57 protein-coding genes (2 of these 57 running past the window's edge) are annotated in these 57,671 nt (G+C 32.4%); 14 read left to right on the forward strand and 43 right to left on the reverse strand.

Annotated features, from left to right (window positions below; translation table 11 throughout):
• The 21 genes from JNL75_08325 to JNL75_08425 form a co-directional block, all read right to left on the reverse strand.
• Positions 1 to 2,234: the 5' portion of a gliding motility-associated C-terminal domain-containing protein gene (locus JNL75_08325; GenBank protein ID MBL7789814.1), read on the reverse strand. 1,975 nt of this gene lie to the left of the window's left edge; only the first 2,234 of its 4,209 coding nucleotides appear in the window; the start codon lies at positions 2,232 to 2,234; the stop codon falls past the left edge of the window.
• Positions 2,231 to 2,719, reverse strand: coding sequence for a hypothetical protein (locus tag JNL75_08330; GenBank protein MBL7789815.1), 489 nt, complete (start codon positions 2,717 to 2,719; stop codon positions 2,231 to 2,233). The genes JNL75_08325 and JNL75_08330 overlap by 4 nt, the downstream gene beginning before the upstream one ends.
• 245 nt (positions 2,720 to 2,964) lie before the next feature.
• Positions 2,965 to 4,680: a single-stranded-DNA-specific exonuclease RecJ gene (recJ, locus tag JNL75_08335; GenBank protein ID MBL7789816.1), complete on the reverse strand. Its 1,716-nt coding sequence runs from the start codon at positions 4,678 to 4,680 to the stop codon at positions 2,965 to 2,967.
• Complete coding sequence (locus JNL75_08340) at positions 4,680 to 6,314, reverse strand: S8 family peptidase (GenBank protein ID MBL7789817.1); 1,635 nt, start codon at positions 6,312 to 6,314, stop codon at positions 4,680 to 4,682. Before JNL75_08340 ends, recJ begins: the two co-directional genes overlap by 1 nt.
• An 88-nt stretch (positions 6,315 to 6,402) precedes the next feature.
• Entirely contained in the window at positions 6,403 to 7,053 is a 651-nt protein-coding gene (locus tag JNL75_08345; protein MBL7789818.1) for a DUF4159 domain-containing protein, read from the reverse strand.
• A gap of 136 nt (positions 7,054 to 7,189) precedes the next feature.
• On the reverse strand, positions 7,190 to 8,263 hold the full coding sequence (locus JNL75_08350) for a glycosyltransferase (GenBank protein MBL7789819.1): 1,074 nt from the start codon (positions 8,261 to 8,263) through the stop codon (positions 7,190 to 7,192).
• 3 nt (positions 8,264 to 8,266) lie between these two features.
• Positions 8,267 to 8,707 carry a DUF1801 domain-containing protein gene (locus JNL75_08355; GenBank protein ID MBL7789820.1) on the reverse strand — a complete coding sequence of 147 codons (441 nt, stop codon included), beginning with the start codon at positions 8,705 to 8,707 and terminating at the stop codon, positions 8,267 to 8,269.
• A 20-nt stretch (positions 8,708 to 8,727) separates the two neighbouring features.
• On the reverse strand, positions 8,728 to 9,435 hold the full coding sequence (locus JNL75_08360; protein MBL7789821.1) for a hypothetical protein: 708 nt from the start codon (positions 9,433 to 9,435) through the stop codon (positions 8,728 to 8,730).
• A 122-nt stretch (positions 9,436 to 9,557) separates the two neighbouring features.
• Positions 9,558 to 10,136, reverse strand: a complete 579-nt coding sequence (locus tag JNL75_08365) for a hypothetical protein (protein ID MBL7789822.1) — start codon at positions 10,134 to 10,136, stop codon at positions 9,558 to 9,560.
• A gap of 51 nt (positions 10,137 to 10,187) precedes the next feature.
• A complete protein-coding gene (locus JNL75_08370; protein MBL7789823.1) occupies positions 10,188 to 11,459 on the reverse strand; it encodes an MFS transporter in 1,272 nt (423 codons plus the stop codon).
• A gap of 66 nt (positions 11,460 to 11,525) precedes the next feature.
• Positions 11,526 to 11,939 carry a preprotein translocase subunit SecG gene (gene secG / locus JNL75_08375; protein MBL7789824.1) on the reverse strand — a complete coding sequence of 138 codons (414 nt, stop codon included), beginning with the start codon at positions 11,937 to 11,939 and terminating at the stop codon, positions 11,526 to 11,528.
• A 16-nt stretch (positions 11,940 to 11,955) separates the two neighbouring features.
• The gene (locus JNL75_08380; protein MBL7789825.1) at positions 11,956 to 13,617 is read right to left on the reverse strand and encodes a hypothetical protein; all 1,662 of its coding nucleotides are present in this window, start codon (positions 13,615 to 13,617) and stop codon (positions 11,956 to 11,958) included.
• Positions 13,611 to 14,111, reverse strand: a complete 501-nt coding sequence (locus JNL75_08385; protein MBL7789826.1) for an LptE family protein — start codon at positions 14,109 to 14,111, stop codon at positions 13,611 to 13,613. Before JNL75_08385 ends, JNL75_08380 begins: the two co-directional genes overlap by 7 nt.
• Entirely contained in the window at positions 14,108 to 15,349 is a 1,242-nt protein-coding gene (locus JNL75_08390; GenBank protein MBL7789827.1) for a sigma-54-dependent Fis family transcriptional regulator, read from the reverse strand. The genes JNL75_08385 and JNL75_08390 overlap by 4 nt, the downstream gene beginning before the upstream one ends.
• A 2-nt stretch (positions 15,350 to 15,351) precedes the next feature.
• Complete coding sequence (gene miaB / locus JNL75_08395; GenBank protein MBL7789828.1) at positions 15,352 to 16,818, reverse strand: tRNA (N6-isopentenyl adenosine(37)-C2)-methylthiotransferase MiaB; 1,467 nt, start codon at positions 16,816 to 16,818, stop codon at positions 15,352 to 15,354.
• 205 nt (positions 16,819 to 17,023) lie between these two features.
• A complete protein-coding gene (locus tag JNL75_08400; protein MBL7789829.1) occupies positions 17,024 to 17,617 on the reverse strand; it encodes an HD domain-containing protein in 594 nt (197 codons plus the stop codon).
• Between the two features lie 4 nt (positions 17,618 to 17,621).
• Positions 17,622 to 17,963, reverse strand: a complete 342-nt coding sequence (locus tag JNL75_08405) for a diacylglycerol kinase (GenBank protein MBL7789830.1) — start codon at positions 17,961 to 17,963, stop codon at positions 17,622 to 17,624.
• On the reverse strand, positions 17,960 to 18,562 hold the full coding sequence (locus JNL75_08410; GenBank protein ID MBL7789831.1) for a Uma2 family endonuclease: 603 nt from the start codon (positions 18,560 to 18,562) through the stop codon (positions 17,960 to 17,962). The genes JNL75_08405 and JNL75_08410 overlap by 4 nt, the downstream gene beginning before the upstream one ends.
• 31 nt (positions 18,563 to 18,593) lie before the next feature.
• Positions 18,594 to 19,052, reverse strand: a complete 459-nt coding sequence (locus JNL75_08415) for a D-tyrosyl-tRNA(Tyr) deacylase (GenBank protein MBL7789832.1) — start codon at positions 19,050 to 19,052, stop codon at positions 18,594 to 18,596.
• Positions 19,053 to 19,054: 2 nt separating this feature from the next.
• Positions 19,055 to 20,014 carry a ribosome small subunit-dependent GTPase A gene (gene rsgA / locus JNL75_08420; protein MBL7789833.1) on the reverse strand — a complete coding sequence of 320 codons (960 nt, stop codon included), beginning with the start codon at positions 20,012 to 20,014 and terminating at the stop codon, positions 19,055 to 19,057.
• A gap of 55 nt (positions 20,015 to 20,069) precedes the next feature.
• Positions 20,070 to 20,894, reverse strand: a complete 825-nt coding sequence (locus tag JNL75_08425) for a lysophospholipase (GenBank protein ID MBL7789834.1) — start codon at positions 20,892 to 20,894, stop codon at positions 20,070 to 20,072.
• Positions 20,895 to 20,964: 70 nt separating this feature from the next.
• Between JNL75_08425 and JNL75_08430 the strand changes: the two genes are divergently transcribed.
• Positions 20,965 to 21,357: an ATP-binding protein gene (locus tag JNL75_08430; GenBank protein ID MBL7789835.1), complete on the forward strand. Its 393-nt coding sequence runs from the start codon at positions 20,965 to 20,967 to the stop codon at positions 21,355 to 21,357.
• On the opposite strand, the gene JNL75_08435 is transcribed toward JNL75_08430, so the two are convergent.
• From JNL75_08435 to JNL75_08455, 5 genes are all read right to left on the reverse strand, one after another.
• Positions 21,344 to 21,901: a hypothetical protein gene (locus tag JNL75_08435; protein ID MBL7789836.1), complete on the reverse strand. Its 558-nt coding sequence runs from the start codon at positions 21,899 to 21,901 to the stop codon at positions 21,344 to 21,346. The genes JNL75_08430 and JNL75_08435 overlap by 14 nt on opposite strands.
• Before the next feature lie 436 nt (positions 21,902 to 22,337).
• Positions 22,338 to 24,461, reverse strand: coding sequence for a polyribonucleotide nucleotidyltransferase (locus tag JNL75_08440; protein MBL7789837.1), 2,124 nt, complete (start codon positions 24,459 to 24,461; stop codon positions 22,338 to 22,340).
• Between the two features lie 86 nt (positions 24,462 to 24,547).
• Entirely contained in the window at positions 24,548 to 24,817 is a 270-nt protein-coding gene (gene rpsO, locus JNL75_08445; protein ID MBL7789838.1) for a 30S ribosomal protein S15, read from the reverse strand.
• Positions 24,818 to 24,890: 73 nt separating this feature from the next.
• Entirely contained in the window at positions 24,891 to 25,931 is a 1,041-nt protein-coding gene (locus tag JNL75_08450; GenBank protein ID MBL7789839.1) for a T9SS type A sorting domain-containing protein, read from the reverse strand.
• A 1-nt stretch (position 25,932) separates the two neighbouring features.
• Positions 25,933 to 26,295: a phage holin family protein gene (locus tag JNL75_08455; GenBank protein MBL7789840.1), complete on the reverse strand. Its 363-nt coding sequence runs from the start codon at positions 26,293 to 26,295 to the stop codon at positions 25,933 to 25,935.
• 66 nt (positions 26,296 to 26,361) lie between these two features.
• Between JNL75_08455 and JNL75_08460 the strand changes: the two genes are divergently transcribed.
• The 4 genes from JNL75_08460 to JNL75_08475 all read left to right on the forward strand — a co-directional run bounded on the left by JNL75_08460 (position 26,362) and on the right by JNL75_08475 (position 31,416).
• Positions 26,362 to 27,606, forward strand: coding sequence for a cystathionine gamma-synthase family protein (locus tag JNL75_08460; protein ID MBL7789841.1), 1,245 nt, complete (start codon positions 26,362 to 26,364; stop codon positions 27,604 to 27,606).
• A gap of 10 nt (positions 27,607 to 27,616) precedes the next feature.
• Positions 27,617 to 28,540, forward strand: coding sequence for a glycosyltransferase family 2 protein (locus JNL75_08465; protein MBL7789842.1), 924 nt, complete (start codon positions 27,617 to 27,619; stop codon positions 28,538 to 28,540).
• A gap of 527 nt (positions 28,541 to 29,067) precedes the next feature.
• Positions 29,068 to 29,916 carry a hypothetical protein gene (locus tag JNL75_08470; GenBank protein MBL7789843.1) on the forward strand — a complete coding sequence of 283 codons (849 nt, stop codon included), beginning with the start codon at positions 29,068 to 29,070 and terminating at the stop codon, positions 29,914 to 29,916.
• Positions 29,917 to 29,925: 9 nt separating this feature from the next.
• On the forward strand, positions 29,926 to 31,416 hold the full coding sequence (locus JNL75_08475) for a hypothetical protein (GenBank protein MBL7789844.1): 1,491 nt from the start codon (positions 29,926 to 29,928) through the stop codon (positions 31,414 to 31,416).
• A 12-nt stretch (positions 31,417 to 31,428) separates the two neighbouring features.
• Here the strand turns inward: JNL75_08475 and JNL75_08480 are convergent, their stop codons facing one another.
• Genes JNL75_08480 through kdsB form a run of 4 tightly spaced genes read right to left on the reverse strand, consistent with a single transcriptional unit; the run spans position 31,429 to position 35,145 of the window.
• The gene (locus JNL75_08480; protein MBL7789845.1) at positions 31,429 to 32,934 is read right to left on the reverse strand and encodes a hypothetical protein; all 1,506 of its coding nucleotides are present in this window, start codon (positions 32,932 to 32,934) and stop codon (positions 31,429 to 31,431) included.
• A 27-nt stretch (positions 32,935 to 32,961) separates the two neighbouring features.
• On the reverse strand, positions 32,962 to 33,705 hold the full coding sequence (locus JNL75_08485; GenBank protein MBL7789846.1) for a glycosyltransferase family 2 protein: 744 nt from the start codon (positions 33,703 to 33,705) through the stop codon (positions 32,962 to 32,964).
• Positions 33,706 to 33,725: 20 nt separating this feature from the next.
• On the reverse strand, positions 33,726 to 34,379 hold the full coding sequence (gene rpe, locus JNL75_08490; protein MBL7789847.1) for a ribulose-phosphate 3-epimerase: 654 nt from the start codon (positions 34,377 to 34,379) through the stop codon (positions 33,726 to 33,728).
• Positions 34,372 to 35,145 (reverse strand): 3-deoxy-manno-octulosonate cytidylyltransferase, encoded by a 774-nt coding sequence (gene kdsB, locus JNL75_08495; GenBank protein MBL7789848.1) that lies wholly within the window; start codon positions 35,143 to 35,145, stop codon positions 34,372 to 34,374. Before kdsB ends, rpe begins: the two co-directional genes overlap by 8 nt.
• 104 nt (positions 35,146 to 35,249) lie before the next feature.
• Between kdsB and JNL75_08500 the strand changes: the two genes are divergently transcribed.
• On the forward strand, positions 35,250 to 35,906 hold the full coding sequence (locus tag JNL75_08500; protein MBL7789849.1) for an outer membrane lipoprotein carrier protein LolA: 657 nt from the start codon (positions 35,250 to 35,252) through the stop codon (positions 35,904 to 35,906).
• Between the two features lie 333 nt (positions 35,907 to 36,239).
• On the opposite strand, the gene JNL75_08505 is transcribed toward JNL75_08500, so the two are convergent.
• The 3 genes from JNL75_08505 to JNL75_08515 are packed head-to-tail and all read right to left on the reverse strand — an operon-like array spanning position 36,240 to position 37,478.
• Positions 36,240 to 36,653: a hypothetical protein gene (locus JNL75_08505; protein MBL7789850.1), complete on the reverse strand. Its 414-nt coding sequence runs from the start codon at positions 36,651 to 36,653 to the stop codon at positions 36,240 to 36,242.
• The gene (locus tag JNL75_08510; GenBank protein MBL7789851.1) at positions 36,650 to 37,147 is read right to left on the reverse strand and encodes a hypothetical protein; all 498 of its coding nucleotides are present in this window, start codon (positions 37,145 to 37,147) and stop codon (positions 36,650 to 36,652) included. Before JNL75_08510 ends, JNL75_08505 begins: the two co-directional genes overlap by 4 nt.
• A gap of 4 nt (positions 37,148 to 37,151) precedes the next feature.
• The gene (locus JNL75_08515) at positions 37,152 to 37,478 is read right to left on the reverse strand and encodes a hypothetical protein (protein ID MBL7789852.1); all 327 of its coding nucleotides are present in this window, start codon (positions 37,476 to 37,478) and stop codon (positions 37,152 to 37,154) included.
• 116 nt (positions 37,479 to 37,594) lie between these two features.
• On the opposite strand from JNL75_08515, the gene JNL75_08520 reads away from it, so the two are divergent.
• On the forward strand, positions 37,595 to 37,813 hold the full coding sequence (locus JNL75_08520) for a helix-turn-helix transcriptional regulator (GenBank protein MBL7789853.1): 219 nt from the start codon (positions 37,595 to 37,597) through the stop codon (positions 37,811 to 37,813).
• Positions 37,814 to 38,068: 255 nt separating this feature from the next.
• Here JNL75_08520 and JNL75_08525 read toward each other — a convergent pair whose 3' ends face one another.
• Positions 38,069 to 38,422, reverse strand: coding sequence for a hypothetical protein (locus JNL75_08525; GenBank protein MBL7789854.1), 354 nt, complete (start codon positions 38,420 to 38,422; stop codon positions 38,069 to 38,071).
• Positions 38,423 to 38,886: 464 nt separating this feature from the next.
• On the opposite strand from JNL75_08525, the gene JNL75_08530 reads away from it, so the two are divergent.
• The 6 genes from JNL75_08530 to JNL75_08555 all read left to right on the forward strand — a co-directional run bounded on the left by JNL75_08530 (position 38,887) and on the right by JNL75_08555 (position 45,520).
• Positions 38,887 to 39,360 (forward strand): hypothetical protein, encoded by a 474-nt coding sequence (locus JNL75_08530; GenBank protein ID MBL7789855.1) that lies wholly within the window; start codon positions 38,887 to 38,889, stop codon positions 39,358 to 39,360.
• Complete coding sequence (locus JNL75_08535) at positions 39,357 to 40,292, forward strand: hypothetical protein (GenBank protein MBL7789856.1); 936 nt, start codon at positions 39,357 to 39,359, stop codon at positions 40,290 to 40,292. The genes JNL75_08530 and JNL75_08535 overlap by 4 nt, the downstream gene beginning before the upstream one ends.
• 9 nt (positions 40,293 to 40,301) lie before the next feature.
• A complete protein-coding gene (locus JNL75_08540; GenBank protein ID MBL7789857.1) occupies positions 40,302 to 41,339 on the forward strand; it encodes a hypothetical protein in 1,038 nt (345 codons plus the stop codon).
• Positions 41,340 to 41,377: 38 nt separating this feature from the next.
• A complete protein-coding gene (locus JNL75_08545; GenBank protein MBL7789858.1) occupies positions 41,378 to 41,926 on the forward strand; it encodes a hypothetical protein in 549 nt (182 codons plus the stop codon).
• 110 nt (positions 41,927 to 42,036) lie between these two features.
• Positions 42,037 to 44,316, forward strand: coding sequence for an AAA family ATPase (locus JNL75_08550; protein ID MBL7789859.1), 2,280 nt, complete (start codon positions 42,037 to 42,039; stop codon positions 44,314 to 44,316).
• Positions 44,303 to 45,520 carry a hypothetical protein gene (locus JNL75_08555; GenBank protein ID MBL7789860.1) on the forward strand — a complete coding sequence of 406 codons (1,218 nt, stop codon included), beginning with the start codon at positions 44,303 to 44,305 and terminating at the stop codon, positions 45,518 to 45,520. The genes JNL75_08550 and JNL75_08555 overlap by 14 nt, the downstream gene beginning before the upstream one ends.
• Here the strand turns inward: JNL75_08555 and JNL75_08560 are convergent.
• The 9 genes from JNL75_08560 to JNL75_08600 all read right to left on the reverse strand — a co-directional run bounded on the left by JNL75_08560 (position 45,491) and on the right by JNL75_08600 (position 57,012).
• Positions 45,491 to 46,693, reverse strand: coding sequence for a hypothetical protein (locus JNL75_08560; GenBank protein MBL7789861.1), 1,203 nt, complete (start codon positions 46,691 to 46,693; stop codon positions 45,491 to 45,493). The two genes, JNL75_08555 and JNL75_08560, sit on opposite strands and share 30 nt — an antisense overlap.
• Positions 46,693 to 47,679: a nucleoid-associated protein gene (locus JNL75_08565; protein MBL7789862.1), complete on the reverse strand. Its 987-nt coding sequence runs from the start codon at positions 47,677 to 47,679 to the stop codon at positions 46,693 to 46,695. The genes JNL75_08560 and JNL75_08565 overlap by 1 nt, the downstream gene beginning before the upstream one ends.
• Before the next feature lie 14 nt (positions 47,680 to 47,693).
• Positions 47,694 to 48,809 (reverse strand): hypothetical protein, encoded by a 1,116-nt coding sequence (locus JNL75_08570; GenBank protein MBL7789863.1) that lies wholly within the window; start codon positions 48,807 to 48,809, stop codon positions 47,694 to 47,696.
• An 83-nt stretch (positions 48,810 to 48,892) separates the two neighbouring features.
• Positions 48,893 to 49,339 carry a hypothetical protein gene (locus tag JNL75_08575; GenBank protein ID MBL7789864.1) on the reverse strand — a complete coding sequence of 149 codons (447 nt, stop codon included), beginning with the start codon at positions 49,337 to 49,339 and terminating at the stop codon, positions 48,893 to 48,895.
• A gap of 7 nt (positions 49,340 to 49,346) precedes the next feature.
• Complete coding sequence (locus JNL75_08580; GenBank protein MBL7789865.1) at positions 49,347 to 53,045, reverse strand: Eco57I restriction-modification methylase domain-containing protein; 3,699 nt, start codon at positions 53,043 to 53,045, stop codon at positions 49,347 to 49,349.
• A gap of 62 nt (positions 53,046 to 53,107) precedes the next feature.
• Positions 53,108 to 53,875 (reverse strand): endonuclease/exonuclease/phosphatase family protein, encoded by a 768-nt coding sequence (locus tag JNL75_08585; protein MBL7789866.1) that lies wholly within the window; start codon positions 53,873 to 53,875, stop codon positions 53,108 to 53,110.
• A complete protein-coding gene (locus tag JNL75_08590; protein ID MBL7789867.1) occupies positions 53,850 to 55,022 on the reverse strand; it encodes a hypothetical protein in 1,173 nt (390 codons plus the stop codon). The genes JNL75_08585 and JNL75_08590 overlap by 26 nt, the downstream gene beginning before the upstream one ends.
• Before the next feature lie 159 nt (positions 55,023 to 55,181).
• On the reverse strand, positions 55,182 to 56,153 hold the full coding sequence (locus JNL75_08595; protein MBL7789868.1) for a DUF3871 family protein: 972 nt from the start codon (positions 56,151 to 56,153) through the stop codon (positions 55,182 to 55,184).
• Entirely contained in the window at positions 56,134 to 57,012 is an 879-nt protein-coding gene (locus JNL75_08600) for an AAA family ATPase (GenBank protein MBL7789869.1), read from the reverse strand. Before JNL75_08600 ends, JNL75_08595 begins: the two co-directional genes overlap by 20 nt.
• 210 nt (positions 57,013 to 57,222) lie before the next feature.
• On the opposite strand from JNL75_08600, the gene JNL75_08605 reads away from it, so the two are divergent.
• A protein-coding gene (locus JNL75_08605; protein MBL7789870.1) for a hypothetical protein crosses the window boundary here: on the forward strand, positions 57,223 to 57,671 show its beginning. The gene runs 1,021 nt beyond the window's last position; the window shows 449 of its 1,470 coding nt (coding positions 1–449); it begins with the start codon at positions 57,223 to 57,225; its stop codon lies off the right edge, out of view.

The raw sequence follows: 57,671 nt of genomic DNA on the forward strand, positions 1-57,671 counted from the left end.
CATGTAGTGTCATAAAGTTGAATTGAACTCGTATCTAGAAAAGTCAAATTGAGATAGTCAAAACTATCACAACCATAGCGATTTTTTAAAGTATCTCGATAGAACCCTGTACTGGTGATATTTTGATTGTTATAACTAACTATACTACCTTTACATTGAATCAATATTCGCGTAGATGAGCTTGAATCATTTACTGTTAAGTGCAGGTATAGATAGTGGTCGCAACCAAATGAATTTTGTAAAGTATCCTTGTATATTCCTGTTTTCCTTAATATTTTATCATTAAATAAGATAGAATCATTGTAACAAATTGTAATAAAGCTGTCTTTTCTGGTGGTATCAGCAACAAATAAATGCAGATAAATTAAGCTATCACATCCTTTAACAGAATAAAGGGTATCTTTATATATACCATTCGCTATTCTATTTGCCCCATTGAAAAATTTTGATTTCGACCTGCAAATTGTGTCATATAGTCTGGTAACGAATGAGTCGACGACTTTTAAATTTAAATATATAATACTATCACAGTTGTATTGCGTTTTTAGGGTGTCTGAGTAGAGTTTTTCTAATTTCCTCCAGCTGCCTCTCCACAAGGTAGAATCTCCAGTGCAAATATCCAAAGCATTTTTATAATAATAATTTCCCTTAAAAACATGGGTGTCACGAATATTTAAATTTAAATCACAAAAGTATTTGGTTGAAACTAGTCTTGTTATTTGTATTATTGTATTTGTGTTAGGATTTTTAATTGTTAGTATTGAGGAATCACCTATTCCAATAATTATACTGTCTACACTTCCATTATTTATTCTATAAAATATTTTATTTCCTTCTCTATTCTTTATGACAAATTGTATCGAAGTATCTCGACATATCATTGGTTTTTTAGATATTCTAGGTGTATCACATAAAGTACCACAAATGCTAATTACAGGGGGTGTTATGAAATCTACACTTGATAGCATGTTATCATTAGAAGAGCCATTTCCGACAGAACCATTTACTAGATGACCCACATAACCGTATCTTGGAGTTCTGATTTTAATAAATGCGGTTGTATGACCTCCTACCTCACAGTGCAGAATAGTATCAGATGCGCTAATTCCTGCCGGAATCCCTAAAAAATTTGTCCCCTCATTGAAATTTCTTCCAACCATATATTTACTATTATACCCACATGTATAAATCTGAGCACTTTTATTTATAATGGCTAAAGATGCATAGTATGGGTCATGCTCATTAGAGGAAATCCAGGCCGCATCTGTTATATCCGAATTGTTTGGATACTTACAATTTACCCACACCAGTTTATCTATTGTAGTTCTATCGCCGAGTTGGCCAAAATTGTTTTTCCCCAAGGAATATACTCTTTGATTAGTGCCAAGTAGGTAGTAAGAAACGAAATTATTAGTAGTCATTCGTGTAGACTGAATCATTTTTACACCTGTTACACCGCTAGGCAATGTCATTTGTATGGCGGAGTCTGATGAGAAAAATCCACTACCATCTCCTCTTAAAATGCCTTCACCCCATGTCCAAATGGTTGAGTCATTTTTTAATGCATAAGCTACTCTAGGGCATCCTCTTACAGCGATTACATTCGTTAAGGGTTTGCCTACTGATTGCATTACCTGACTCCAGGTAGTATTAGATCCACCGCCTCTACCTCCACGAATGAATGAATGAATAGATAGGACAAAGACATGTCCGCCACAAGTTGTTATTATAATTGACCCTTGCGTTACGAACATCATTTTTACACTATCAGGAGTAATTCCCGTAGGGAGCCCATCTAATTTTCCATTAACTGAAATTTTGCTAAAGGAATTTGTTCCTAGAATCTGGGAACTAATAACACATTGAACTGTTCCGCCTACAAATAGTCCTGTGGAAGTTAAAACTACATATTGAACATCACTAATACTATTAGATCCGATACCTATATGATAAATCTTTCCTGTCAAGACTGGGTAATTTGTTGGATTAATAAATTGAGGAGTCAATAAATTAGAGATTCCATCCGATTGCATTTGTTCCCCCCAAAATCGATTACCAATTTCCTCAACTGAATAGGTTGAATGGAATGCAGAACCCATATTATCATAAGCTATGGTGGATGCATTATTAGTAGAAAAAATACCCACATTAGAGTTGCAAGGGATGATACATTGGGTGAAAATAAGTTTTGTACTTAAGAGAAAAACAACAAGCATGAATAGTATTCTACTCATTTCGAACAATCTTTTATTTTCTCTTTTAAGCCAATTGGAGTATAACCACCTATATTATCAAAATTGAACTGTATATGAGAGGCAAAAATAGCCAAGCCCTTCAAATTATATTTTATGCGGTGATTACCAGGTAGTAATTTTATATATTCAGAATCAAGATTTGCAATAATTTCTGTGCCTATTCCTGAAGATTGTATTGGTAGTTGAGGCATTAAAATCGCAGTCTTATTATAATTTTGTATCGAAACATTGATATACATAGAAATGTCATCGCAGGGTTTATTTACACAGATAGACTTCGTTGTTTCTATACTTTCTGGCTGATAAACAATTCTTAATGAATCCACATAGACAAAGAAAAATTCTGAAAAAGCAATCTCACTGCAATCTGCGGTAATATTTTTGTTGTCTAATTTTGAAAAATATTTAGCTTTCTGATTTATTTTTTGTGTTGTAATACGGTACAATCCTGGAGTTTTAAACACATAATTATTTATATCTTGACCCTTTATATTCAAATCCTTTCCGTTATCTTGAAAGTGGAATAAGTAATTTAGTTCCTTAGCATCAAAATTTAGTTTTGAATCAAAAGAAATTCTTATCGTATCTTGACAATTGGAAAAAAAAGGGTAAATCAAAAAAAGAGTTAGGTAGGTTTTCACGTCATCTAATTTCTAGACAACAAAAATACTATCAATTTTATTAAAAAAAATATTTTTTTTTAATTGTGTTATTCAGAGACTAATTTTATGTCTTTCACAATCATATCCAGCGATATTTTACCATTGAATTCATTGGCTTGAATCGTATAGCAGATATCGAAAGTGGAAGATTTTAGTTTTTCTATATCTATAAAATCACCAAGTCCAAAAGCAATACCATTCATACGAACACCATTTTGGTCTATCATTTCCATACGAACATGATTTAGTGTTTTCCCAACCTTGCGCGTATTGCCCGCATCTCTTAGATTTTTAGTAGCGAAAACTGGCTGCATGTTATCAGGTCCAAAAGGAGCCATCTGCTCTAAGATGTTGTAGAACTTAAAATCAATATCCTTAAGACTTAAGTCATGGTCTATTTCTATCACAGGACTTTGCATATCCTGCGTTATTTCCTGTACGGCTATTTCTTCAAATTTAGCTTTGAAAGCTTCTAATTTTCCCTTTTCTATACTTAAGCCTGCCGCAAAGTCATGTCCTCCGAACTGTATGACATTTTCAGCGCATTTGCTAATACCATCATAAATTGAAAACCCTCTTATAGATCGAGCGGAGCCTGTAAGTATGCCATCTTTTTCTGAAAATATAATGGTAGGTTTATAGTAGCGCTCGACCATCCGCGAAGCCACGATACCTATCACACCCTTGCTCCATGATTCATTGGCTAGGACTATGGTACGCTGATTAGAAAAATCATCTACATTGCTTATCTCGAAAATAGCTTCACTCGTTATTTGTTCGTCCGTTTCACGACGAGCGCTATTATGAATAGACAAACTTTCTGCAAATTTCAACCCTTCTTCTTCATTGGTGCATGTGAGGATGTCCACGGAGGCACGAGCATGCGCCATTCTGCCGGGTGCATTGATTCTAGGACCTAGAGAAAACACAATATCCGAAATCGACATATCCTTAAGTTCTATTCCAGCAATTTTCTTTAATATTTTGAGTCCTAATACCGGATTTTTATTCAATTTTTCTAAGCCATAAAAAGCTAACACACGATTTTCTCCTGTGATAGATACTATATCAGAAGCGATGGATACAGCTACTAAATCGATATACTGCATATAGGTCTCCGAGGGCATATCTAGTTGACTAGCTATGGCACTGCATAGTTTGAAACCTACTCCACAGCCGCTTAATTCTTTGAATGGATAAGCGCAATCTTTTCGCTTAGCATCTAAAACCGCTACTGCCTTGGGTAAAATATCGCTAGGTAAGTGATGGTCGCAAATGATAAAATCGATATTATTTTCCTTGGCATATTCTACTGCTTTAAACGCTGTGATACCGCAGTCGAGCGAGACAATAAGTCCTACACCCGATTCGATAGCATAATCCATACCTTTCATCGAGACGCCATATCCTTCGGCATATCTATCGGGGATATAATAATCTACATTGGAATAGATATCATGTATAAACTGATAAAACAAAGCGACAGAAGTCGTCCCATCGACATCGTAGTCTCCATATACGAGAATACGCTCCTTGTTTTCAATAGCCGATTTAATGCGAGTCACCGCTTTGTCCATATCCTTCATAAGAAATGGATCATGGAGCATATCGAGCTGGGGTCTAAAAAAATCTTTGGCTTCTTGGTAGGTAGTTATCCCTCGCTGTATCAAGAGCTCCAAAAGAATTGGATTTATCTTAAGCGATTCTTGAAGGTCAGCTAATTTTTCACGATCTATAGGTTTATAAACCCAACTTTTCTCCATTAATCCAGAACTATTTTTTCAGTAAAATATTGCTGGTCATAGCTATAGTTAAGTATATAAAAGCCCGAAGGTAAATGTTGAACATCTATTTTTTCTTCTATTTGATCTACACGATAGTCCATAACACGTTGTCCTAGCATATTATGCAAGGAAAGGGACAAAGGTAGGTTATTTGTTTTTTTGATGTAAATGAATTTTGCAGAATGGTACACTTGAATATATTCCTTCGTTCGTGAGGTTATAGAGGTATAAATAGAATCTTTCTTACAAAAACTATCTTTGAGTTGATCAATTTTTTGAATGGTTTTGAAAACATTTAGTTTTCCATTACTCACTACTTTATTGGTTAATCCCGGAGTGACATCTACATTGGCAAGAATAATATCTTTAATTATTTTCGTGTAAAACTCTGGTCTTGTATGCAGAGAATCTAAAAATTTATCACACATATTAGAGTACATAAGAGCGATAGTACTCGCAACTATGGGTGCTGAGAAACTGGCTCCAAAGCCGCTGTTTCCATAGGAGTTGTTAGCCATCGTCGTATGATATTTATTGGGTGCAGCTATATGTACGTATTTTTTACTAAATGCACTTCCGTCTGTTTGCAATGAAGTGTAATTATAATTTGTAACATTGATTTGATATGGGCTATTTAACAATACAGGTAAATCTTGGTAGGATTCTACATCACTATCTTTATTATCAACCGCTATGCTCATTAATATTCCCTCCTTGCCTAATGAATCAATGGCAGCCTTCCACAATGTATCTTCTGCAGGATCACCGGTAGTGCCAAAAGAAAAATTGATGGCAACGATATAAGCACCTTTTTGTTTATTTGTTTGTCTATAAAGGCGTTTCATATTTAGACAATAATTGTATGCTTTTATCGAATTGTCTATCGATACTACGCCATTAAAGTTAATTGGGAGAATTTTACAATTCCAAGCTACGCCAGAGATTCCTTTTGAATTATTCCCACGAGCAAAAGCTCCGCAAACCCTAGTTGAATGCGAAATGCCGCCTCCTTTCAAAGAATAATCATTATTGGCAATATCCCAACCTCTATAGTCATTTTTTGCTCCATTGCCATCGTTGTCTATGGTGTCATTCGGATTTTCTTGATAATTGATAAAATAGTCGAGATCTTGGTGTAAGGAGTCAAATCCATCTTCACAAACTGCAACCACTATCGTATCACCTTTGGCTGTTACCCCTGATTTATTATAATCCCATGCTCCAATAGAATTTATGCCATAAGTAACTGATTGTCCTGGATTGAAATTATTGAGATGAAAGGTTTGTTGCGAAAAAAAGCTATCATTAGGGGTTGTTGCTCGCGGCTCTATACGTCTATTTCGCATGTATAGATTGATTTTCCCTTCTCTTTTGAGTTGGGATATATAGTCCATAGGGGGTATAGCAGGAAATTCTATTCGCCAAATCTGAAAGTCTGATGCTGTGAGTTCAATGCTCGCTGCTGGAAATAGCTTCTCTAGATATACTTTGTAAGAGTTTTCTGGCTTAACTTGGACTAAAACCTGACGTTGAATCTTGTCATCAACACGGGCAGCCAAATATTGAATACTTGAGGCCAAGACAATAAATAGCAAGAATTTTAAGATCTTCATATATGCAAAAATAGTCGATTTTCAATCGTAACCCTTTCAATTTTGTTGTAATTGAGACAAATTTCGTTACATAATAACTTCGAGAAAATTATTGTGTAAAGACAAATTGAACAATATTGGCACCCATTTCTAAGGCTTTGCGGTGCAGTTCGGGAGTATTGCCATGAACCTCAATATTTTCCCAACCATCGCCCAAGTCACATTCTATACTGAAAAATGAGACCATGCGTCCTTTGTGAAACAAGCCCCATCCTTCTGGAGCTTTCCCGTCGTGGGCATGTATTTTAGGTAAGCCTTGTGGAAATTTATATTTCTGATGAAAAATAGGATGACTAAAGGGTACTTTCTCCCATTTCAGTTCTGGAAAGACTTTGGTCATGGCTTTGAAGAAATATTCTTTCAAACCATAATTATCGTCGGCATGAAGGAAACCTCCAGCCTCGAGATAGTTGCGGAGATTTTTTGCTTCGAGATCACTGAAAATAATATTGCCATGACCCGTTAAATGAATCATAGGATATTGATAAAGTTCTACGCTACCTACTTCTACTGTGGGGATATCCGTTTTAAGATTGGTTTTGAGATTTTGATTGCAGAATTTTACCAAATTGGGAAGCGAGGTAGGATTGGCATACCAGTCTCCACCACCGCCATATTTGAGAAGGGCTATGGAGTTTTGAGCACTACTAAAGTGAAAAGTGAAAAGCGAAAGAAGAAAAGTAAGGAATAGTCGTATCAAAGTCGTAAGTCTTGAATAACAAATTTACTATATTGACAACGAAGGGCACGAAGTTTTTTTACAAGGTGCACAAGGATTAGTATTTTTGGCTTTTCGTGTTCTTAGTGTGTATCCTTGTGTTTAAGAATAAACGCACTTAACCTTCCCTGAGCCTATAAAAGATGACTGCCAAAACATAAAATGGATAACAGAAACTTTGAACTATTAAATTCAAAATAGTGCATTGATTGCCATAATATCTATTTATTTTTCTAGCATAGAAAACATCCGATAAGACTTTAATCATAATAACTAAAGGTAAGAACGGAATAGAAATAATGGATAAAACACTGGCGGCAAGTATTATTCCCCCTTGCACATTGACCCAATTATTCTCATAATGAGTTGTTTTACTTATCCATCGACTGCGTTGATTGAATAGCTCAGTTATAGATTTTGGTGCTGAAGAATAAACTGTTGCTTTCAGATTTTTTATATACAACGTTTCTTGTGGAAATTTTTTATAAATACGATGGTAGAGAAATAAATCATCCCCTCCATTCACATGATAGAGCCCTTCATAGCCATTGACTTCGACGAAGGCTTGTTTTGAAAACAGCATATTGGCTCCATTGCACATCGTCGGTATGCGCAGTTGCAGTGCTGCGATAGACGAAGCCGTCAGTATGTCTTGTTCCAATACTAAAAAGTCATTGAGCCAATTGTTTTCTTTTTTATACCGATGAAGACCTGCTGCAAATTTTGGTTTTTTATCATGTATAAAATTTGATATGACTAGCCACCAATTTTCAGAGAGTGATACATCGCTGTCAAGGCAAATTATGTATTCATGGCTGGCTAAAGAGACCCCTAAAGCTATTGCTTCTTTCTTATTGTTTTTGTTTTGGGATAATTGAGGTTGATGGTTTTTGAGTTGAATAAGCTTGCAATTTTCTTGCGCCTCTATATTGATTTCATTGTTTGAAAAATCGTCTATGACTAGAATCTCGCAGGTATGATTATCTGATAGTTGATGTTTTAATTGTTGAAACAATATATGTAATTGCTCGCTAGGATTTCGACACGGAATCAAAATTGTAGCAGAGATGTGACTAGGATTCTGGTTAGAAGGAGTATAACTTGGACAATTTTCAAAGCCTCTGCTATACGCATATATTAGCAAGCAATAAAGGAAAATAATTGCAACTGCTATAAAAATAATTGGCAGCACGAGCTATTTTTTTAGCTTGGTCTCATAGAGTTTTATCCAATCATTCGCCGACATTTTAGAAAATAATTCTTCAATCAATGTATAGGGGATATCTTCATATTTTTTGAATCGTATACAAGATTTACCCATGTCTAATTTATATTTACATCGTTTGGCATATTCGTCTTGAAACCAATTTAGGAGTTTATCATCTGCGTAAATACCCATATGATAGAGGTTGATAGAACTTTTCTGAGCAGCTAGACCAGCAAAGGGGAGAGGCAGTTTGGGATCACAATGATAGCCTTCAGGATAAATAGTTTTAGGTATGACATATCCTAGCATACCATAGTTGATGCACTCTTCAAATTTTTTATCTAGATTTTTCTTAATGGCATTTCTTACCTTGTCTAAAAATGGCTTTTGTTCTTCAGGTACTGCATTTAGATATTCCGAGACAGACATTGTTGAGCTACTGGGCATAATTAGAGTTTTTGATTGTTAAACCAATCGATAAATTTATTAGCATAGAGTTGCGATTGGAAAGAATTTGTGAGGTCTTGAAATTTATTTCTATCTAAGGCTGGTTGGAATAAAATTTTATAGAGTTCTAATCTTTGTTCGTCATCATCTATTCTATAGCCAATACTCTTTATTTGATGGGTATAGAGACATTTTCTTCGCATATAATTGACAGCATAATCCTTCCTAGATTTAGCATCTTTTAGACTCGACATGTCTGTTATAAATTTATTTAAGATGGAATCTCTCACGTGACATGATTGATTATTTTTAGAATTTGTATCCTTCACAGCAGGTTTAGGTTTTGGCATATAACTACCTCTCGCATAATAAGTTTTATCTTCTTTAATTCCTTCCGGATTAGACTTTATGACATATTTGTCTCCTATTTGTTCTACTTTGTAATATTCTTCTTTATTCCCAGACTTCCCGATAACTATAGTTGGTTGCTGATTGCTGGGGGTCATGATGCGCAACTTCAATTTTTTCTCCCCACTAGGTACATTCGAAATTTTAACTCTTGAGCATTCAGCATAAATTTGTAACTCATCTTCAATATAAGTTCTGAATGTTATTGGCAGTTTCGTGCTAATATAGATGGTCAATTTTTGCTGCGCAAAATTAGATAATGCAATAAGGCAGTTTAGTAAAATAAAGGCTGTTTTTTTCATTGGTAATATTTATCTCATTTATAGGTCAAAGTCATACAGAGAATTTTTAAATTCTCATTTTATACCTACAAAGATAGCGAAACTATAGTGTTTTTTTTACTTAAGTTTTACTTTTTCTTAGATTATTTAGGCAATCTTACATCAGGCATTTCCTTCTTGCCTAATTCTTGTATAAATTCTAATTTATAGGTCTGAATATTTTTTAACATGTCAACGGCTTCTTCATCGTAGGTTCTCCATGAATAGGTGTAAATCAATAAATAGGAGCCATTATCGTGATCAGTCAACCATTTTACTCGGCTGATATTAAATTCAGCTTCGCTTAATTTTTTGTTGTTGGTTTCCGTTTGAACATATTCTACTAGTACATCTTTTCCTTCTACGATATCTTGAGTCGAGTAATTACAATTGAAATCTAATTTCTTCCTTGTGGCTAGGTCGTTAAGTTTAGCTTTTACCACACCATCGACATCCTTTTTAGTGTTGAGTACAATTAAGCTGAGTTTCTGATTGTAATTATCAAGATCCTCACCTTTTGGTAGGTAGACATGAAGTGCCATATTTTTTTCAGGTTGACCACTTAATGATAAATGAAACTCTGTTTTATTAAATTGGAGAGGACCTTTTACTCCTATCAAATCATCAATATTTGATTGGAAACCAAGACATTTTATTAAGAAACTTAAAATCGTAAGTAGCATTTATTTATTCTTTAGTTGTGCAAATTTAAGATGAAAAAAAGATAAATTGGTTTAATTTTCAAGTGCCTTTATATCATCTGAATAGATATAAATCACGAAGCCACTAAGAAGTATGAAAAAGAATAAAACCCACATAACTGCTATCATTCCGTTTACATCCGTAAATATGGATAAGGAAAAAATAAATCCCCAGAATGCCCTAAAAAGATAAGAAGAAATATTGAGTACAGAAGACACTCGCCCCATGAGGTGATTTGGTACTAATTTCCAAAAATAAGATACCCTGTTGAATCGAATAGAGGCATTGGAGAAGCCAAATAGAATATTTGCGAAATAAAAAATCCCCAAATGCCTATTAAAAATAAAAATAGCAAACACCACCAAGGCTAGGAAAAACAAGACGAGAATACGAGTAACCTCATGTTGACTCTTTAGTAGGTGCCTAGCATAAAAACCAGCTAAGAGGGCTCCCAGTGCGAAATAAAGCTCTGATGAGGCAAATACATGGCTAGATGCTCCTAGTACTTTTGAGATATAAGAAGGCATGAGAAAAAAGCTAATAAGCAACACGCATACAAAAACTGCCGGACTGAGCCAACCAACAATAATGAGTGCAGGTTTATCTTTAAGAAAATTCCAACCAGTTTTAAGTCTAATCCAAGTTGATTCTTTTTCTATAAGCCTATTTTTTATGGGTTGAATTTTAATGCAAATTAAAATGAGTATTGCGAGCAAATAGGTAAAGGCATCTAGCGCGTATATCTGATAGAGACTCCATGGCGAAAATATTAAGGAAGATTTAATATGAAAACCAAACAAGGATATAATGCCATTCTGACTTCCTTCCATTAATATGGCAGCAGCAGCACCTCCCACTATGGTGGTCGCTTGTCCCTGAACCTCTAAATAGGATATGACTTTGTTGTAATACTCCGGGGGTGAAATTTCTTGAGCTATACTGTAAATATTCATATAGTGAATATTGTATAATAGCACTGTAAAGGCAAATGCTACTCCACTAACCAGCCAAAGGGGAAGAACTGGAAAATCTCCTGCTAAAGATGCTAGACTCATAAGTATGAGGCCTAATACAGAGTATATTATCTGTATACTTTTACGATTATATCTATCAATTAAAGTCCCAGCATAGATACTCCAAATTGTAGAAACAATCGTCAGAATACCATAGAATATACCAAAAGAACTTTGCCAGCCCAGCGTGGCTGTAAAATACCAAGGAATGGCTATCATACATATACCTTGCGAAATACCAGATACCGTATTGGCAAGAAAGAGCAGTAAGATAGCGTTGCGATTTTTCATTTGTGGTTAAAAGCAAAAAGTCCTAAGCATAGCCTAGGACTTTCGATATAGTACTATTATGTTATATTATTTATTGCCTTGTGGGGAAGTCTGCGCAGGAGTAGCTTGACTACCTGGTTGCCCTTGAGGGACAGCCTGCTGTGGATTTGGAATGGCAGGAGCCGTAGGAAAGGCAGGTGTGTTAGATTTATTTTTCTCTAAGACTTCTTTAATTTTAGCACCTTCAGAGGTAGTTTCGTCAGCCACGTCATTAGGATTTGGTAGTAGGAATATAGATAAAACACTCAGAACCATAAGGCCTCCAGCTAGATACCAAGTGATTTTCTCTACTGTATCGGTACTTCGGCTGGCACCTAGGATTTGATTCCCTATAGCTCCCATAGAGGCATTCATACCACCTTTCGGGTTCTGAATGATAACTATAAGTATCAAAAGTACTGCTATAACGATTATAAGTATGCTTAAAGCTATATATTCCATATATGATTGATTTATATTATTTTCTCAAATTTTCAATTTGGAGTGCAAAGAAACTACTTTTTTCGGGAATTAAGCTAATTAATTTTTCATAAATTTCAATGGCTTTGGCTATATTTCCCTGCTGATGGTATAAGATGGCTAAGGTCTCAGATACGATATCTATAGGTTGCAGGCTTAACTGCGCCTCATCTTGAATTCTCATATCCGTTGGAGTCTTTCTGCTAACCTTCTTCATTTCTACTTGTGTTTTGAAAAAATTATCCTTCAAAACGCCATCTAATTCATCGTCTCTGTTGATTCCTTGCCCTTCGCGATGAATGGATTCTTGTATAAGAATATTTAAAGCATTCGATTGAATAGATTTTGATAATTCTACTTCTTCCGATTCCTTCTCCTCGGCTGTTATTCTACTTTTAATTTCTTCTGAGATTTCTGATTCCTTATTAAATGTTGATAGCCAGCTATTAAAATCTTTTACTTCATTATCTTGTTTTGAGGAACTATTAAACAAAATTTTCGAGTCTGTTACTTCTTCATTCGATTTGGAAGTAAGGTTTTCGTCGAGCGTTGCTTCTTTGCTTAATTGGTCGTCAATAGCTATTATCTCATAAGCTGCGGGGAGTATATAATTATTTTCTTTTCTAGTCTCAAACTGTATAACATCATCTGCATCAGTTACTATGATATCTTCACTGATTTTATCAAGTTCAATTTCCGTTTGAGAATAAATCTCATTCTCATCAATTGTTTGACTTTCATGTTCTTGAATCTCTTTTTGTTCGCTGCTGACATCAATTTCAAATTCGATAGAATTCTCTTGCTCAAGTTTTTCTGCTAATTCCTCATCGGAACTAGTATTTTCAAAATCCAATTCTAAATCCAAGGCTTCGTGTGAGAGCGTTTCAGGGTCTGAATTGGAAAGACTGAGTTCTAAAACATCATAGGTTTCTTCTTTTAGATTACTCTCAGTGAGTCTACTAGCTAGCTCTTCTTCTGAGGTATCTTCGTCTAATAAAAACTCTATATCCAAGGATTCAATAGGATTATAGTCATTTTGTGAATCAATCACCATGCCATCCAAATTATTTTCAAAACCCGTTGAATCAATATTATTGCTGCTATCTTGATCTAGATTATTCTGTTCTCCAATGTTTGGTCGTATTTCTTGGTTAGGAATCTCTACCTCCTGATGGCTATTGCTAGTCTCGTTATCGATTAATTCTTCTTGTAGCTCTTCTGATATAGCTGTGTCAGATAATGGATGAATCACTTCGTCAGAGATAGACCCATCTTGGCCAAACTCCTTAGGAATCGCATCATCGCTTTCTTTCAAGTCAGTATTAGCATCTGTTATTGAGCTAATTGGTGTTGATTCAATTATATCAATATGAATATCATGAATCGATGCAGCTGAATGGGCATCATTGTCAAGATTTTGGTTATCAGCAGAATTTGATGAATATGTAGAAAAGATTCGTGCATAAGCTTCTAATTTCTTCTGCTGAAGTCCAAAGAAGTTGGCATCCGTTAAACTTAGATTTTCTAAGCTATTTTTTCTGAGTAGTTTAGCAATAAGAGTAAATTGATAAAAGGGATAGTCATGAATTATCCCATCTAATTCAGTAGAATCTATATCTATATACTTCAATATAGGTAAAGGAAGTTTCTCGCCTACCATGTAGAAAACATTTTATTGAAAATGGAATTACAAAGGTTAGTAGATATGTTGCGAATAAATTTATCCTCTTGACCTGTAATATCATTTTCATAAACCTCAAAATTAGTAAATGATTCTGTCCATTGTACTTTTTTATCTGTGACGACATCTTTAAATTCTATTCTCACTGAAATGTCTAAGCGATATCGAGTAGAGAAACTACCAGTAGTAGGTGCTTGAGGCGTAATTCTATAATCAGAGATAAAGCCTTTAATCTGATAATCTCCATTTGCGTCGAGTACTTTGAGACCTCCATCGCGCGCCATTTTATTGCGCAGTTCTTGATTAAAAATATTGTCAATAGTAGACCAAGCATTTGGAGCTTTATTTTGTATATAGTCTATCGAAATAGTTTTTACCTCTTTGGGAATAGATGCCCCAGAAAAAGAATACACTCCACAAGATGAGCAGAAGCTAAGACAGAAAAGAAGTAGATAGGTTAAAGTGTTTCTCATTCTTCTATATCGTAGTCAATAATTTTTCTATAAAGTGTACGTTCACTAATCCCGAGTTCTTCCGCAGCATATTTTCGTTTACCTCTATGTTTTTTTAAGGCAGAAATGATAAATTTCTTCTCCATATCTACTAGGTTGAGATTATCGGGGAGCAACTCACTTTGTTGATGTCTCGAATTTGTAGAATTTCGTTCTGGTAATTCTATGACATTAGGAGTAAATCCTCCAATCGCTCTCGATGCAGGCAAATATCTATCTACGGATACTATTCGCGTATCACCTCCATCTGAGGTAGTTTCATAACTAGCTGTAGTATTTTTTGTCAACTCGAAAAACATTCTTTTCAAGTCATTCATATCTTGTTTTAACTCTACTAGCATTTTCAAAGTCAGTTCATTTCCCATTTGAGAAAAATCTCCTGAAGTTCCTGCACTACTAAAATTAAGAGCGGTGGAGCTATTAGGAATAAATCGAGCGATATCTTCTGGATATAAATACTCTGCATCAGTGAGAATACTTACCTGCTCCGCTACACTTTTTAGCTGTCTTATATTTCCTGGCCAGCGATAGTTGATGATCATTTCCTTGGCTTCCTCAGAGAGTTGCGGCGCTTTTATTTTATTTTTTTCGCAGAAATCGACAGAGAATTTTCTAAATAGCAATGCGATGTCATTTCCGCGTTCTCTAAGAGGTGGCACTATGATAGGCACAGTATTGAGTCTATAATATAAATCTTCCCTAAATTTTCCTTTCTGCACCGCATCTAATAGATTGACATTGGTCGCTGCGATGACACGTACATCTGTTTTGAGCACCTGCGATGCTCCTACTTTGATATATTCACCGTTTTGAAGCAATCGCAGAAGACGCGACTGTGTCCCCAATGGCATTTCTGCTATTTCATCGAGAAAAATGGTTCCTCCATTGACTGTTTCAAAATATCCTTTTCTATTATCGGTAGCACCGGTAAACGAACCTTTTTCATGCCCAAACAATTCGGAATCTATCGTGCCTTCTGGAATAGCTCCACAGTTAATAGCAATAAATGGTCCGTGTTTTCTCGGACTGAGTTGATGAATAATTTTTGAAAAAACTTCCTTTCCTACACCACTTTCACCTAAAATCAGTACAGTTAAATCAGTCGGGGCTACTTTTTCAGCAGTTGTCAAGGCATAATTCAGCGCAGGCGAATTGCCTATAATATCAAATTTGTTTTTAAGGGCTTGGAGTTCCTGCATCGTTACAAGTCAATTTTTCTTATAGCATTTCCAAAAAGAGTTACCTGCGTACAGTCCGTAATTTCCACTTCCACATAGTCACCTATCTTCCAGTTATCTTTTGCTATGACTACTTTCTTATTTCCATCCGTTCTGCCTACAAGTTGCTGATCAGAGCGTCTGGCGGTATACTCCAGCAATACAATTTGTTTCGTCCCTATTTGCTGCTGATGACGAAGCAAGGCATGCTGGTTTTGCTTAGCTATAATTTCTTCCAATCTTCTCTTTTTCACATCCTCTGGGATATCATCCTCATATTTTTTCGCTGCGAGCGTTCCCGGTCTTTCACTATAGAAAAACATATAGTTTAGGTCATATATCACCTCGTCCATTAAGGAAAGCGTCTCTTGATGTTCCTCTTCCGTTTCGCCACAAAAGCCAGCTATGATATCCGAAGAAATAGCACAATTCGGCATATATTTACGAATAGCCGCTATTCTATCCAGATACCACTCCCTAGTATAAGTTCTATTCATGCGGTCGAGCACCGAACTGCTGCCGCTCTGCACAGGAAGGTGAATATAATTGCATATATTCTCATAGCGACTCATGACTTCGAGCACATCATCGCTCATATCTTTGGGATGTGATGTAGAGAAACGCACACGCAGAGCAGGAGAGACCTTGGCTACCAACTCTAATAATTTAGAAAAGTTAATTACGCCTTCTTCAAACTTGGCATCTACGAGATTTTTCCCACGTAGTTTTTCATCTTCGCTCCAGCGATAGCTATCTACATTTTGTCCTAGCAGCGTCACTTCTTTATAGCCTTGACGAACCATCTCTTCTGCTTCTTTCACTATAGTCAAGGCTGAACGACTTCGTTCGCGCCCTCTAGTAAAAGGTACTACGCAGAAAGCACACATGTTGTCACAACCTCGCATAATGGAAATAAACCCTGTCACACCATTGGAGCTATAACGCACGGGAGCTATGTCCGCATAGGTTTCTTCTCTACTCAGCAATACATTGACTGCTTTTTGTCCACCATCCACATCGCTAATCATTCGAGGTAAATCTCGGTAAGTATCTGGTCCTGCTACGAGGTCCACCAATTTTTCTTCGTCTATCAATTTTGATTTCAAACGCTCTGCCATACAACCTAGCACACCTACCACCAGACCTTTCTTATTTTTCTTCAAAAAATTAAGTTGGGTCAATCGATTTCTAACCGTTTGTTCTGCCTTGTCGCGAATGGAGCAGGTATTGAGAAATATCAAATCGGCTTCCTTCTCGTCGGCTGTTCCTTGATAGCCCGATTGATTGAGCACGGCAGCTACGATTTCACTGTCGCTGACATTCATTTGACAACCATAGCTCTCTATATAATATTTCTTAGAATTCGATGCAGGAATGTCAGTCTCATTTCCTTTGGAAGAAATGATTACATCATTCTCTAGTAAATCGGTATGGTATATCTGTTCGCTCATTTAGATTGCCCCTGTATGGGAGGGCAAAGATAGTAAAAATATGACAAAATGGCAAGGGGAGATTGAAGAAAGATGAAATACCAATAGCGGTTTTAAAATGGTCCAATCCATTTTAAAACCTTGCTATGGTAAATGCCGCAGCTGTATTTGTTTAGTGCAATGAGCCATGCGACATTGGACTATTACGAATACGCTTACGGTATAATTATAAATTCACAAACAAATTTTCTGTATTCGCTTGATTCAAAACACCTTGAGCATAGTTCCATAATACCTCCGATCCCTCCGCTATCACTTTATTTTTAGCTACTACCTGTTCGTATTGAACTCCGTTTTCTTTCCAAGTACTGCCTTGATTGAGATAGTTGGCATACATGGGTTGAAAGCGGTCTATACTTCCGGCAAATTTAGCTTCAGCTGTTTTCTTCTCTTCAAATTCGAGCCATAAGTCTATAAATTCCTTTTTCTGATTATCAGGTAATATTCCGAAAATGCGCTCTGCTGCTTGCTTTTCTTTTTCAAAAACTTCATCGCGATGGTTCGCATATAGAAATGTGTCGCCTGCATCGATTTCTACTATGTCATGTATGAGTAGCATTTTGATGACTTTGAATACATCTATAGGCTCATTGGAATATTGGGCGAGTACCATAGCCATCATACAAATATGCCATGAGTGTTCGGCATCATTTTCATATTTCTCTCCCGTATAGGTTTTTGATTTTCTGTAGATAGATTTGACTTTATCTATTTCTCGGAGAAATTCTAATTGCTTATAAAAATCCTGAGATAGCGTCATAGGGCTATAATTTTCCATATACGATGATACACCATACACATACTGATATTATGGCTAAAACAAGCACAGCACCTGCTGCACAGTCTTTAACGATTTTGGCTAGTTCAGAGAATTCTTGCGTAGTCAAATCGACAACAGATTCGATAGCTGTATTCATTAGTTCTGCAAAAAAAACCAGAGCAGACAATATCAAGCACACAATGACCTCCCATTTTTCAAATTGAAAAAAATAAGAGGATATCAAAAGAAAAATAAATCCGACTAGGTGAATGCGAAAGTTTAATTGTGTACGAAAACAATAAGAAATTCCCTGCCACGCATATCGAAAAGATTGGAAGAGTCTCATACAGCTGGATTCTCTGGAAATAAGTCGCCCAATAGAAACGATAAGTCAGAGAATATGTATGAATTTACTACATCCGTCGAGATAACAGGATGCTTACCTACGAAAATTCCATTCTCTAATACAAAAATGAAAAGTTGTTTTTCGGTGGGGTGAATTACCCAGTATTCACGCACTCCATTTTCTTGATACAAATCATATTTATGTTTCATTTCCTTGTCCGAATTGCCTGGCGACAAAATTTCTACGACTAAATCTGGTGCACCAAGACAGCCTCGTTCTTCTATTTTAGATAAATCACAAATCACACAGAGGTCTGGTTGAACCACGGTGTAGATGTCTGAATCTTTTTTAGATTTCTTAGCATCGAGTAGTCGCACATCAAAGGGTGCAAAGCGAACTTGACATGAGTGTTTTTTAAAATAATTATAAAGTAGTCCATGAAGCTCACTAAGAACTTGTTGATGAAGATTGCTTGGTGCTGGTGACATTGTCATGATTTTGCCCCGTATGAGTTCCACTCGCTCCTGGAACTGCCATAGCAGATAATCGGCATAGCTGTAAGTTTTATTGAAATCTAGCTGTGATAAACTGGTAATCATTTCTAGGATTTATACTACAAATATAGTCAAACTAGCCTGACTTCCTATTTTTACTATCATAAATTATAGTCACTGGACCATCATTCGTAAGACTCACTTTCATATCCGCAGCGAAAATTCCTGTGGCTACTTTACGACCTATTTGCAATGAAAGTTGAGTGCAAAATTCCTCAAACATAGTTTTAGCTTTATCAGGTGGGGCGGCTTCTATAAACGATGGACGATTTCCTTTTTTAGTATTGGCATAGAGGGTAAATTGACTGATGACTAGACAATTTCCTTCAATCGCTTTGATATCGAGATTCATCTTACCATCCTTATCTGCAAAAACCCGCAGTTGCGAAATTTTTGAAACGAGGTATTCTATATCTTCATGACTATCATCGACACCTACTCCTAGTAGTATTAGAAATCCTTTGTCGATAGCTCCCACTATATCTCCATCTACAGCTACACTGGCTTGACTCACACGTTGTACTACTGCTTTCATATTTACCGCTTGACCCAGTCTCTTTTTTTCAATTCCCAGCTACTTCCTTGCTCCTTGATATCTTCTAATATGCCTAGATAATTTTGATATCGCCATGGTGAAATTTTACCATCCTCTAAGGCTTCCAAAACTTTACAATCAGGTTCATTGATATGCATACAGTTGTGAAATTTACATTGATTGAGGTAAGGAACAAATTCAATGAAAAAATCCTTGACCTCATAATCCTCTGTGTGCAAGACTCCGAATTCTTTGATGCCGGGTGTATCTATTATTTCTGCATTTAATTTTTCAAGACGAAACAATTCTGAAAAGGTAGTAGTATGCATGCCTTTTTCATGTATCTTTGAGATTTCTCCAGTACGCAAATCTAGGCTGGGTTCAATACAATTGAGCAAACTTGATTTCCCGACACCAGAGTGCCCAGAAAAAAGACTACGTTTGTTCTTCAATAAATCTTTTAATTCCTCGACCCCTTGTCCTGTAATCGTAGAGGTAGTCAATACGTCGTAGCCGATAGATTCGTAGGTCTCTACCCAATCTTCGAGAATTGTTTTTTCCTTATCTGTGAGGTCATCTACCTTATTTATAATTATCAAAGTGGGAATGCGATAAGCCTCAGTGGTTACCAAAAATCGGTCAATAAATCCTGTTGAAGTTCGTGGGCGTTTAATAGCTGCGACTACTACAGCCAAGTCAATATTTGATGCTATGATATGCCGCAATGCCTTTCTTTTTGGGCTCTGGCGAATGACATAGTTTTTTCGTTCTTCGATACTAGCTATGACATAGTCATCGAGTTCTATCTCAATGGTAACACTATCACCTACAGCTATAGGGTTTGTATCCCGATTACCTTCGGTACGAAATATCCCTTTTAACCGAGCGGATAACTCTGCTTTTTTATCGGGGATATAGACCTGATACCATGTACCAGTGGATTTTGTTATTATGCCTTGCATTAGATTCTTTTTATTTTTCTATCTTGTAGGAACGCAACTCGAGGTGCATTCCTACCTACCTCATCACCACATGTACCGCCAACCAATCTATTATTTTTTCAAACAGTTCATCTCTACCCAAGTCGTGATGCAACTCATGAAAACCACCTTCAATGGATAAGAAATCAATTTTATCATTACCGCTAGCAAATTTTTTAGAAGCCTCATGGCTAGTCAGATTATCTCCACTGCCATGGAAAACCAAGGTAGGTAGATAGAATTCCTTAGCTCTTTCTACCATTTTCATTCCTTTGATATATAAGGGAAAAAATAATGCCGGAGTAATTCTACCATGTACCAGTTTGTCGGTTTTATATTTTTCAACTTCTTCAGGTATTCTACTGATAAAGTTTGGATTTAGGTTGGTTTTATCATGAAATTCTGGATAGATTTTATGCATCAACTTCCCTAGAAAATACTTGAAAGCATTCGGTTTCACTGCTAATTTAAACCAAGGAGAAGACAATACTATAGCCTTGACTTGTGGTTTACGTTTCAACACATAATTAGAGAGAATATTGCCACCCATACTATGCCCATAGAGAATAAGGGGTTTATTGGGAAAGTCTAATTTCACCTGCTCCAAAAAACTATCGATGACTTTATAGAAATCTGAAAATTTATAAATATAACCACGCTTTCCATTGCTTAAGCCGTGACCAGGAAGGTCGAGTGCGCACACGCCATAATTATATGCATTGAACTTTCTAGCCCAGAGTTCATATCGTCCTGAATGCTCTCCTAGTCCATGAATGAGAACAATGATAGCATTGCTGGTATCGCCCAGAAAATATTGATAATGGACTTTTTGATCCAAGAATGTAAAGTAATTATTTGACATTATCGTTAATATATTGAAACAAAAGTAGAAGAATTAGCGTTAAATTCATCGTAAATAAAGTCAAAACATAGTGGAGCTAGATTTTCTTTCAAGTCAATATTCGCTTTATCATTTAGAACACTTCTTTTGCTATCTGATGGAGGATGTGGCGGTATCGGCAGAGTTAAGGCATAAGATACGTCTATGTTTTCAGGAAGCAGTGACTAATGCAGTAGTGCATGGTAATAAAAGTGACGAGTCAAAATATGTTCATATAAGCTTAAGTCTATTAGAAAACCGACTTGTTTTTAGAATAAAAGATGAAGGGCAAGGATTTGACTTGATGCAAATAGAATGTCCACTCCAAGATAAAAATTTGACACAACCTAGAGGAAGAGGACTATTTCTCATCAATGAATATGCTGACACATATAGCTATGTGAATGAGGAAAAGACCCTAGTAATGGAGTTTAGTTTATTATGATAGTAGCTCGCTGTCTATCTTTTTCTTTATTTTTCCATTCATTGTGTATCCTTAAATTATCAAAATAAATGTATTGAAAGTCGCCAGCAATGATTTTATCTATGAAATGATTTTGAATGTAGTAGTTGTAATCTTCCGTTGATTTAGTCTTCCATTTGGTTTTCAGTTCCTCTTCAACTCCTGAAAAACCCCCTTCAATAGTGACTGAATTAAATTTATCAAATCTTATTTTCGTTATATTTTTACTTATTTCTTGAATATTTACTATTGATTCAACTCGCTCTTTATTATTACTAATATATATGATAAAGAGCGTATCTCTAATATTATACTCTTGAGCACCACTGTAATTATTTAACGGAGTTAGCTTGCTTAATAGTTCAGTTTTACTTATATTTACATTATACTCAATCGAATTTGTCTTATTTAAGATGATCTCTTCGTGAGGTAAAGTAGTTGCAACAGAGAAAAAGAAACAGCTTAATAATACTAATTTGTTGAATAAAGTAGCTTTCTTTACTACCTTAGAAAGTTTGTTTTTCAAATAATAAAATGAACATGGGAGAATTGTCAAGGCAATATAGTCTGAATAATCAACAACTCTATTGAATTTTAGACCAATTGAATTAAACTCATTAATAATTGGTTGAATAAAAGAGGATTTCCAAACTATGAATATAATGAGTGTAAAGATATAAATTGATTTTATCCTTTTTGGATATAGGGCTGATATGAAAAATGGAAAAATGAAAAGGCCAAAAAAATCAGATAACTTCCCTGTTAAGATGTTTGGGTATAAGATTTTGAATAAATGATCATTAAAAACAAGACCTGAAAGAAAAAACAAAAAAAAATAACTACTTAAAACGTCTAATCGAGAATCATTAAAATTCCAAGCCGATTTTAACGAATAGTAGAGTTCTTTCATAATAGGACTATACTTTATTTATTTATAGCCTCAAATAGATTTTATTTTCAGTTTACCTATCCTGCGGCTTACTATCTGGTCTTGGGATTAGTACTTTGCGGCTTAATTTATATTTTCCAGTTTTCTTATCGATGTCAATAAGTTTTACTTGCACAGGATCGCCTACTTTGAGCACACCTTCCATGGAGTCGAGTCTTCGCCACTCGATTTCTGAGATATGTAGAAGACCTTCTTTTCCTGGTAATATTTCTACAAATGCTCCAAAATCAACAATCGTTTTGACAGTAGCGTCATAGATTTCTCCTACCTCTGGTTTAGCCACTATTCCATTAATTTTCTTACTCGCAGCTGCTATATCATCGGCATTGTTTGCGAATATTTGAACATAACCCTTATCGTTTTTCTCTTCGATAGTGATGGTAGTATTAGTTTCAGCCTGAATACCTTGGATAATTTTACCACCAGGTCCTATCACTGCTCCTATAAACTCTTTATCGATGATTATTTCTACTAATCTAGGCGTATGTGGCTTCAACTCTGGATTCGATACAGCTATGGTTTTGTTCATTTCATTCAAGATATGAGTTCTTCCTTCCTTCGCTTGATTCAATGCCTCCATCAAAAGTTCGGCAGAAAGTCCATCAATTTTGATATCCATTTGGCATGCAGTGATACCTTTTGAAGTACCCGCTACTTTAAAGTCCATATCGCCTAAGTGATCTTCATCGCCTAAAATGTCAGAAAGGATGGCGTAATTTCCTTTATCATCTGTTATCAATCCCATAGCTATACCCGAAACTCCGCTTGTCATAGGTACGCCTGCATCCATCATAGATAAACTACCTGCGCATACCGTTGCCATAGAGGAACTACCATTGGATTCTAAGATGTCAGAAACTACTCTTATAGTATATGGGAAATTCGGATCTAATGCTTTCTCAAGGGCTCTTTGAGCTAGATTGCCATGACCTACCTCTCTGCGACCTACTCCTCTGTATGCATGTGCCTCGCCTGTAGAGAACGATGGGAAAGTATAATGTAAGATAAATTTCTTGCTATCTTGGAATACGGCACCATCAATACTTTGTTCATCCATTTTAGTACCGAGGGTTACAGTGGTCAATGACTGCGTTTCGCCTCTTGTGAAAACTGCCGAACCGTGTGGTGAAGGAAGGTAGTTGATTTCAGACCAAATAGGACGAATGTCTTTCATTCCTCTGCCATCGAGTCTTACTTTATTATCCAATATGACTCTTCTTACAGCTTCTTTCTTTACTTTACCATAGTAGAATTTGGTCAAAAACTCTTTTGCCAATTCTTCTTCGGTAAATGTACCTTTGCACTCTGTGATGATAGCCTCAAACGCTGCGCTGCGCTCATCTTTGCCACTTGCTGACTTGGCTACGGTTTGAATTTTGTCATAGCAAAAGTCTTTAATTTTTTTGTATAAATCTAAATCACTAGATTCATGGCAATATTCTCTTTTTTGAGTTTTACCAGCAGCTGTTTCTAGTTCTTTTTGTACCTGGCAATGTCCTTTGATGGCTTCATGGGCAAACATAATAGCATCAGCCATTTCTTTTTCAGAAATTTCGTTCATCTCGCCTTCTACCATCATGATATCCTTCTCCGTAGCGGCTATTATCATATCGATATCGCTGTCAGCCATTTCCTTTTGACTCGGATTGATAACATAGTTGCCATTGATGCGACCTACTCTCACCTCACTGACAGGACCATTAAATGGAATATCTGATACCATAATAGCCGAACTAGCAGCAAGACAAGCCAGAGTATCTGGCATGATTACATCATCTGCGCTTATTAGCGTAACCATAAGCATGGTATTGGCATGATAATCATCCGGAAAAAGTGGACGACATGCACGGTCAATGAGTCTTGAGATTAGAATCTCATGATCGCTTGGTCTTGTTTCTCTTTTCAAAAAACCACCTGGAAATCTACCTGTACTAGCAAATCGCTCTCTATAATCTACTGTTAACGGAAGGAAATCTACATTTTCACCTGCCTTATATTCTGATACGACAGTAGCCATAATCATGGTATTGCCTTGACGCACTACTACCGAGCCATGTGCCTGCTTAGCTAGTTTACCAGTTTCTATACTTATTTCTTGTCCATTAGCATGAACGATTTTCTTATTTACGATATTCATCTGAATTAATACTTTATAATTTAACAAAAAAAGCCGACAAATCTGAATTTATCGGCTTATAAATCAATCTACCTCAAAAAGGGAAATTATTTTCTTATTTTCAACTTAGCAATAATATCTCTGTATCGTCCGATATCAGATTTTGCTAGGTAATTAAGCAATTTTCTTCTTTGACCTACTAGCTTTATAAGTGAAAGCATAGTGTTTTTGTCATTCTTCTGACCTTTGAGATGCTCGGTCATACTAGCTATACGCTCAGTTAGCATAGCAATCTGAACTTCAGATTTGCCCGTATTCGTAGCCGAACCTCCATGCTCTAGAGCTAATTCTTTTTTTCTTTCTGCAGTTAAAGCCATATTACTTTAATTTTCTATTTTATTTATGAGGGTGCAAATATAATACTTATTTTTTGAATCTGAGCTTGTTTTTTTAATTTAATTGAATTCTATTGGTTACTAAATTATTGTTAATCTTCATCTTAACTATATAAATGCCACTTGAAAGGTATGATAAATCTACAGTTTCTGGTAAATGTATTTGTTTGGAAAATAATAGTTTGCCTTGATAGTTGTAAATGGATAGATAAGTGATTTCTTGAATATCAATTATATGTAGGGTTTTATTGGAAACAATGAGTTTTGGAGGGTCGGTTGAAACCTTTGAAATTGAACTATTCGCTTTCATGACAATATAAGGTTTTGAAACTGCAGGATTGGGAAAAGCTCCAAATTGACTGGAGTACATCCAGCAAGTAACCGTATCCCCGCCTCTAATAGTCGATGATGAATACATATCTTCGGTCGTTTTGGTCCCAATATTTTTCCCATTTACTTTCCATTGATACTCAGGAGTAGGGCCACCATTCGTAGGATATGCTTTGAAAGTAATTCTGGCATTAGGATCCTTATCATTGTACCATCCGAAAACTCTTACTTCAATACTCGCAGAATCACTAGATGTTAATTCATCAAATGAATAGCTATATTTGTTGCTAGGTTTATCGCCTGTGGCATCGTTGCTGTTGTCCACAGCGTTTAGATATGCTTCTAGTGTTACATTGCCGCTACCTTTGGCTGGTGCATTCCAGCGAGCAGATACCTGAAATTTGCTAGAATTTCCTAATATCTTTTGTTTATGTTCCCATATATTTCCAGATAATTGACAATCAGCTGATGGAGATGAAAAACTGCCCTTACCACCATGTGACATTTGAAATCCAAATCGATTTAAAGAGCCAGAATTTGTGCCATAAATAGTTATCACATAAGACTTTGTAGGGCTATATTTTACCATTTTATCCAGTGTTACTGGATCTCGCAATATTACGCTATCTATCGTGGTAGTGCCACTACCTCCACTGTGACAGTTATTACAGTTGAAATTATTAGCACCAGCACCTCCAGAGTTGCTATTGAATAGTGTCCATGCTAAAATTCCAATAAATAGAAAGTATAGTGTTTTAAATCTCATTTTAATCTTTATCTTTTAAGAAATAATCGATTACAGAGCTAGCTAATGCAAATAATATACTAAAGATAAAAGTATATTTCCAATTGGTAAACTCAAATGAATCGACTAATTTATCTGCAAAATAAACTATTATAAAATTGACAACAAATGAGAATAAACCAAATGTCAAGCAGTTTAATGGAAAAGTAAATATTTTTAATATAGGCTTGACAAATGTATTGAGTAAAACTAGTGCAGATAAAAAGATAATGACTGATTTGAAGTCATTGGGATTGGTAACTCGAATGTATGAGCCGTTATTGCAGAAAACTACAAAAAGGCTCAAAATAGCAGCCAGAATGAAAAATTTTATTATAAAATTCATTTGATTTATATTTTAGATACAAATATAGCTTTTATTTTACCTTTGTCGAAGATATAAATTAAAGTAATGAGCGATAAAAATATGAATCCTGAGAGTTTGATGATGACCTTAGGTTACAATCCTGAATGGTCAGAAGGAAGTGTCAAAACTCCTATTTTTCAAACGAGTACCTTTGTATTCAAATCTGCAGAAGAAGGCAAGCAATTTTTTGAGGTTATTACAGGTAAGAAATCGCTGCCTGCTGGTCAAACCAATGGTTTAGTTTATAGTAGATTTAATAATCCTAATTTAGAGATAGTAGAAAATAGACTCGCGGTCTATGAAAAAGGAGCAGAGGATGCCTGTGTATTTGAAAGTGGAATGGCTGCTATTTCTACGGCTCTGCTTGAGTTTATGCGCCCTGGTGATGTGGTTTTACATTCCAATCCGTTGTATGGTGGTACAGATACTTTTTTCAAATCTATATTGTCTCGCTATCATATTTCTTCTCATGGATTTATGCCTGGAGATAAAGAAGCAGATATTATGCAGGCTATAGAAGCGGCAGGCATCAAGGATAAAATTTCTGTCATATTTGTAGAGACTCCTGCCAATCCGAATAATGTTCTCATTGATATCGCAATGTGTGTATCGATAGCCAAAAAGTTATCTACCCCAGATAAGAAAGTATTAGTAATAGCTGATAATACGTATATGGGTCCTATTTGGCAGCATCCTATAGCTATGGGTGCAGACCTATGCGTGTATAGTGCTACTAAGTATCTTGGTGGTCATAGTGATATCGTAGCCGGTGCCTGCATGGGTAGTAAGGAACTGATAGCACGTGTCAAGAAAATGAGAAATAACTTAGGTGGAATGAGTGGTCCTCACACTGCTTGGCTTTTAACGAGAAGCCTAGAGACTTTGAAACTGCGCATGGAGAAACAATGCGAAAATGCAAAGGTAGTAGCAAAATATCTTCGCAGCCATCCTATGGTAGAGAAAGTTTATTATTTCGACCAGTTTGAAGATGCAGAACAGGAGAGACTTTATAGGGCACAGTGTTCTGAACCAGGTGCAATGATTTCATTTGATGTAAAAGGTGGGGAAGCGCCATGCTTTAAGTTTCTGAATAAATTAAAACTCATAAAATTGGCAGTGAGCCTGGGTAGCACAGAGAGTTTGATTCAGCATCCTTATTCTATGACACATGCCGGTGTGCCTGAAGATATAAAAGCAAAAATTAATGTAACTGATAAATTAATACGCTTCTCTGTAGGTGTAGAAAATCCGCAAGATTTGATAGCGGATATCCAGCAGGCCTTTAATTAAAAATTTGTCAATGAAAGTAAGTGTAGTAGTACCTTGTTATAATGAAGAGTCGGTTATTGAGGAGACCAATAATCAACTTAACGGTGTTTTGTCTACTCATTTTAACGATTATGAAATAGTCTATGTCAATGATGGCAGTAGAGATAAAACCCGAGAAATTTTAATCTCATTTCATGAGAAATTTCCAAAGATAAAGTCTATACATTTTTCGAGAAATTTTGGTCATCAGCCTGCAGTTTCCGCTGGTATAAAGCACGCACTAGGAGACTATATTATAATTATTGACGCTGATCTGCAAGATCCCCCAGCTTTGATACCAGATATGGTGGAGCTCGCACAAAAAGAAAAGGCTAATGTAGTATATGCTGTCAGAAAATCACGAATGGGCGAATCATGGTTTAAGAAAATGACTGCTAAGTATTATTATCGATTGATTAATTCGATGTCGGAAACGCAGTTACCGCTTGATACAGGAGATTTTAGATTGATAGATCGAAAGGTGGCAGATGTATTTAATAATATCGAAGAACGTCAAAAATATATCCGAGGTCTAATTAGTTGGATAGGCTTCAAGCAAATACCAATAGAATATCATCGGGAAGAGCGATTCGCAGGGGAGACGCATTATCCTCTTTCGAAAATGATACAATTTGCTATGCGAGGTTTGCTCTATTTTTCAAAGAAGCCCTTAACTTTGGCTACTAATATTGGCTTAGTATTAGTTGTGATTAGTGTATTGTTTTTTATAGCACAATTTTTGAAATATATTTTTTATCCTGAAACATTCGAAATAGGTTGGATGTCTATCTTCGGGTCTATTATTTTTTTTGGCGGCATACAAATGTTATCACTCGGCGTTTTAGGAGCCTATATAGGCAATATTTTTGATGAGATAAAAAATAGACCAGAGTATATAATAGATGAAGTAATTTGAATTTACCACAAACATTTAAGCTACTATTTTACCCACTGATAGTTTTAACCCTCTCTTGGGTACATTATTTTTCTACTAATTCCTTGCGTGTTGATTTTAATCCAATAGAGCCTTTCAGCTTGCGAGTAGTATGTTTTATAATGTTAGTTGTTTCGTATATACTATACTATTATCAAATATATAAAGTCATTTTTGATGGTATTCGACCTAATTTATCATATAGGAAATTAGCTTATTTCTACGTTGTGGTTGGCTTTTTCACACTACCCATTTTTAGCAATGATTTTTTTTCATTATTGACCTATTCAGACTCATTTCTAAATGGTTATTCAATTTATACTGCTTTCGATGCTGACACTCAATCACAATTTGGAATTTTTGTGAATCCAATCTATTCTCAGGTGAATTGCAAATACGGACCTGTGAATGTTTTATTAATGTCAATTCCAATTTTAATTGGAAGTAAGAATTTCGTGCTAATTTTTTGGATTTCAAAATTCATTTTTCTTCTATTCACTATACTTTATGTGGAAGCAGTATTGCATTTTATGGAAAATTATGACAATCGTTTTCTTATAGCTGCGTTGATTCCAGTATGGTTTATTCAGGGGTTAGGCCAATTTCATAATGATATTGTAGGGGTATCTCTCATTGCTTGGGGATATTTGTTATTATTAAAAGACAAGTTGTTACCGAGTATTTTGTTGTTATCTATAGCAGCACTTTCCAAGTTTACTTTTCTTGTTTTCTTAGGGGTGCCTTTTTTATATCAAATGGAGCGAAACTATTTACTTAGTTTGAAAGTGCTTTTTAAACTCGGAATATTAATAACTACAGTTTTCTGTCTACTTGGAATTTTATTTTATTACCCATTTGTTCAGAATTTAAGTGAGATCTTAGCTCCATTCAAAGTGATGAATGAAGGTATTCCTTCTAGTACGTTTGCCGATTTAACAGCTTATTTAATGTCGTTTTTTAATCATAGCTTACTAGGAAATTTTGCTATTACAATGCCTATGTTTCGTGTAATAGGATTATGTTTTTTTGTTTTTCTTGCTTTCGTTTATTTGTTGAATTATAAGAATGAAAATAGTCATAGAGTTTTTATATTGAGTGTTTTTTCAGTACTTATACTTGTTTATTCCCATAGATTTCTTCCATGGTATTTAATGGTCATGCCACTTTTTATTGTATTGCCAAATAGAAGCGATTGGGCTAAATGGCTGTTTTGGATTTCTTTTTGGTCTATGTTCCAGGATTTTGCGATTATGCTTGATACCACAAATATTTATGGACAAATTGTAATGGCATTATCTGTAGTATTTACAGTGCTTCTTTTTTTCTACAAGATTAGAGCACGATTTTTTAATTATTAAATGAAAATCATGGTGGAGTATAAAAGAATTAATACGTATAAGATTTTTTTTCTCGTACTATGGATTATTGGGAGCATATTCGCAGCGGTGAATCATGAAATATGGCGTGACGAAATGCGCGCATTGAGTATTGTTATTGACAATACGAATATTTGGAACCTTGTTTCCGATCTCAAGAATGAAGGGCATCCTATACTATGGTATTTAATTTTGAAAGCAGCTTATTTTATCTATCCTCACTCTGTCGTATTGAAAATTGTCTCCTGGATAGTAGGCTTGTTTTCTGTATTAATTTTAATGAGATACTCAAAGTTGCCTAGATGGCTAGTAATATTATATTCTTTTAGTATCATTTTATTTTGGGAGAACACTATCATGTGTCGAAACTATGGAATTTCATCTTTACTTATATTTATTTTCTTGTATTTATATAGATCCGGCAGACTATATTGGATTATTCTCGTTTTAGCCTTATTGATACAAACAAATGTTCTATCTGTAGTTATTGCATGGCTTTTGTTTTTAATTTCAATTTTTTACAAGCAGGAATATTTACGCTGGACTCCTCAAAAAATAATAGCTGGTGTTTCATTACTACTCATTTCAACGTATTTGTTTTACTTCACTACTGCTCCTGATTCTACCTCTATCATTATTTCTATCAAGGAAAGAAACATATTAGACATGATGGCTTCAGGTATCAAATCAATTATTATTCCAGATAAATTATTTAAATCATTCATAGGGGAAATTGCGATTTTTAATTTTTTGATAGCATTCTTTATGTTATGGAGTTTAATTTCAAAAAGATTTCTAGCTGTTTCTTTTTGGTTCTTAATCGGTATAACTCAATTCGTATACACTGAAATTTACGCGCTCTATACGCGTCATTTAGGAGTAGTTTTTTCTTTTTTTATCGTCTTGTTAGATCTAGGAAAGGTCTATTCAAAGAAGTGGCAGCCTACTTTTTCGGACACCTTACAAAAGTTTAGTCTCTTTGTCGCCACCCCTCTTTTCTTTATGGGTATGGTCGTATCTACCATCATTCATGTTTGGCGTGATTTTAAACTTCCAGCAACCAGTAACAAGGAATTGGCAAGTTTTATTGAGGCAAATCCGAAATATAAAAATAGTATACTCATGGCGGACTCAGATTTTATAATAGAAGGACTGCCATATTACTTAGACAATCCTATCTTTATACCGAGGGAAAACTGTTTTAGAAAGTTTGTTCATTTTACAACTAAGAATAAAAATGAAATCTCTACTTCAGAATTGCTAAGATTTGCTAGTACAGATAGTATAAAGAAACTAGGTCCAGTGCTATTCGTATGTAGTTGTAAATTTGAACCAAAAGGTGATACATTGTATAAGTATCAGAATTATTCCCAATTGAAAGTAATGTTTCATTGTCCTGAAGATCTAAAAAGAATAAATAAACTAAAAGTCTTTAATACTAGTTTCGAGGACGAAAACTATACTTTATATGAGTTAAACTAACTAGTGAAATAGTTAGTAGGATTTATTAGTTAATAAATTTCGAAGTTCTATGTAAGGTTCGATGATAAAATGTTTTTTAAACTTATACATAAAAAGTATTAACATAAGAATCATATTAAAAGAGACCAGGATATTTAGATATGAATTAGGCGCAATAGTGTTTCCTATTTGGTAATTGATGCTTATACTCGTTATTACGGTTAAGTAAAATATCCAACTCAATTTTTGACTATATATCATGAGAAGTATAATGGGCATGAAATACCAAGGGTTAAAAATAGGTGAGTAGATAGTAATAATAATAATCCAAAGTTTGGCAAAGTAATAATACACCGAATTGACCTTTTTTACAGCTATCAATGGCAATAAGTTCCATGCAGCGATTAACAGACCTAGGATGGAAAAAAATGGAGCAATTTTGTTTTTTTGCCTAATAGCTTCGCTAATACTATTGAAATCAGGCTGCTGAGCACGCAGAAGGAGATCAGGAATACTTAGTCCGTTTCTTATTAACTCTGATCCATACCTATTTATAAGTATTAATATCTCTGTGTAGCTTCTGCTCGGAGTTTTTGTCCCATGATAGGATATAGGATTTGTTATTGTTTCTATTCCTTGCCATATAGGTATATAAGATAATACTACTATAAGGACACAGATTGCCACACATGATAAGGCAGAAAAGAAAAAGTTCATCCATTTTTTATTTTCTGCTCTATTCGAAGCGTAGGCTAATGAAATGAGAAGTGGTAATAGTATAATTCCATACATTATTTTGCAGGCCATAGCCAAACCTATAAAAAATGCTGCAAAATAAATTTTCTTATAATTCATGGATAAAATTGCTGCAGCTAATAAGGTTGTTATAACAATTTCAACATGTGTCTGACCAATACCCTCAATCAATAGAATAGGTGAAAGAATCGCTAAAGCGAAAAAATTATACTTCTTTTCAGGTAGTGTGTTTTCTATTTTACTTACAAGGTTAATTAAAAGTATGCCTATAAGCATTAATATTAGCTTGAAAACTATATAACTTTTAAATAAGGTTTTACCCGTATAACAGGCAACACCAAACAAAAAAAGCAATGGGGATCCATAGTGATTTGGGCATTCTTTCCACCAATCACTGACATAATCTATAAACTTAGATTGACGTACCAAACTGCCGTCAGTGTAGGTGAGTATCCCTCTAGTTAATAATTCTCCTTCAGCCAAGTATGTGTATATATCCGAAGCAAACATAACGGTCATCCCCGTGAATAGTAATATTGATAATACACTGATTCTAATGGTTTGGGATTTACTTATCCTATAGTTTTCATTTTGGACTACTATATTGTATAAGGTATATGACATTCCTATGATTCCAATATGATAAAGTGCAACACAGAGCCATAGAGCATAAGACGGCTCATAAATAAAGTTATCGTCTGCCTTAAGACTACCAGTAAAATGCCAGCGTATCCACGAAGATAAAACTACTAGTAGTGAATAGAAAAGATACATATAAGCCATAAGAAACTGATTTGGTTTGTTAAATTATCAATTTCGGAGATAGCTGCTATTCATTAATCCCCATTTATTTAATCTATACTGCCCAGCTGTCCATAGGCAACCTAATCCATAGATTGAACTGCGACGAAAATTTATTGAGGAGGCCTCTTCAAAATATTTAGTAGGACATGTAACCTCTGCACATTCAAACCCTTTGTAGAATAACTGTGCTAGCATTTGATTATCAAATACGAAATCATCGGAGTTGAGATTATATTGGATGCTTTCAAGAGATTTTTTTGAGAAGGCACGATAACCTGTATGATATTCAGAAAGTTTCTGATTCATGATTATATTTTGCGTAAGCGTCAAAAAGCGATTAGCGATATACTTATAAATTGGCATACCTCCTTTGAGTGCACCTTTACCTAGTATTCTAGAGGCTAATACGACATCATACAGTTCATTTCCAATGATGGAAACCATAGCTTCAACTAGCTTAGGAGTATATTGGTAGTCTGGGTGGACCATTACTACAATATCTGCACCAATTTCAAGTGCTTTATTATAACACGTTTTTTGATTACCACCGTATCCTTTGTTTTGTTCGTGTTTTATGACATGATGTATCCCAAGCGACTTGGCTACTTCACTTGTATCATCTTTACTGGCATCATCTACGAGAATGATTTCATCTACGATGTGCATAGGCACCTCATTTAAAGTCATTTCAATTGTTTTAGATGCATTATAAGCTGGCATCACTACTACTACTTTTTTATTCTTATACATATTTTAAAATTAAAATAAATTTATTTTTCCAATAATTTCAACACATACCTCTCAAAATCCTCTTCCTTAAACAAAGCACTACCACAAACGAGGGCATCGGCACCAGCTGCAATAAGTGTTTGACTATTCTCTATAGAAACCCCACCATCAACCTGCAATATAATGCATTTCCCAGATTTCGAAATGATTTCTCGTACTAGTTTGACTCTATCATAGGTAGCTTCGATAAACTTCTGACCACCGAAGCCTGGAAAGACAGACATGAGTAGAACTAAGTCCAATTGTTCCAAATAAGGTTGGATGACATTAACGTCGGTATCTGGATTGAGAACTAGACCAGCTTTCATATCTAGCTTACGAATTTGATTCAAATCTTCTTTTAAATGATGATTATTTTCAAAATGAATGGTGAGACCGTCTGCTCCATATTTTTTAAATTCTTCAAAGTAGCGACTAGGCTCATTTATCATTAGATGAACATCTATAAATTTAGATGTCAATTTTCTCGCAGCTTCTAATATCGGGAAGCCAAAGGATAAGTTGGGTACGTTTATGCCGTCCATGACGTCGAAATGCAGCCATTGTGCTTGACTCTTATTAATTTTTTCAAATTCTCGCTCGAGGTTTCGAAAATCGGCAGCTAGAAGGGATGGCGCTATAATTATCTTATTCATCAATATAATGATATAAATTATTTAAAACATACTCGTAATCTTCTTGGGTGTCGATAGATTTTGATTCATATTCTGTTTCAGCTATATAAATAGCGTAACCATTTTCAAGCCAGCGCAGTTGTTCTAATTTCTCTTGACTTTCAAGGTAGGACTCCTTTAAATGGATAATTTTTTCTAATACCTCCCTACGAAAACCATACATGCCTATATGTTTTTTAAATGAAAATTTTTCATTCTTATTCATAGTCTCTTTATCTCGTATAAAGGGGATAGGGCTTCTTGAAAAATATAACGCTTTATTCTTATCATCTGTCACTACCTTGATAATACTCGGATTGAAAAAATATGATTTTACATCATTAGCGATTGTCTCCATTTTTATTACTAAGGTTCCTATAGAGGCGCTATTATTCTTTTGAAACACCATTATAAGTTCATCGATACTAGCTGAGTGTATAAATGGTTCATCACCTTGTATATTGACTATAATATCATAAGATTCTTTTAATTTTGAGATAACTTCGCCACATCGTTCGGTTCCATTAATATGGGAAGTAGCAGTCATCATGACAGGAATGGAGAATTTTTTACACTCATCATAAATATTCTGGTGGTCTGTAGCTACAATAAGTTTGGTTAATCCTTGAGCTTGGCTCGCCCGCTCATAGACTCTGCGTATCATCGATTTACCTCCGATGTCTAGTAAGGGTTTCCCTTCTAATCTACTAGAACCATATCGAGCTGGAATTATCCCAAGAACTTTCAAAATAGTTTTTTTGCAAATATAAACCCAAATTAAACGCAGTTCTTTGTTTTTTTATCAAAAGACTGCAAAGGCTTTGCTTAGTTTTGTACCTTTACATTTTTATCATGAAAAGTATTTTCCTAATTTCATTCTTCTTCGCTAGTTTAACCCTTTCAGCTCAGCCAAAGACGAATTCAGTTGAAAAAAATGACCCGGAAGCGGAGAAGTATCTCAAGTTGCTAAAAACTAAGTTAGAGAGACTAGCAGCTTATAAAATGAACTTTAATACAGAGATTATCGATATTGACCAGAAAAAGGAGTCATTAAAAGGTAGCTATCTTGGTAGTGGGGACAAATTTGAACTAGATATGCCTGATGCCAAAACAATAAATGATGGTAAAACCCAATGGACGATAAATAAGAAAGATAAAGAAATTAATATAGCCAATTATTCTAAACCTAAAAAATCAAAGTCGGAGACCCCTATTGATATAGTTAAAAATTATGCTACACTTTTTAAATACAGAGTGAAGGAGCCTTTAGCTCAAAATAAGGTTATGCTAGAACTTATACCACTAAACAAAAATAGTAGTTTTTTTAAGGTAGATATCCAAATTGATGTCAAGAAAAATCAAATTATCAGTGCAAAACTATATGATAGAGGAGGTCATCGTATTATATTTAGTTTTTCAGATATGGTAGAATACAATAAAATTCCTAGTGGATCCTTTTCACTAAATATATCAAATTACAAAGATTTTGAGATATTGGATCTGCGATGAAGAATTTGTATATAGCATGCAGAAATGTAAGTAGACTTCATTGCACTATTACATGAACTAACATATAAAGGTAGTAAAAAATAAAAAGCCACTCAAAGGAGTGGCTGTGTGGGGATGACACTGACGATAAATGTCAGCACGACCACTTGTGTAGGGATGACAGGATTATAACTCTGCTCCTCCTGTGTCCAAACTATATGTTGATTATCTTCAACTTATCTATAAATACTGCTAAAATAATAGCTTAGTATATAGATAAGGTGTACAAATTGGTGTTTTTTACTAACATAATGAGGTTATTATTTTATTACTATATAATATCTGATTTAGTTACTAAAATAGAAATTTTCCATATTTAGTATTCCCTAGGTACATAAATCCCTCTTTTAATTTCCAATAATAACTGTAATAGCCATTTTTAGAGTTTTGTTTTTTGGGTTTAATGCCTAATTGGTCAGATATAGAGATTCTAACAGAATGCAAATTAGCATAGTTTTCAGCTATTTCTATCATACAAGCATTCAACCTATCACAAATGAAATCTAACTTTCCTCCTAAAATGCCATATCCTAAAATGGTTAGTTTCTTGAAATGCTTTAGTTTATAGGATTGTTCAGGGTCTTCTATAGCTGGTAATCCTCTAGGTTTAATGTATTTAGTATCTGATTTTCTGAGATATTTGACATACTTACTAAAATTAGAGCTTAAAGTAATATCAAGTGTATTTTCTACCTTATCTTTTGTCAAAATCCTTTCTTTTTATAAAGGTTAAAGCCCCATATTGAAATAGGAATAGTCAGAATACTTATGATACAGCTAGTGCAGAATATAATCAATCTTAGCTCAGTAGTGTTTGTGGTATAGATTCTTTCAGCAACTGAATTATTGATTGATTCAAGACAAGTATCAGAACTGATTCCACCCATATATATAAATATTGCTATGACTGTTAGAATATAACCTTTACTTGCAAATTTGACATTACTAATTGTATTTGAGTTTTGGTTAATCCAATTTTTAATAGAATTGACAAAGCTAAGTTCTTCATCTTTCTTAAATAAAGGTGGTGGGGTTGTTATTACAAATTGCTTTAATTCTTCAAAATCCAAAATGTTTTTCCATTCTTCATTACCATCTACCCAGACATTAAATGAGTCCTTCAATTCTATCTCTTTAAGTTCATCTAATTTGTAATGCCCAATGGCTTTTTTACCATCTGCTATGTGATATATTTTTTCCATACTGCTATTTAATTTTTAGAAAGAAGATTTTAAAACATCTGACAATTTTATCAGAAAAGGGCTGGTTTCTTGCTTGCTCATGTGAATACTCTCCTTGTGGGTGTACATTATCTATATACTCTATATTTTTAGAGTTGAAGCTAGTTGGTGTGTTAGTTTGAACAGCATTTTGTTGTGAATACTCTAAATATTCTGCTCTTCCAGTTGTATCAAAACTGCTATCTCCTAAGTCCTTCAATTTATCTAAAAGAGATTTATCAGAACTAATTGATATGTTTGATATTGAAATCATTAGTAGAACCAAGTAGAGTGATTTTTTTGTACTAATCATAATTTTTATTGATTTTTTTGTGGTTAAAGGTAAATAATTTATTTATCATATATGATAATTTTAGGTTTTGAATAGTGCCTTTCATTTGTAGGTAGTCATTTTGACTATCTTAAAGAATGACAGAAAAGGAATTACTTTGGTATTTAGGTCAGAAAATCAAGAGATTAAGAACTGAAAAGGGAATATCTCAAATTTCATTCTCTGAAATGATTGGTATAGAAAATTCTAACTTATCTAGAATTGAGAGTGGAAGGACTAATCCTACATATACTACCCTCAATAAAATTGCTACAGCATTAGAGATTTCTTTGTCAGATTTAGTAAGTGTAGATTAATGTATAATCCTTCATTTTTGGCTATATTTATATAATCTAAGGAATTTAGGAAGTTTCATTTTTTATTGAAATAACCTTATTTTTAATCTACTCAACTCTCTTACATTCTTAGTTAGATATTTATAAGCTCTATGCTATCATTAGTAACATAGAGCTTAAATCAAGGAGATAAAGAGACAATAGCCAGAGAGGATATTGGAAATTTAGGGACTGACCACAATATTATTTAAGGTAAATGTGGTCAGAAATGGCTATTTAGGCTATTACACCTTCTTCTACTAGCTCTCTGATAGCTTGAGGCTCATCATTCATCTCTACTGGAGAATAAACAAATCTTTGATTTTGAGTGGTTACCTCTCCTGAATCAGTATTAACTACTTCATAAGGTTCAACTTCCACTTTGACAATAGAGCCTGGCAAATTTTGACCTACCATAGACTTACAAGTCTCTTCTCCAAAAGTAGCAGGGATAGTAGTTTTTCTAACTGAAACATAGAAGTTTCCACTAGTCTTACTAGCTTTTAGTTCTGCTTTTCCAGAAATTTCAAGTACATAGAATTTCTTTCCATCTTCTGTTTGTCTTTCAAAATAATTTGAGATTTTTACCATTGTAAATAATTTTTTGGGGTTAATGAATTTGATATTTGAATAGGGCTAAGGTTTACCTGCCCTAAATTAGATAGAGTAGTTAGGCTAAGGAAATGAAAAAGAGAGAGAAAACACCATGAAATTCATACAGATTAAAACATAGCTATCTCACATTCTACCTTGAATAATCTTTCAGATAGAAATGAAACTAGTTACAACCTAGAATAATATTGATTACCCTAGTTATTCCCTGCCAGAATTTTTGTCCATATTAAAGCTAGGTGGGGGATTTTTCTTTATGAAATTAGAGTGGGTGGGGTGTTTAACCTCATTTGGGAATTTGTATAAGGTTTTAGTCCTAAAATTTTTAGAAAAAAATTCTAGATTATACTTAAAAATATACTTTGGTAAACTGTGGATAAATAATTTGTAGTAACCTATTTGTAAAGTTAATAATAATACTTACTTTTGGAAAAACCTAATTTATGAAATTTTTATTAATAAGAGAAAGTCTTGATGATAGTCAAAAAGAAATTTTGGAAAAATTTATCACTCATTTCTTTGAACCTACTGGCAATAGAAGAAACTATAGAACAAATGAGATAGAATATGTATATGTAGTATTCTATAAAATTTTCAAGAAACATTTTGGATTTACTCCAAATCAAGTTGATATACTGAAATCATTTCAAAACTGTGGATTCAAAATTTATATGAAAAGTGGGGGCTCTAAGGATAAGAAACTGGGAAGAACTTTAGGAAAATTAATAGAAGTTTCAAATTTTGATTTACCAGAGAAAGCCAAAATGGATAATCACTTTATGGAGATAAGCCCATTAATAGTTAAAGCATTAAGTAGAATGCACATGAATTTACCACTTTTAAAAGATCCAAATATTATCAAGGAAATTAAAGATTATGAAATTAAATTTGAGAACTTTTTAAGGTTAATCAAATGAGCAATATTTTAATTATTGGAAATGGGTTTGATTTAAGTTTAAGATTAAACACATCATATAAGCACTTCCTTGAAAGTAAGGAATACAATGAAATAAAAACCTCTGATGGGTTGTTCCAACATTTAACTAATGCTAAATCTGTAAAGAACTGGATAGATGTTGAAGTTGAATTAAAGAATTATAGCAGACAATTAGTTGAAAGCCAGAGTGGACATCATGAAGCTTTTAAGCCTCATTATACTAAAGCTAGTAACATACAGTTTAAAACACAATTTAGGAGCTTAGTATCAGCACTAAGAAAGTATCTTACTAGAATAATTAAAGAGTCCAGTATTCAATGTAGTTCTGAAATAATGTCTTTAATTAGTATTTTCCAATATTTAGATTCCTTTGAAGTAATTAATTTCAATTACACTAATACTTTTTATAATATCTGTAGTGAGTTAAAGATTAGTTATTCAAAGGTTAATCAAATAAATATTCACAATACTCTTTCAGAAGATATAATTTTTGGAGTAGAAGATATTAATAGTAAAATTCCTGAAGACCATTTTTTCATTCAAAAATCTACTAATGAATCTTATGGTCAAAATACCAGTATTATCAACAAATTTTATGAAAACTATTCTAACTTTTTCTTTTTTGGGTACTCTTTAGGAGAAACTGATTTTAATTATTTCTACAATTTATTTTTAAAGATTTCAAAGTCTCAAGTTTCAAAAGCTAAAAGTATAATAATATTTTACTATGATGAAGACCCAAATGACCCAAATGGTCAAGAAGCTAAAGATAGTATAAATCAAAATTTAACCAAAATGTTAAAAAATGGATTATCTGATTTTAAACTAAACTGCAATTTTGAACTAGTGGGAACTAGTAAATTAAAGGAGGATTATACCAGATTTCATTGGTATCTTGACAATACAAATTAACACCTAAAAATGGATAGATTTGCAACATCAGAATATAAAGTCACCTATTTAATAGGGGCTGGGGCTAGTGCAAAAGCACTACCAATGGTTAAGGGGGAAGAAGGCATAGCTGTTAAGTTAATTGAATTTGCAGAAAACTTAAAAGCAAACTCCTTAATTGAACCTAAATTTAAAATTTATGTGAATTTAATAGCTGAATCACTTCTATGGATTGCAGAGGGGTCAAAGAAATTTGGAACACCAGATACTTTTGCAAAATTTCTTTTTTTGAAAGAAAAGTCAAACTTATCTAAATTCAAACAAGCTCTTTCTTTTTATTTTGATGTTGAACAGCTAATAAATAATAGACTAGATGATAGAGTACTACCTTTTTTTACTAGTATTATGAATACTACTATCTTTCCTTCAAATGTTAAAATTTTAAGTTGGAATTATGACTGTCAATTCCAACTTAATAGTGAGGTTTTTGGTAGTGAAAAATTTGACTTTCTTCCTGGAGGGGCAACTGGACATACTCCACCTTTCATAACATATTATCCTTCTATTGGTAAGGAATTTCATGTTAATCATGATTCAGCAGATATGAATGAATATACAATGGTTCATCTAAATGGAGTTGCTGGATATTATATGCAGGAAAAATTACAATATATATTTAATGATTTTATTAATAAAAAGCCTAGTAATATTAATGAAGTATTAAAAAGTTATTTCTCTTTTGATAGTAAGAACTATTTAATTTCATTTGCTTGGGAACACAATACTGAACTTGATTATTATATAAGAAAGAGAGTAGAAATTGCTAATCATATCATTAAGGATTCTGATGTTTTGGTGGTTATTGGGTACTCATTCCCTTTTTTTAATAGAAATATTGATAAGCAAATTTTTAATTCATTAAAAGAGAGAGGGAAGTTAAAAAAGATATACTTTCAAGACCCAAATCTTGATGGTAGTTTTTTAAGGAAGCAATTTGACTTATCTGAGGAATTAGAAATAATTCATATTAAAGATGTAAGTAATTATTATATACCAAATGAGCTTTAATTAAAATTTTATATAAGCTAGAATTATAATACTTTGGAATGGATAAAAAAATAATAGACTTGGTTAGCAAATATTCTGATGTATATAAGGATTTAAAAGAATTACAACCTAAAGACAAAAATGACAAAACTAGTCTTCTACCAACAGGAGACCAGATAACTGGTGTTATTGCAGAGTATTATGCTAAAATTTATATTGAAAGAACAGAAAAGTGTATATCTAACTATTCTAGCACAAATGAATCTTATGATATTTTGTGTAATAATATAAAGTACCAGGTTAAGTCAGTTTCTTCATATTCTAAAACCAGAGTTATTGCACCATTGAATTTAAAAGAAAATGGGTTTGATTATTTATTATTATTTGACTTAGATTATAATTTTCTTCCAATTGGATTTTATATTAACTCTTATGCAGATATAAAAAGAAGACTTTCTGATTTGAAAAAACAAGATATAATAAAAATAGTAGGCTCATTAATGAAAAGCCATGGCAATAGCATCAAAAAATCAAATGGCTCAGCTATCTATAATTTTAATAATAATAAAATTAATGATTTAATGAGTATATTAGATATTAATAACTGAAAAGTAAGATATGGATTTATTGAACTTATTAGAAATATGTATGGCAGTATATCTAACATAAAGCCAATTTTCAATTTATAATAGTCTGCAATACCTAATTAATATAATATATGAATATAGAAAGACTAACAGATTATTGGATTAAGTATAAGGAATACTTTGAACTACCTGAGCCAGAAAATGATGAAAAATACAAATGGACTGTATTAGCCCAAGTATTTGAAAAATGGGATTGGAAAGCTCCAAATAAAGTAGAAATGTTTAAAAATACCTTTGAAATTCAAGGAAACCAAAATCTTTGGGTAAGTAGGGATTATTTTCCAATTAAACATACTAATTGGATGTTTGAAGTTTTTCCAAATGAAACTATTGAAGCATTCAATAATTTGTTTGATGAAACTACTCCAATACTGGATAGGGTGAAAAAATTTATTGGATTTTATCATGAGAAATTACCTTTACTTAAAGCATTAGTTCCAGATAAAAAAATCAATTATCATAGTCATGGTGATATGAGAGCAACTGCTTTGTATCTTTATCTACAAAATCCCAATAAATACTATTTGTTCAAATTCACAATGGTGAAAGATTTTCTATTAAATATAGGAGAACAAAGTATTAAAATGGGGAAAAATGAGAACCTTGAGTTATTTTTTAATTATTCAGATAAAGTATTGGATTTTATTAAATCTGATACTGAATTTTTATCCAAGTATAATGAATTTACACATGAACAAAATAAATACAAAGATGAATCTCTACATTTATTAACCCAAGATTTTATCTATTTCATAAGTAAGAGTAATAAAATTAATTTACAATCAAATAATAACACCAATATGAGTATAGTTGAAGATATTTTTGAAGGGTATAAATTATTTCTGTCAAAAACTAATTATGCACCAAAATCACAAGAAATATTTTTGGATGTAGCTAAAACATATTTTAAAGTTGATTGGAAAAAAGAGTTTAATAGTGAATTCAAATCCACCAATTTAACCAAAAAAAATATTTATGAGCTCTGGGAATATTGTAAATCCAAGAAAAATAGATTTAAGGGAGATTATAATTTCATCCAATTTTTAGAAACATACTTCCATTTAACTCATAATTTAAACTCAATACTATATGGAGCTCCAGGCACAGGGAAAACATTTAATACTAAAAAATTAGCTGTAGAAATAATTACTGGATTAGAATTTAATGATTCAGATTCTGATAGAAAAGATATTCTAAGATACTATAATGATTTGAATACTAAAGGATATATTCAGTTTACAACATTTCACCAAAGTATGAGTTATGAGGAATTTGTGGAAGGTATAAAGCCAGAAAACAATAATGGAAAAGTAATTTATGAAATAAAGGATGGTATATTTAAATCAATTTGTACAGAAGCTCAAACTAGGAAATCAATAAGTTTTGAAGATGCATACTTAAATCTTATTGAGGAACTAAAACATATAGACCTACTAGACCTAAAAACACCTAGTGGAAATACTTTTTCTATCTCTCTTAATAGAAATAACAATCTAAGTCTTCATACTGGTGAAGATAGAGGGAAACAAGGCACATTAACAAAAGAGAATATTCTTAAACAAATATCAGGTGAAAAGAAGTTTATAGGATGGGAAGGCTATTTTTTAGGGGTAATCAATTATCTTAAAAGTGAACATAATTATAATGGTAGTCTATCTCAAGATTATGGTAAATATGTACTAATAGTAGATGAAATCAATAGAGGCAATGTATCAGCTATTTTTGGAGAGCTTATTACCTTAATTGAAGAAGATAAAAGAAAAGGAAATATGGAAGAAATTATAGTCAAATTGCCATATTCAAATTCAGATTTTTCTGTACCTAGTAATGTCTATATCATTGGAACTATGAATACTGCTGATAGAAGTGTAGAAGCATTAGATACAGCTTTAAGGAGAAGATTTTCATTTATAGAAATGCCTCCAATACCTGAGAAATTAAGCACTATAATAGAAGAAGATTTAGAAATAAACCTATCAAAACTTTTATTTAAAATTAATCAAAGGCTTGAAATACTGATAAATAAAGACCACCAAATAGGTCATGCATATTTTATGGGTATTAATTCTACCAAAGACCTAAAACTTGTTTTTAAAAATAATATTATTCCATTACTAGAAGAATACTTCTTTGGAGATATTGGTAAGATATGTCTAGTCTTAGGTGATAATTTTATGGAATTGGTGTATAATAAGAGTAGTGAAATAAAACAAGCTCTAGCTATAAGTAAAGTCTATAAAGAAATAGATTTTGTATTAGATAAGCAAGTTTTTAAAGTCAAAAATATTGATTATTTAGAAGCAAAAGATTTTATCTCAATTTATCAAGATCCAAATATTGAAGAAGACTAATCTTATTCAGGTTTTTGAGTATCAGAAACTGAAATATACTGATACCAATGATTTTACAATATCTCATTTTAATGAGTTAGTGAAATTCAATGAACTAAACTCAAATAAGTATTTTACACCTATTCATAATGGGATTCAATTTAATAGCTATGTAGGTGTTATACAAGTTGGAATACTAATCATAGAAATTTTACCTAAAGCAGATAGAAATGATAATCCCAATGCTAGTTTATGGCAAGGAGTATTACTAGATATGCTCAAAGTCTGTAATGAATTAAAGGTAGAAAACACATCAGAATCTAGTTTAAAAATTAAAAATAACTCTATTCTTGACCTATATTTTGAAATTTATCTCAATGAAATAGAATCATTTATACATAAAGGGCTTATCAAAAAATATAGAAAACTAAGAAGTAATCAAACTGCCCTCAAAGGCAAACTTCTGTTTTCTCAGAATATCCAAAAAAACAATGTACACCAAGAATACTTCTATTGTGAACATAATACTTATGATAAAGACCACTTAATTCACCAGATTCTATTAAAGGGGTTACTTGTTTTAGATTGCTTAGTCAGTGCCAATTTGAAAGACAAAGTAAATAGATTATTATCATATTTTGTAGAAATACAAAGAGTTAATATCAACAAATCACATTTTGACAAAATAGTCAATAATAGAAAAAATACTCATTATCAGAAAGCTCTTAGTATAGCTAAAATGATAATTCTGAATTACTCTCCAAACTTGAATAATGGTAGTAATAATATGATAGCATTACTATTTGATATGAATAAGCTCTGGGAAGAATTTATCTATAGAATACTACTGAAGAATACTTCAGAAGAATATGAAGTATCTTATCAAAATAGTGAGGATTTCTGGGAGTATAAGACTATTAGACCTGACATAGTTATAAAGGCTAAGAATCAAACTTATATCATAGATACTAAATGGAAAATTGTAGATAATAATAACCCATCTGATAATGATTTGAAACAAATGTTTACATATAACCTACATTGGGAGGCTGAAAAGAGTATTCTATTATATCCTAAAATAGACCAAAAAGATTCAAAATTTGGAATCTATCACTATAATGGATTAGAGAATAAATGTAAACTAGGATTTGTTAATCTTATATCTAATGAAGGTAAGCTAAGAAATGGAGAGGAACTAACTAATGAAATTTTGGATAAGTTTTAAATAGCAGCAATACAAACATACTAACTTACAATTATAAATGAATATATAGCTTGAAATAGTTACTACTAAAATTAGTATAGTGACTATTCTGATAATCCATAATTTTCTCTTCTGTTTCTTTATGTCTATGCTTTCAATATTTTGAATTTCAGACATAATTTCACCTAGTGTACTATCATTTTTTATTCTATCCTTAAACCTTTGAATATCTAATTCTATTGATTTTATGGCATTTTCAATATTATTTAGAAATATAAACCATACTAAAATAAAAAAACTTATTCCTAGTACAAGTAAGGCAGAATCCTTAATGAAATGCTCTCCTTTAAAATCAAAATTATTAAGTAAGAATATATATCCAATAGGAATTCCAAAAATATAGCCAGACAATTTATTTAGTGTATCATAAATCCTATCATTGATTTTTTGAAAATACTCTATAGAAGCTGATTTAATCTTTTCAAAAGAAAATTCTGAAATAAAGAGTCTATAGCTTTTTCCAAAATTATCAATTATTGTGAACCAATTTTGAATCAAATGCTTATATGTACTCCCATTCTTACTTAGTTCATTAATTAACTCATTTATAAATAATTGCTTTTTATCTTCAGTCTCATTAATTTGTGTATTGATACTAATCAAATCACTATTTTTGATATTAAAGTTTTCTAAATCTTCCTTATTGTAATTTAACTTCAAAGTGATTCCTTTGTCAAATCTATAGAAGAAAAGCTCAATTTCATTTGATACACTTTTTTGATAATCACTACAAAACATGAGTATTTCTATTAGTAATAGATTTGTTTTGTAATTTTCAAGAATACTAGGAGCAATTGAAGTTTCATCAGATAGATAATCAATCTCCTTAATATAAAATTTATTTAAATTGTTTTGATACTTTTGACTATTGATAAAATCATTGAATTTGTAGAAGTAATTAGGAAAACCCCCAGTTCTTAGTTCAATATTTATATTATCTCCTATTCTGTCCTCTAAGTTTCCAATATTTGAATTAGTGCTATCATAGATATCTTCAATTTCTTCTTTAACTTTTGAAAGATTTTCAACTAACTCTTTGGTTAAAATAGCTTTACCTTTAATAGAGATTTCATCTATCTCAACTATGGATAAATGTCTAATTACATAAACAAAAAAATCTAATTTATCTTGCATTAATTATCTTCAAAAATTTCATTGATTTGCTTTTCTGGAACATTTTTAATCACTATATCAGTTCCATTTCTTACAATCTTTTTATCTCTAATTAGACTTTTATCAAATGTTAATTTATAACCAGTTTCTTTTACAGTATTCCTAGTAAATTTATCATAGTCCTGTTTTTTTGTCAATCTAAAACTTCCACTTATTTCTATATTATTTGATTGAGCTAAGTCAATAAAAAATTGTGGGTTTTCCTTATTAATTATTGCTGATATTGCCAATAAATTAACATCTTCATCTTTTGATACTTGTGAATTGAAATAGTCTGTTAAATTTTCTCTTATCTCATCCTTTCTTTCAGTAGGTACATTTTGTTCTCTACAGTATAATTTAAATACATCATATACTGCTCCTACATTAGCTTTAGCAGAAGTTAAATCAGTGCTTCCAATAAATTTTTGAAAATACTTGGATACTTCTCTAGTTTCCTTGATAAATGTAAGATAAGAATCTTCTTTATTCTCCCATTTATCTATATTGACTCTATTAGCTCTTGCTATTTTATCAGTATCTAATATCTGTAGTTTATGAATATCTAAATTTGAATCCTCTACAGTATATTTAGTAGATTTTTCTAGCATAGCTGTGATAATAAAATCTCTATTACTTTCAATGTAATGGATAAACACTACATAGCCTCCTGTAGTCTGGGGTATATCAATTTCCTTTTTCAATAAATCCATTGCTTTTTTAGAAAATTCTATAAAATCTAATTTATTGCCTAAATAATCTGATATCCTTTTTTGAAATGGATATGTATCACTATCATCCTCAAATGTCCCACTAGTAGGATTTTTGGAAGTGTACTTATTTACTAACTCCTCAACAAAACCTATTGTAATTTCATTTATCTGAAGTAAATGATTTGAATTATTAAGTTTGGCATTTCCATTTATCTCTTTCAATACTTGGTGTAGTATGATATTTTTTAATTCCATAATTTATAGTTTAATTACTTATACATTTTTTCTAATTTCTCTCTATTTGGTGTCAATTTTTCATCCCCTTCAAACTCTACATCAGGATATATATCATTTTTAAAATAGAACTCTCTAGTACCTTTAGGAATATGCTTAATTAAATCATATTTTGTAATATATTTTCTTTGAATAATATCACTTGTGTCAATTTTGTCTTTCTTATCAGGGTCTAACTCCCACCCTCTACCTACAAGGCTTATACTATTAAGATATAATAGAAATTGCTCTTTATTTGACATTTGATTTCTTAGGAATCCTGCATATTCCCATTTTTCATAATAACTAAGAAAATCTTGTTTGTTTATGTATCTAATCATTGAATATATATGCCTAAAAAAATGCCCTAACCTATGTTCATGTCCTCCATAGTACTTAATATAGTCATCAACTTTATTGCCTTTTGTTATATACCAAAATTCTTTATATTTAAAAGAATGTCTTCTTCTTATCCATCTATTCCAGTAATTAGAAGAACAAACTGGTTTCATTTTTAAGTAATTAAAAAGCTCATTTGCATCTTCTATATACTTGTCACTAATTAGCAATTTAATATTTTCTCTACTCATTTCACCTACTCCATAAAATAAAGCAATATAAGCAAGTTCTAGTCTAACAAATTCATTCAAATTATTAATTAGATTATCATTTGTGGATTTGAAGTTAGCTAATTTTTGCTTGTAATTGTCTTGAAGTAAGTCTGTAAATTCAATATTATAATTATCAGAATAAAAGCCTACTTCTTTGTATAGTTCCTTAAACAATCCATAAAGCTCATTACCAACTATTTTTCCTTCATAAACATATTTATCATTTTCTTTTTTAGAAATATCTGTAACTGATTTGAATCTCCATTCTGATACATTATCTCTATAGATTTTTAGCATTTCAAAATAGTTTGTTTCAAATTGCTGTCTTTGAAATTGTTTCTGAACTTGATTATTAGCTTGTTTTTGAACCCAGAATGCTAAAAAAGTTAGAATTGAAGCAATAATTGCTACTAATGGTCCTAAAATACCACCAATTGTATCTCCAATATGTCCTGTTTTTTCATTAAAATTATCATTTAATGAATACACTACAAAATCCATTGGAAACCAATGAACTAAAAATAGGTAAAATAGAATGGACAGAATTATTATCACAATAATACTATAAATTTTATCAGACATACTCATAACACCATTTGAATTTTATCACTATTCTTTGGGTCATTATTGAGCATTTCTAAATCTTTTCTTTCAATGCTATATTCTTCATGCTTAGAATTCCATTTTCTTTTAGTCACTAAATTTTCCATTACAAATTGACCTGTACCATTGTATAATTCTACAATTTCACCACTTTCCTTTATAAGGACAACTATAAAATAGTCAGGAATTAGGTTAGCTTTAAAATAACTACTACCTTTAAATGTAGCTTTAATTTGAATTTTTTTACCTGTAGATATTTCAAATCCATCATGTAATTTAGAATTCTCTGGATATAGCTCAATACCATATTTTTTAGCTACCAATACTTCTCCAATATCCCCTACTAATTTACCATCTAATGTAAATCCTCTATTGTATTTTTCTTTTAGAGATTTTGTAATATCTAATAATTGTTTAATTTCTTTCATTTGAATCTTATTTATTTTCTATAATAGCTATCTCCTCCTCACTCAGCCCATATAGCTCATAGACTAGCTTATCTACCTCTGCTTCTAAGTCAGTAGTATCTGCTTCTGGATTGGATTTTTTGAGAGAAAGGATTTTGTCTACTAGCTTGATAAATGGCTGTTGTTTTTTATCATCTAATTCAATAATTGGAAATTCTTCAATAGTTGCTTTTTTAAGTGTATAAGCTCCCCCAGCTGTCATTACACCTATTTCTTGAAATAAAAATTTCATAAGATTAGAATTCAAAATAGCTAATAGATACTTTAAATTTAAAGATTCTGAAATCATCATAAAACCTCCACTTGACAAATAATGCTTTTCAGTATCTAAAGCAAATCCCCACTTATCAGCAGTTAATGCCCATACAATTTTATCTTTTTCAAACATTTCATAATATGCAATGTTATCTTGAATCTCAAACCATTTATATTCTCCTGGCTTTCTTCCTTTAATATCATTTTCTTTCTTAGGTTTTAAATCATCATAGAATCTATTTAAATGATTTTTAATTGAAATATCATTTTCAATATTATATCCTTTTCTGGTAAATATTAGAGATAAGGTAGATTTAACTGTTGTATATTTTTTTAAATTTGCTCCTTTAAATAAAGGCTTAATTATATCATTTTTTTTAAACTCATTTAATATATCATTAGAAATAATAAAAGCAGGATCATATCCTGTAGTTACACCTCTTTTAATATCCAAAGATTTGATATCTTTAATTGGCTTACCTTTAGATAAAATTTTATCTATAATAGAAGCATTGTCATTAAAGCTCCAAGCCTTTTCTGATAATTTTGAATTTTCAATTTGAATATTTCTAGTAGCTAAGTATTGAACAAAATTTTCCTTTGGGGAATCTTCATTATTAAATTCAACAAAATCAAATATTTTCTTTTTAGTAAGAAGTTTGCTATAAATAAATATTGCACTTGAGACTAAGGCTTCATCAAATATGGGAACTTGTTCAAAATTGATTATGCTATTAATTTGCTTACTTGAAATCAATCCTCTTAATAAGCTACCATATTCTGTTCTGAAAAATTTATTTGTGTTTATAAATGATAACACTCCATTTTCATTGAGAATATTATCTCCTAATTCAAAGAAGTAAACACTAATATCTGCACTACTTACATAGATTTTAAACTGTGTTTTTAGTATCTGGCTAATTTCTGCTAGTTTTTTATGATCTATATAAGGAGGATTTCCAATCACAACATCAAATCCAATAAAACCTCCATTCTCATCTAGTACTTCTGGAAATTCAAATCTCCATTCAAAGGCATTTTGATAGATAGGATTGGATTCTATGTCTTTTTTTTCTTGAGTTAGTTTTTCTAGTTTGGCTTCATAGTCTTTGACCTTTCCTTTTTCTGCATCTGTGAGAGGAAACATAGGGTTTTTGGATTTCAAAATCTCCATAGTCACCTTATCCATTTCATTCTGTACCTTATCAGTTCTCTTATCTCTCAGTTTAAATTCAGATTTGAATTGGTCTATTTTCTTTACAAGTTGAGCTTTAGCAGATTTATCTCTTTCCCCTTTATATACCTTTACCCAAGTAGTGTATTCTTTCAGTCTAGTTTGGAAATTAGGTATAGACTCAAACACACTATCCTTTACTTCAAATCTACTTATTAAGCTATTGCCACATTTGATATTGATATCTATATTAGGGAGGGTTTCTAGTTCTTTGTATTTGCTAGATTCTGTATAGTAGGCATTTTTGAGTAACTCTATCCATAGTCTCAGTCTGCATATCATCACAGATTTAGGATTGATATCTACTCCAAAAAGGCAGTTTTCTATGATAGTCTGCTTTTCTCTAAACAAGGTTTCTTGTATTCTTCTACTTTCTTTCTTTTGAAACAGGTAACTATAAGGGATTCCTCTTTCATCCTTAATGACAAGCTCATCATTTTCTATGTCTATAGTATATTCTGATAGATCCACTCCCTCACTATCTATTAGAATTTTGAGGTCTTGCTTGATAGTAATGAGTTCATTGAGAGCTGAAACTAGAAAGTGTCCAGAGCCTACAGCAGGGTCACAAATTCTCAGGGTATTGAGGATATCACTAGCCTCTTTTTTCTTGATAGATTTGATTTCATTCTTGAGGTCTTTAAATTCTTCACAGTTCCAGCCATAAGTGTCATTGAATTTCTGTACCACAGCCCTTCTAATACTTTCCCTGCACATATACATAGTGATAAAGCTAGGGGTAAAGAATGAGCCATCTTTATATCCATTGATTTTTTCAAATATCAATCCTAAGACAGAAGCATTTATTATGGATTTTGAATTCTCCTTGATTTTACCTTTGCTCTCATCTCCAAAATCATAGGCATCTAGAAATTCAAATAGATATTCTAGGGTTCTTTTACTGCTTCCCTTTACTTGAAAATTCAATACACTATTAGAATAGATGGGAATATCCAATCTATCTTTTAAAACATTAATTCCAAAATAGGTTCTTTCTAGTTCTGTTTCTTCAAATAGTGAACTATTGAGATAAGGTATATTACCATAGATTTTCTGAATAGATTCTGGTCTTTCTTTATAATTAACAGCTAATACCTCAAAAAATAATTCTTCTAAAACATCATATTCATTGACTTTTTTATAATTCAAAAAAGCAAAGTCAGAATTATTATTATACTTAATTAATTGACCTTCTAATAATTTTAAAAATAGAATCCTATTTAACCAAGTAATAGTTAATTCCAGAGCTATCTCATAGCTCTCAGTTTCTGATACATCTCTAGCTTTGGCTTTCAATTTAGCTAGTGTATTTTCTAAAATACTTCCTTCATTGGGTTTAGCACATCTTTTAATGGTTTTTTTACTACCTTCTTTGACTTCCTCTAAGCCTAAAATATGCAATAATTCAGCATAGAATTGTTTATTGAGGGAGTTGCTGTCATTGGCTATTTGCTTCTTCAATAAATGCTCTGAACTTAGGATTTTGTATAAATCCAGTAGAGCTTCATCATCCTCTAAATTGTCATTATTTATGATAGATTCATAATCCTTGAGATTGAAATAAGTACAAGGAATAGATTCTAGATTTTCTTCTATATGAGGAAATAAAACTTCTTTGTAAAACCAATCTGTTTTAGACATTAATGAGGTCTTATTTGTCCAGTCTAGATAGCTATCTTTGATTTTTTTATTGTCATAGAAATATCTCTCAAAATCACTAGCATCAAATATGTACCATTCATAGATATTTGAGATAATTAGGTGCTTAATCTCTAGATTTTTATTTTCAAATCTCTCTTTAAGAAAATAAGTAATTAACTGCTGAAATGATTTGCTATTAGGGCTTTTAACAGAAATCATCTCTGATTTATTGGAAGGTTGTTTAGTCTCTATGATTATCCCTACAGGACTGGTGGCATTTGACCCATTATGTATCACAAGGTCATTTCTACCTTGTGTATTGATACTATGATTCCCTTTGTAGTATGTATCTAGTAAAAAATCCCTTACTATTGCCTTATAATGTTCCTCAGATTCCTTTTTCTTATCTGCTATAGCTATATCTTCAAAAGCTTTTTTGATATTCTCTTTGAACAGCTCTATTTTCTCCCTATCAATATGGAGTCTTTGATAAGAAGCTTTGAGTTTTTTAGCAGGATTGAGTATATCTAGTTTCAAGAATGTGGATTAATGTTTAAGTATCAATTTAATGCAATGTAAATATAATGCTAAACTTAAAATTAATAAGCTCTTTCATCCTTAACCTGAGTTAGTTCAATTTGAATTCCTTTATGATATTGGTCTTTAAGAGATTCTGAATTAATAAATTCTTGCACTTCTACCTTGTAGTACTCAGATATTCTATTAGTTGTAATAATATGGTCAATATTATTTGGTATATTGGCTGTTGTATTATTTAAACTTTCACTCTGTGCAAAATCTAATATCTCTTTTCTACTATTTATTTGACTTAACTGACTATGAGTTTCACTATTAATAAATGAGGTATTTAAGTCACCTGCAATAATAAGATTTCTATTAATTGCTTTCAAGTACTTGACATCTTCTTTAAAATTTTCTAGTTCTTTTAATGCTAATTCTTTTTGATATTTAATTCCATATGTACCTATAATAGTGCCATAAAGAATGAAAACTAGATTACCTACATAGAATGAGTAAGCTATTGAAGTCCTAGGGTCACAAACTTTATATTTACATATTGCTTTATGTCTGGTATAAATGGAAACTCTTACTGGTATTTTACCACCTAAATATTCACCATAATGCAAATACTCATATTCTTCCTCTATTGGTATAGGATTTGTATGATATGTATTGTAGGAAGGGTCAAAATTGAAATCTTCAATATTTTCAGTAATTACTATAAAGTCAAATTTTTGTGACTTAATGGATTCTTTTATATTATCTAGGAAAATTTTAGGTTTCTTGCACCAATCAAGGTTAATAGTGCCTATTTTTATTTTACTGACCATTATATCTAGGAACAAACCTTTTAAATTCACCAAAATTTTGAATCTCACTCTTTGCACCATCATATCCTCTAGTTATCCAAGTATGAGGATCAATCCTTTGAGTTCTTAATCCCTCAATAATTTGTCTATAATACAATTGATAGGCTCCACTTAGGTAATGAATTGTATAAATAGTATTCTGATTAGCATCTTCAGCATACTTAACCTCAAAATGATACTTTAATTCCTGAATATCAAATGCATAATAGGTAGGATTTAAATTAGGGCTCATTGATACCATTGAGTTTCTAAAAACTGTTCCATTATAGATTCCTTCAATTAACTGAAATTCTGTGTAGTAATATAAGATACCATTATTTTGGGTATAGTATAATTTAGAATTGTTTTGATTTAAAAAAGAACTTGTACCATCTCCTATTCTAGGTTCTGTTATTCCATTACTGCTAGCTATTATTCCACTAACCTTAGGAGCAACTATTCCACTATTATTTATTGGAGAATAATTTTCATTAAAGTTTTCAGTTTGATATCCAACATATGGATTATTATAATTTACTGTATCTTCAAAATAATTAGTCAAATAGTCCTTCAATTGGTCTTTTAATGCATCTTTAACTTCATCTTTTAGCTTTTGAACTAATGTTCTATGTGCCCAACCTTGGAAAGTTTCTTTACATTCAACTAAATACCAATCTCCTTCTTGCCTAACTATTTTTACAAGGTCACAATCTTTCAGTTTAGCAATTACATTTGAATTCCCTTTCAATTCTGGGGTGCTTCTTAAATTAATTTGATTAGCTCTTGTATTTACAATTCCTACTTCTTCTAGTTTAATATTGTAGACTTCTCCTGTTTTCAAATCTCTCAAATAACCTTCATTGGTAAGTCCAAAAAGATTAATAAAGCCCTTTCCTTTTGGATTTGGATATCTTATAACAGATTTACCTCTGACTGTATATTTTCTTAAATTTCTAATCCTTGATTTAAAAATAGTTCTACTGCCTAATACAAATCTTCCTGCACTTCTGACTATTGATAAATCTCCTAATACAGCCAATCCAGTTTCTTCTGCTACAAAAGCTTGAAAAAATCTAAGGGCTACCCCACAAGCTTGAAGTTGAGCTAAAAGGAGTATTAAAGCTAAATATTTAAAATATTTCATATATTTTTAATGGTAAAGTTAAAAAAAACACCCAACTACCTATAGAAATTCTATAGATATTTGGGTGTCTAAAGAGTCCAGATTGTTCTCATTACCTAAAAGTTATGGTATCATCAACAAGACATTGGACAGATTGCAATCAATTTTCTTTAAAATTAGCTAGTTGATAAACCAGCTATAAGGGGAGTCTTGTTCTAAAGCAGACTTTATACCATTTGTAAATTCAAAGGCATTTACTTGTCTTGTAAGGAAGTTATCTATGTAACTACTCTTATTTGCAGAGGTAAAGAGGTTGTAAACATTCCATAGATTTATATCTCCTGATTCATCTCTACAGAAGCTATTGTCAAGATAATAATCTCTAGCTATACTGCTAAATTGACCATCATTATAGTTTAGTTCTGGGATTAAGGTTTTCTCTATCTTTGGTAAATGCTGATATAGTCTAGTTTTACCTAATAATTGAGCAAATTGTTGTTCTGTAAGAGCTTTACTAGTTAAATCCTGCATTTCATAGATATGTTTCTCCATATTATAGTTTTGGATTACTTGTACAATCTTTGTACTCATTTCCTCCAAACTACCTACTCTCATTTCTTCCACAAAACCATCAGAGCTTACACACAAATTACAGCATACTTTATTCTGGAAACCTATAAAGAACTTGAATTTCTCCATAGACTTCTTATTGTAGAGATTCTCTTGATTATATGACCTTACTCCTCCAATAGTTAAAGCAAGTTCATTGCCATTGATAGTTTCAGTAATACTAGGGATTCTAACAATGAAAGCCATTCTTTCATAATAGAGAGTTTTCTCATGGTCTAATAATTCATTAACTTGTTTATTCACAGCCTCTGCAACCCTTCCTTTTAAAGGGTGTGAGACCCTTAATTCTGGAGTGTCTATTCTTTGATTAGGGAACAATTTAGATACACAGAATTGTGTAATCTCAATAAAGTCAGAATGTGAAATTGTCCTTTCACAGTCTTTACTGAATACTGGCACTATACAGTCATTCTTTAAATGAGCTATTGACACCTCCTGTGTATTTGCTTCTATGAAAGGCTTATGTTGGTACTCTTTTTTAGCAATAACTGCTGTATCTTCATTATAAAGTTGTAGTTCCATTGTTAGAAAAATTTTGAGGGTTAAGTAATTCATTGGCTATAACAGCTTTATTGCTGCTATTTAATTCAGCTTTTCTAGTAACAAAATCAGCTTGTAAGTGGGTATATAGATAGGAATATCTTTTATAGATTTCATTCAATTCATCTACATTCTTTGTAGCTTGAATTTCTTTTTGTATTTCTTCTATTGTTATTCCAGATTCACACCATTCTTTGATAAGTTTACCTGTATCAGGGGTTAATTTGAAAGCTGGTTTTGAAGAGAATAGATTTGTTCTATCCTTAGAACTTGTAGCCATATTCTTGATATCAATATCTAAAACTATGGTCATCTCAAAATCAAATCCATCTCTAAAGTTTGACTTTAAACCCACCTTCTCTGGAATATGCTTACCATCTTTAAGATTAAGTACATAATCTTGTTTCACTCTCAAAGTACAGATAACATGACATTTACTGCTAAGAATTTTATCTACAAAGCTTTTAAGCATTGGATTTATTTTTGCCCAATTTGTGAAGCTATTTCCTGCCATATTAGAATGATAATCCAATAGATATTCCCATAAATGAGAGATACTATCTATAATTATCACTTCCATACCTGCATCTTCACATAGGTCTATTGCCTTAATATAGTTTTCAGGACTATAAGGATTATCTAGAGGTAATACATTGTATTTACCTAAGCTAGAATAGAGGTCTGCACTTCCTGCTTCTGTATCTATTATAGCTACTTTTTCCCAGTCATTAGATAGTCCATAGGCTATCAATAATGCTGACATAGTTTTACCTCCTCCACTTGGAGCTTGTAAAGCCATTCTGATTTTTGTAAATTGTTTTTGACTTTTTCTTAATTGCATAATTTAAAAGGGTTTAATGGGTTAATAAAAAATTTAATTGATTAATAAATATTTTTTGATTTAATTTTGCAGTCATTATAGTTCATTGAGAATAACATTTGTGGGTGTGAACCATCTTGATTTTATCAAGTATTATCTCTAGAGAATAGATTAAATCTATATCTCAACTTAAAATTCCCTAGTGGCATTGTAGTACCAAATGGTATTACAATGAATTATAATAAAAAAGCAAAAAGGAAAGCACTTTGCCTAAACAGTGCAGAAAATCTTGATTCAAATTATGTAAATCAAGTAAAGTGGAATGTACCAAAAGTTTTAACATTATACATTCCAGAGAATTTAGACATTGATAAAATATTATCTGAAAAGCCCCCCAATTTTAAGCATCATAGGGATTGTTTTATCTATCTCATTAGTTTGATTAATGATATTCCTTCTAGGAATAAGGAATTGATTAGTGAATTTACTCAATTCTATTCTCCATTAGTTCAGAGAAGGATTAAAGACTATAGATTATATTTAGACTATCTAATTGAAAATAAAATAATTGAAACTGATAATCATTATATCAAAGATACAGGGAAGTCAAAGGGGTATGGATATCATCTTAATTATGAAACTAAAGTGAAACCAATTGAAATTACAAAATATACTCTTAT

Source organism: Chitinophagales bacterium (assembly GCA_016787225.1).
Taxonomy (GTDB): domain Bacteria; phylum Bacteroidota; class Bacteroidia; order Chitinophagales; family JADJOU01; genus CHPMRC01.

Coding starts and splice junctions, on each gene's coding strand:
- secG (MBL7789824.1), bottom strand. CDS start 11,939: ATGGAATATATAGCTTTAAGCATACTTATAATCGTTATAGCAGTACTT.
- JNL75_08380 (MBL7789825.1), bottom strand. CDS start 13,617: ATGGTAGGCGAGAAACTTCCTTTACCTATATTGAAGTATATAGATATA.
- JNL75_08480 (MBL7789845.1), bottom strand. CDS start 32,934: ATGGCTTATATGTATCTTTTCTATTCACTACTAGTAGTTTTATCTTCG.
- JNL75_08440 (MBL7789837.1), bottom strand. CDS start 24,461: ATGAATATCGTAAATAAGAAAATCGTTCATGCTAATGGACAAGAAATA.
- JNL75_08400 (MBL7789829.1), bottom strand. CDS start 17,617: ATGACGCTATCTCAGGATTTTTATAAGCAATTAGAATTTCTCCGAGAA.
- JNL75_08365 (MBL7789822.1), bottom strand. CDS start 10,136: ATGCTACTTACGATTTTAAGTTTCTTAATAAAATGTCTTGGTTTCCAA.
- JNL75_08510 (MBL7789851.1), bottom strand. CDS start 37,147: ATGGAAAAAATATATCACATAGCAGATGGTAAAAAAGCCATTGGGCAT.
- JNL75_08405 (MBL7789830.1), bottom strand. CDS start 17,963: ATGAGACTCTTCCAATCTTTTCGATATGCGTGGCAGGGAATTTCTTAT.
- JNL75_08540 (MBL7789857.1), top strand. CDS start 40,302: ATGGATAGATTTGCAACATCAGAATATAAAGTCACCTATTTAATAGGG.
- rpsO (MBL7789838.1), bottom strand. CDS start 24,817: ATGGCTTTAACTGCAGAAAGAAAAAAAGAATTAGCTCTAGAGCATGGA.
- JNL75_08455 (MBL7789840.1), bottom strand. CDS start 26,295: ATGAATTTTATAATAAAATTTTTCATTCTGGCTGCTATTTTGAGCCTT.
- recJ (MBL7789816.1), bottom strand. CDS start 4,680: ATGGAGAAAAGTTGGGTTTATAAACCTATAGATCGTGAAAAATTAGCT.
- JNL75_08460 (MBL7789841.1), top strand. CDS start 26,362: ATGAGCGATAAAAATATGAATCCTGAGAGTTTGATGATGACCTTAGGT.
- JNL75_08530 (MBL7789855.1), top strand. CDS start 38,887: ATGAAATTTTTATTAATAAGAGAAAGTCTTGATGATAGTCAAAAAGAA.
- JNL75_08415 (MBL7789832.1), bottom strand. CDS start 19,052: ATGAAAGCAGTAGTACAACGTGTGAGTCAAGCCAGTGTAGCTGTAGAT.
- JNL75_08575 (MBL7789864.1), bottom strand. CDS start 49,339: ATGAAAGAAATTAAACAATTATTAGATATTACAAAATCTCTAAAAGAA.
- JNL75_08565 (MBL7789862.1), bottom strand. CDS start 47,679: ATGGAATTAAAAAATATCATACTACACCAAGTATTGAAAGAGATAAAT.
- JNL75_08590 (MBL7789867.1), bottom strand. CDS start 55,022: ATGAAATATTTTAAATATTTAGCTTTAATACTCCTTTTAGCTCAACTT.
- JNL75_08390 (MBL7789827.1), bottom strand. CDS start 15,349: ATGCAGGAACTCCAAGCCCTTAAAAACAAATTTGATATTATAGGCAAT.
- JNL75_08595 (MBL7789868.1), bottom strand. CDS start 56,153: ATGGAACTACAACTTTATAATGAAGATACAGCAGTTATTGCTAAAAAA.
- JNL75_08570 (MBL7789863.1), bottom strand. CDS start 48,809: ATGGATTTTGTAGTGTATTCATTAAATGATAATTTTAATGAAAAAACA.
- JNL75_08525 (MBL7789854.1), bottom strand. CDS start 38,422: ATGGTAAAAATCTCAAATTATTTTGAAAGACAAACAGAAGATGGAAAG.
- rpe (MBL7789847.1), bottom strand. CDS start 34,379: ATGAATAAGATAATTATAGCGCCATCCCTTCTAGCTGCCGATTTTCGA.
- JNL75_08450 (MBL7789839.1), bottom strand. CDS start 25,931: ATGAGATTTAAAACACTATACTTTCTATTTATTGGAATTTTAGCATGG.
- rsgA (MBL7789833.1), bottom strand. CDS start 20,014: ATGCAAGGCATAATAACAAAATCCACTGGTACATGGTATCAGGTCTAT.
- JNL75_08485 (MBL7789846.1), bottom strand. CDS start 33,705: ATGTATAAGAATAAAAAAGTAGTAGTAGTGATGCCAGCTTATAATGCA.
- JNL75_08515 (MBL7789852.1), bottom strand. CDS start 37,478: ATGATTAGTACAAAAAAATCACTCTACTTGGTTCTACTAATGATTTCA.
- miaB (MBL7789828.1), bottom strand. CDS start 16,818: ATGAGCGAACAGATATACCATACCGATTTACTAGAGAATGATGTAATC.
- JNL75_08425 (MBL7789834.1), bottom strand. CDS start 20,894: ATGTCAAATAATTACTTTACATTCTTGGATCAAAAAGTCCATTATCAA.
- JNL75_08550 (MBL7789859.1), top strand. CDS start 42,037: ATGAATATAGAAAGACTAACAGATTATTGGATTAAGTATAAGGAATAC.
- JNL75_08340 (MBL7789817.1), bottom strand. CDS start 6,314: ATGAAGATCTTAAAATTCTTGCTATTTATTGTCTTGGCCTCAAGTATT.
- JNL75_08370 (MBL7789823.1), bottom strand. CDS start 11,459: ATGAAAAATCGCAACGCTATCTTACTGCTCTTTCTTGCCAATACGGTA.
- JNL75_08520 (MBL7789853.1), top strand. CDS start 37,595: ATGACAGAAAAGGAATTACTTTGGTATTTAGGTCAGAAAATCAAGAGA.
- JNL75_08410 (MBL7789831.1), bottom strand. CDS start 18,562: ATGATTACCAGTTTATCACAGCTAGATTTCAATAAAACTTACAGCTAT.
- JNL75_08475 (MBL7789844.1), top strand. CDS start 29,926: ATGGTGGAGTATAAAAGAATTAATACGTATAAGATTTTTTTTCTCGTA.
- JNL75_08385 (MBL7789826.1), bottom strand. CDS start 14,111: ATGAGAAACACTTTAACCTATCTACTTCTTTTCTGTCTTAGCTTCTGC.
- JNL75_08600 (MBL7789869.1), bottom strand. CDS start 57,012: ATGCAATTAAGAAAAAGTCAAAAACAATTTACAAAAATCAGAATGGCT.
- JNL75_08560 (MBL7789861.1), bottom strand. CDS start 46,693: ATGCAAGATAAATTAGATTTTTTTGTTTATGTAATTAGACATTTATCC.
- JNL75_08500 (MBL7789849.1), top strand. CDS start 35,250: ATGAAAAGTATTTTCCTAATTTCATTCTTCTTCGCTAGTTTAACCCTT.
- JNL75_08545 (MBL7789858.1), top strand. CDS start 41,378: ATGGATAAAAAAATAATAGACTTGGTTAGCAAATATTCTGATGTATAT.
- JNL75_08465 (MBL7789842.1), top strand. CDS start 27,617: ATGAAAGTAAGTGTAGTAGTACCTTGTTATAATGAAGAGTCGGTTATT.
- JNL75_08355 (MBL7789820.1), bottom strand. CDS start 8,707: ATGTCTGTCTCGGAATATCTAAATGCAGTACCTGAAGAACAAAAGCCA.
- JNL75_08360 (MBL7789821.1), bottom strand. CDS start 9,435: ATGAAAAAAACAGCCTTTATTTTACTAAACTGCCTTATTGCATTATCT.
- JNL75_08535 (MBL7789856.1), top strand. CDS start 39,357: ATGAGCAATATTTTAATTATTGGAAATGGGTTTGATTTAAGTTTAAGA.